Genomic DNA, 52,127 nt, shown 5'->3' with positions numbered 1-52,127 from the left:
GAAGGACAAGGAAATGGTCATGCCGGGTGACAACGTGTCGATCACGGTCAAGCTGATTGCCCCGATCGCCATGGAAGAAGGCCTGCGTTTCGCCATCCGTGAAGGCGGTCGTACCGTCGGCGCCGGCGTCGTGGCAAAGATCCTCGACTAAGCAAACTTCCTGGAGCAGGCTGGCGGTACAATACCGCCGGCCTGTTCCCTTGTTCCAGGGCGCTCGCCGCCCATCGCTCTTTTAAGGAAATATCATGCAGAACCAGAAGATCCGTATCCGCCTGAAGGCTTTCGACTATCGCCTGATCGACCAGTCGGCAGCCGAAATCGTGGATACCGCCAAGCGTACCGGCGCGATCGTCAAGGGCCCGGTGCCCCTGCCGACCCGTATCCAGCGCTTCGACATCCTGCGTTCGCCGCACGTCAACAAGACGAGCCGTGATCAGTTCGAGATCCGTACTCACCAGCGCCTGATGGACATTGTCGATCCTACCGACAAGACCGTTGACGCACTGATGAAGCTCGACCTGCCGGCCGGCGTCGACGTCGAAATCAAGGTGTAAGGTATTCCGCACAAGACCGCCCCTGGCGGTTTTGCGCAAACAGAAACGGCGAACTTCGGTTCGCCGTTTCTGTTTTTGTGCCCCCCTCTCCCCGTTGCACGGCCGGCTAGGCGGGCCCGCGCCGGCGGAGCGTCTGCCCCGGTGGCTCGCCGAAACTCTTGCGATATTCCACACTGAAGCGCCCCAGGTGGCTGAAGCCCCAGCGCAAGGCCGCGGCGGTGACCGAATCGAGGGCCCGGTCGTTCAACAAGTCCTGATGCACCCGTTCCAGCCGGACTGCGCGCAGGTATGCCATCGGGCTGATGCCGCGGTGCTCGCGAAATCCCGCATACAGCCCGCGCAGGCTGACGCCGGCCACTTCGGCCAGCAAGGCTGGCGTCAACGGTGCGTTGGCATGGGCATGGATGTACTCTTCGACCAGTTTCACATGACGCGGTGCCAGGGGTTTGCCGCGCGCCCGCAGTGCTTCGCTGAGACTGTGGGGCTGCACCGTCAATAGCGTGCCGATCACCAACTGCTCCAGCTGGCAGGCAGTGAGCGGATGCCGGGCCGCATCCGGTGCCAGCGCCATCACATCCGCCAGGTAGTGCACCATCTGGTACCACGCCGCCAGACGCCGCCACGGCATGCCTAGCTCGAAACGCAGCGGTTGTTGGGGACGATGGCCCAGGTACGCCGCGCACACCCGCTCCAGCGCGCCGCGCTCGACGCGCACGATCAACTGGTCGCTGTCGCGGCTCCAGCGCATTCGCACCGGATCGCAAGGCGTCAGCACCGAAGCGGTTTCCCGGTCGGAAAGGATCTCCTGCTGGCCGCAACGGATTTCCGCATGGCCGGCTATGGGCATCTGCACCAGCAGGAAGTCGTCAAGCGGCCCGGGCTCGATCTGCACCTCGGCCCCATAGGCCAGCCGGTTGAATGAGACCGCGCCAAGGGGCGCATGATACATGCGCGCCGCCAGCGCGGTGCCGCCGATGGTGAGCTTGTGCGGCTTGAACACCATGCCGACGGCGGCCCGCGTCTCGGCCTGGTCGGTCGAGGCGAAGACCAGCCGGGTAGGGTCGTCTAGCAGGGCGCCAGCCAGCGGCTCGGTGGCCGTGGCCGCGGGGGGCTGCGGCATTGTCTCGCTCCTCGGCATCATTGGCGCGCCGTTCCTGGTGGGGGATCCTCCTGCCTGCGGACCGTGCTGCTGCGTTGCCGCATTGGCCCCGCGCTGGTCTGCGGACGGAATCCTTCACATCACTATAGTGGATCGCTTCCTCGCGCCACTTGCCCGCCCCGCCATTTTCCTGCACTAATCGGATAGCCGCTGCAGCCGGTGGCTAGTTTGCTGCGGTGCGGATCGCCCATGATCGAATCCAGCACGGCAGCCCAACCCCCAAGAACAAAGGAGCGCAGCCCATGGGCCAGACTATCCAGATCCAAGCCGCCGACGGCAGCGGCACATTCAATGCCTACCTGGCCACGCCCGAATCGGGCAAGGGGCCTGGCATCGTGTTGTGCCAGGAAATCTTCGGCGTCAACGCCACTATGCGCGCCGTGGCGGACTACTACGCCGAGGAAGGCTACACGGTCCTGGTGCCGGACCTGTTCTGGCGTATCGCACCCGGCATTGAACTGGGCGACCGCGGCGAAGACTTCCAGCGCGCCCTTGGGCTGTATCAGCGCTTTGATGAGGCCCTCGGCGTCAAGGATGTGGGTTCGGCGCTGGAAGCGCTGCGCGCGCGTCCCGAGTGCGTGGGCCAGACGGGGGTGCTCGGCTTTTGCCTGGGTGGCAAGCTCGCCTACCTGTCCGCCTGCCGCCTGGACAGGGTGGCCTGCGCGGTGGCGTACTACGGCGTCGGCATTGAGCATGCACTGGCCGAGGCAGCCCACATCAAGGGCCGGCTGGTGCTGCATGTGGCCGAGCGCGACGGCTTCTGCCCGCCGGAGGCGCAAGCGCAGATCCGCGCTGCCCTGGGCGGCAAGGATGGCATTGAGCTGTATGTCTATCCCGGCGTCGATCATGCATTTGCCCGCGCCGGCGGCGAGCACTATGACCGACCGTCCGCGCTGATGGCGCACCAGCGGTCGATTGGCGCGCTGCGCGCAGAGATGGGTCCGCACTACGACTTCTCGGCCCTCTGGGACAAGCACTGCGAATACGAATTCGCCACCCGCGATGTCGATGCCACGATGGCGACCATGGTGGCGGAGCCCTACGTCAACCATATCCCGACCATGACCGGTGGCGTCGGCTATCGGCAGCTCAAGCGCTTCTACCAGAACCACTTTGTCCACAGCAACCCGCCGGACACCACGCTGATTCCGCTGTCACGTACGGTGGGCGCCAGCCAGATCGTCGACGAGCTGCTGTTCTGCTTCACGCATACCTGCGAGATTGACTGGATGCTGCCTGGCGTGCCACCCACTGGCAAGCGAGTGGAGATTCCGCTTGTCGCCATCGTCAAGTTCCGTGGCGACAAGCTTTACCACGAGCACATCTACTGGGACCAGGCCAGCGTGCTGGTGCAGATCGGCAAGCTCGATCCGACCGGGCTGCCCGTGGCCGGCATCAAGACTGCCCGCAAGCTGCTCGATGAAACGTTGCCCTCCAACGCGCTGATGGCACGCTGGCAGGAGAGCGAAGGCAAGTAGGCGGGGCGGGACCGCCGCCCCGGCAATCGACAAAATCAAAGCAAAAGGGGCGTGCCCGGCGCGCGCCGCGGGTACCGCTTGGTCCCTGCGGCGCATGGGCAACGCACCGATACAAGGAGACAACGTCATGAAAGGACTGCAGGACAAAGTCGCCATCGTCAGCGGCGGCGCCACCCTTATCGGCGCGGGCGTGGCGAAGGCCTTCGTCGAGGCCGGCACGCGAGTGGCGATTCTCGATATCGATGCCGCCGGCGGCGAGCGTGTCGCCGGCGAGCTGGGCGAACGAGCACGCTTCATTCGCGCCGACATCACCGACGACGCCGAGGTGGCCGCGGCCGTGTCGCAGGTCACGCGGCACTTCGGCGGCATCGATTACCTCGTCAACCTGGCCTGCACCTATCTCGATGACGGCTTCAAATCGAACCGCCGCGACTGGCTCACCGCGCTCGACGTCAATGTGGTCTCCAGCGTGATGCTGGCCCAGGCCGTCCACGAGGGAATGCGCGCGCGCGGCGGTGGCGCGATCGTCAACCTCACCAGCATCTCGGCCAACGTGGCGCAGACCGGCCGCTGGCTCTATCCGGCCTCCAAGGCAGCGATCCGGCAGCTCACCCGCAGCATGGCGATGGACCTCGCGCCCGACCATATCCGCGTCAACGCTGTCTCGCCGGGCTGGACCTGGTGCCGGCTGATGGACGAGGTCAGCGGTGGCAACCGCGAGCGTACCGATCGCGTGGCGGCGGACTTCCACCTGCTGGGCCGCGTGGGCGAGCCCGATGAAGTGGCCCAGGTGGTGCTGTTTCTCTGCTCGGACCATGCCAGCTTTGTCACCGGCGCCGACTACGCGGTGGACGGCGGCTACTCGGCGATGGGCCCGGAGCAAAACGTGCCCGCCATCCCGCGCCTGGCCGGCTGAAACCGCGATGCGGGACTTCGACTTTCACGCTGAACCTTCAAGTAGGAGATTGCCATGAGCCAACGCATTGCCATCGTCGGCGCCGGCCAGTCCGGCCTGCAGATGGCCCTGGGCCTGCAAGCCAAGGGCTACCGGGTCACGCTGCTGACCAATCGCACGCCGGACCAGGTCCGCGCGGGCAAGGTCATGTCCAGCCAGTGCATGTTCGATCGCGCGCTGCAGACCGAGCGAGAGCTGGGCTTGAACTGGTGGGATGATGCGTGCCCGCCGGTGGAAGGGATCGGCCTGGCGATTCCGCATCCGGAACAGCCTGCCGCCAGGTTGATCGACTGGGCTGCCCGGCTCGACCATCCGGCCCAAGCGGTGGACCAGCGACTCAAGATGCCGGCCTGGATGGAAGCCTTCGCGCAACGCGGTGGCGACCTGCGCATTGCCGATGCCGGCGTCGATGAACTGGAAGCGCTGGCTCGCGAGCATGATCTTGTGCTGCTTGCGGCTGGCAAGGGCGAGATCGTCAGCCGTTTCGAGCGGGACGCCACGCGCAGTCCTTTCAGCGCGCCGCAGCGTTCGCTTGCCCTGACCTATGTGAACGCAATGGCGCCGCGCACCCCGTTCTCGCGGGTTTGCTTCAACTTGATTCCCGGCATTGGCGAATACTTCGTCTTCCCGGCCCTGACGCTATCCGGCCCCTGCGAGATCATGGTGTTCGAGGGCATACCGGGCGGCCCGATGGACCGCTGGGCCGATGCGCGTACGCCGGAGCAGCACCTCGCCGAGAGTCTGCGCATCCTGCGCACCTGGTTGCCGTGGGAGGCGGAGCGCTGCGATGCGGTGACGCTGACCGACGAGCAAGGCATTCTCGCCGGCCGCTTCGCCCCGACCGTGCGCCGGCCGGTGATGACCTTGCCCTCGGGCCGGCTCGTGTTCGGCATGGCCGACGCTGTCCTCGTCAACGATCCCATTACCGGACAGGGCTCCAACAACGCCGCCAAGTGCTGCAAGGTGTATCTGGATGCCATCATTGCGCACGGCGATCGCGGTTTCGACGGGGACTGGATGGAGCAGACGTTCGCGCGCTACTGGCAGTACGCCGGCGACGTAGTGAACTGGACCAACTCCCTGCTCACGCCACCGCCAGCGCATATCCTGTCGCTGCTGGGCGCGGCAGGCCATGCGCCAGAGCTGGCCGCCCGCATTGCCAATGGCTTCGATAATCCGCCGGACTTCTTCCCCTGGTGGTCAGATTCCGCTGCCTGCCAGCAGTTGATTGACCAGCATCTGCCTCAGGCGGCCTGATATGGAAGCCGCTTGCGCTGTGCTGGATACCAGGGCGCTGCGGCGGGCCTGTGGCCGCTACGCTACTGGCGTGGCGGTCATCGGTGCCTGCGGTGCCGAGGGCCGTCCGATTGGCTTGACCATCAACTCTTTCGCCTCGCTATCCCTGGCGCCCCCGCTGATCTTGTGGAGCCTCGCACTGCACTCGCCAAGCGCCGCGCATTTCGCCGTGGGGAAGCACTTCGGCGTCAGCATCCTGCAGGCGGGCCACGGCGAGCTGGCGCGCCGTTTTGCCACGCCTGCCGAGGACAAGTTTGCCGGCGTCTCCCATCGGCGCTGTGAGCGGGGCGTACCTTATCTCGATGAAGCGTTGGCCACGCTGGCGTGCAGGGTGGAGCGCGCGGACGCGGTAGGAGATCATCTACTGATCGTTGGCGAAGTGCAGGGGTTTGAAGTGGGGGAGGGTGAACCGCTGGTGTTTTTCGGCGGGGAGTTCGTGAAGGTTGGGCGGTAAGGCTTCCGATTCGGTGCCGAAATTGCCACTTTTGCTGTCAAGACGCGCGGTGCCAGCGCCCCGCAACCGTAGTCAACGCCACAAAACAACACCGGCCCCACCGCGCACGCCCCAACTTCCTAAGGCACTCTTGCTCTTTCCAAACCGCTGCGATATAGTGTAAGGCTACCCGTTTGTCTATGGGTAGTGGGCCGGCCAGCTTGGCCGCGCGCAGTCTTCTTCAGCGCAAGCCCCGCACTGCAAACACTGTTTTCGTGTATCAATCAGCCCCGGCCAATCGCAGCTGGGAATGGAGCAAACCATGAGCCTTGGCCTTGTAGGTCGCAAGGTTGGCATGACCCGTATTTTCACGGACGACGGCGATTCAATTCCCGTTACCGTGGTCGAGGTCGGCGACAACCGCGTGACACAAATCAAGACGGACGAGACCGACGGTTATACCTCGGTTCAAGTCACTTTCGGCGCACGCCGCGCTAGCCGCGTCACCAAGCCTTTGGCAGGTCACCTTGCCAAAGCTGGTGTTGAAGCTGGTGAAATCATCCGCGAATTCCGCATCGATGCCGCTAAGGCTGGCGAACTGCAACCCGGCGGCACGCTGTCGGTTGACCTGTTCGAAGTCGGTCAAAAGATCGACGTCCAGGGCGTGACCATCGGTAAGGGCTACGCCGGTACCATCAAGCGTCACCATTTCGCATCGGGTCGTGCCACCCACGGTAACTCGCGTTCGCACAACGTGCCGGGTTCCATCGGTATGGCGCAGGATCCGGGCCGTGTGTTCCCCGGCAAGCGCATGACCGGCCATCTGGGTGACGTCACCCGCACCGTCCAGAACCTGGAAATCGCCAAGATCGACGCAGAGCGCAAGCTGCTGCTGGTCAAGGGCGCCATTCCCGGCTCCAAGGGCGGCAAGGTTATCGTTACCCCGGCCGTCAAGGCCAAAGCCAAAGCTTAAGGAGCGAATCAATGGAACTCAAGCTCCTCCAGGACAATGGCCAGATCGGCGCAAGCGTTGACGCTTCGCCCGAAGTCTTCGGCCGTGACTACAACGAAGCCCTCGTTCACCAGATCGTCGTCGCTTACCAGGCTAACGCTCGCAGCGGTAACCGTAAGCAGAAGGATCGTGAAGAGGTCAAGCACACGACCAAGAAGCCTTGGCGCCAGAAGGGTACGGGTCGCGCCCGTGCCGGTATGTCTTCCTCGCCGCTGTGGCGCGGGGGCGGCCGTATCTTCCCGAATTCGCCGGAAGAGAACTTCACGCAGAAGGTCAACAAGAAGATGTTCCGTGCCGGTATGCGCTCGATTTACTCGCAGCTCGCACGTGAAGGTCGTATCAACGTGGTGGACGGTTTCACCGTCGATGCGCCCAAGACCAAGCTCTTGGCCGACAAGTTCAAGGCCATGGGCCTGGACTCGGTGCTGATCATCACCGACAGCCTCGACGAGAACCTCTACCTGGCTTCGCGCAACCTGCCGCACGTGGCAGTTGTCGAGCCGCGCCAGGCTGACCCGCTGTCGCTCGTGCACTACAAGAAGGTGCTGGTGACCAAGGCAGCCGTCGCGCAGATCGAGGAGTTGCTGAAATGACGCAAGTAGCCAAGAACGATCATCGTTTGATGCAGGTGCTGCTCGCGCCGGTGGTTTCCGAAAAGGCAACCCTGGTCGCCGACAAGAACGAACAAGTCGTGTTCGAAGTCGCTCGCGATGCCAACAAGGCAGACGTGAAGGCGGCAGTCGAACTGCTGTTCAAGGTCGAGGTGCAGTCCGTTCAGATCCTGAACCAAAAGGGCAAGCAAAAGCGTTTTGGCCGTTTCATGGGGCGTCGCAACCACGTGAAGAAGGCTTACGTTTCGCTCAAGCCGGGTCAGGAAATCAATTTTGAAGCGGAGGCCAAGTAATCATGGCACTCGTCAAGACCAAGCCGACGTCCCCGGGCCGTCGCTCCATGGTGAAGGTGGTTAACGCCAACCTGCACAAGGGCGCGCCCCACGCTCCGCTGCTGGAAAAGCAATTCCAGAAGTCGGGCCGTAACAACAACGGTCATATCACCACCCGCCACAAGGGCGGTGGTCATAAGCACCACTATCGCGTGGTCGACTTCAAGCGCAACGACAAGGACGGCATCCCCGCCAAGGTCGAGCGTCTGGAATACGATCCGAACCGCAGCGCCAATATCGCGCTGGTGCTGTTCGCCGACGGCGAACGCCGCTACATCATTGCCACCAAGGGCATGGTAGTTGGCCAGGCGTTGATGAATGGCTCGGAAGCTGCGATCAAGTCGGGTAACAACCTGCCGATCCGCAACATTCCGGTTGGTACCACCATCCACTGCGTGGAAATGCTGCCGGGCAAGGGCGCTCAGATCGCTCGCGCCGCAGGCGGTTCCGCCGTGCTGCTGGCTCGTGAAGGCATCTACGCCCAGGTTCGCCTGCGCTCCGGTGAAGTGCGTCGCGTTCACATCGAATGCCGCGCCACCATCGGTGAAGTCGGTAACGAAGAGCACAGCCTGCGCGTCATCGGCAAGGCCGGTGCAAATCGTTGGCGCGGTATCCGCCCGACGGTTCGCGGCGTTGTGATGAACCCGGTGGACCACCCGCACGGTGGTGGTGAAGGCAAGACCGCCGCAGGTCGTGACCCCGTTTCGCCGTGGGGTACCCCGGCTAAGGGTTACCGTACCCGCAGCAACAAGCGCACTGCCAGCATGATCGTGCAGCGCCGCCACAAGCGTTAATCGGTAGGTAGGAGCCTAGACATGACACGTTCCGCAAAAAAGGGTCCGTTCTGTGACGCCCACCTGCTGAAAAAGGTGGAAGCAGCTGCAGGCGGCAAGGACAAGAAGCCCATCAAGACTTGGTCGCGTCGCTCGACCATTCTGCCGGACTTCATCGGCCTGACGATCGCCGTACACAACGGCCGTCAACACGTGCCGGTGTATGTTTCGGAAAACATGGTTGGCCACAAGCTCGGTGAATTTGCGCTCACGCGTACGTTCAAGGGCCACGCGGCTGACAAGAAAGCGAAGAGGTAAGGTGCCATCATGGAAGTGAAAGCGATTCATCGCGGTGCCCGCATCTCCGCCCAGAAAACGCGCCTGGTCGCTGACCAGATCCGCGGTCTGCCGATCGAGCGCGCGCTCAACGTTCTGACGTTCAGCCCGAAAAAGGCTGCCGTCATCGTGAAGAAGGTGGTCGAATCGGCCATCGCCAACGCCGAGCATAACGAAGGCGCCGACATCGACGAATTGAAGGTCAAGACCATCTTCGTCGACAAGGCAACCTCGCTCAAGCGTTTCACGGCACGAGCAAAGGGCCGCGGCAACCGCATCGAGAAACAAACTTGTCACATCACTGTGACGCTCGGCAACTAAGGAGTCACGATGGGACAGAAGATTCATCCGACTGGCTTCCGTCTGGCCGTCAGCCGTAACTGGGCTTCGCGTTGGTACGCCAACAACACGAAGTTCGCCGGCATGCTGAAGGAAGACATCGAAGTTCGCGAGTTTCTGAAGAAGAAGCTCAAGAACGCTTCGGTAGGCCGCGTCGTGATCGAGCGCCCCGCCCGCAATGCACGTCTCACCATTTATAGCTCGCGTCCGGGCGTGGTGATCGGCAAGAAGGGTGAGGACATCGAACTGCTCAAGGCCGAGCTGCAACGCCGCATGGGTGTGCCCGTGCACGTGAACATCGAGGAAATCCGCAAGCCGGAAACCGATGCGCAGCTGATCGCCGATTCGATCACCCAGCAGCTCGAGCGCCGTATCATGTTCCGCCGCGCAATGAAGCGCGCGATGCAGAATGCGATGCGCCTCGGTGCCCAGGGCATCAAGATCATGAGCGCCGGTCGTCTGAACGGCATCGAAATCGCTCGTACCGAGTGGTATCGCGAAGGCCGTGTGCCCCTGCACACCCTGCGCGCCGACATCGACTACGGCTTCTCCGAAGCAGAAACCACCTACGGCATCATCGGTGTCAAGGTGTGGGTCTACAAGGGTGATCACCTCGGCCGCAACGATGCGCCGGTGGTGGAAGAGCCGCAAGACGAGCGTCGTCGTCGCCCGGGTGGTCGTCCTGATGGTCGTCGCCGTGAAGGCGAAGGCGGCCGTCCGGGTGGCAATCGCCGCGGTGGCGCGGGTGCCGGTGCAGGTCGCCGCGCTCCTGGCGCAGATGCGAAGAGTGGAGAATAACGATGCTGCAACCTAAGCGCAGAAAATACCGCAAGGAGCAGAAAGGCCGCAACACGGGTAAGGCTACCCGTGGCAACGCCGTGTCTTTCGGCGAATTCGGCCTGAAGGCGATGGGCCGTGGTCGTCTGACGGCTCGTCAGATCGAGTCGGCACGTCGTGCGATGACCCGTCACATCAAGCGTGGCGGCCGCATCTGGATCCGGATTTTCCCGGACAAGCCGATCTCGAAGAAGCCCGCCGAAGTCCGTATGGGTAACGGTAAGGGTAATCCGGAATACTACGTGGCAGAAATCCAGCCGGGCAAGATGCTGTACGAAATGGATGGCGTGACGGAAGAGCTGGCTCGTGAGGCGTTCCGCCTCGCGGCCGCCAAGCTGCCGATCGCCACCAATTTCGTGGTGCGCCAGGTCGGGACGTAAGGAGAGCAGGGATGAAAGCATCCGAACTTCGCGGCAAAGATGCCGCCGGGCTGAACCAGGAGCTCTCCGAGCTGCTGAAGGCCCAATTTAGCCTGCGCATGCAAAAGGCCACCCAACAGCTGCAGAACACCAGCCAGCTGAAGAAGGTGCGCAAGGACATCGCGCGGGTGCAAACCGTGCTGAACGAAAAGGCGACCACGAAATGACTGAAACTGCACAAACGGAATCGTCGCTTCGCCGTACTTTGGTCGGCCGGGTAGTTAGCGACAAGATGGACAAGACCGTCACGGTCCTGATCGAAAACCGCGTCAAGCATCCTCTGTACGGCAAGTACGTGCTGCGTTCCAAGAAGTACCACGCACACGACGAAGCCAACCAGTACAAGGAAGGCGACAAGGTCGAGATCCAGGAAACGCGTCCGCTGTCGCGGACCAAGTCCTGGGTGGTTTCCCGTCTGGTCGAAGCTGCGCGCGTCATCTAAAAAACCACACGGTTTTAGGTTGGCTTGCGAGTCCAGGGTTATGTGCTATAATCCTGGACTTCCGCTTTGTTGCATTCGCCTTAGTTGTATCACCCCGGCGAGTCGATGAAGCGAACCTGGCCGAGCGGCTCCTGATTAACCATGTTCAGGCCGCCTGGTAACTACCGACTTCAAAGTTGATCAACCCAAACGGTTGCTGGCGCAAAGCCAGGGGCTGACGGGACCAAGACTGACCGGCGGGCGTTGCCCGGTGGATTAAGTTGGGAAGATAACACCATGATTCAGACAGAAAGCCGGCTCGAAGTAGCCGATAACACTGGTGCGCGCGAAGTGCTGTGCATCAAAGTGCTGGGTGGGTCCAAGCGCCGCTATGCGAGCGTGGGCGACATCATCAAGGTGACCGTCAAGGACGCAGCGCCGCGCGGTCGCGTGAAGAAGGGCGATATTTACAACGCCGTCGTCGTGCGTACCGCCAAGGGCGTGCGTCGCGCTGATGGGTCGCTCGTCAAGTTCGACAGCAATGCCGCTGTCTTGCTGAACACCAAGCTCGAGCCGATCGGCACCCGTATTTTCGGGCCGGTGACTCGTGAACTCCGTACCGAGCGCTTCATGAAGATCGTGTCGCTCGCGCCGGAAGTGCTGTAAGGAGCCGCCATGAACAAGATTCGTAAAGGCGACGAAGTCATCGTCCTGACCGGCAAAGACAAGGGCAAGCGCGGCACCGTGCAAGCCATGCTCGGCGACAAGGTCGTGGTGGAAGGCGTCAACGTTGCCAAGAAGCACGCACGTCCGAACCCGATGCTGGGCACCACTGGTGGCGTCATCGACAAAGTCATGCCGTTGCATATTTCTAACGTTGCGCTCGTGGATGCCAATGGCAAGCCGTCGCGCGTCGGTATCAAGGTGGAAGACGGCAAGCGCGTGCGCGTGCTGAAGACCACCGGTGCCGTCGTGGCAGCTTGATTCTGGGCACGAAGAGGAGTTGAGCATGACAGCACGTCTGCAAGAGTTTTACAAAGAACAGGTTGTTCCGAAGCTGATCGAGCAGTTCGGCTTCAAGTCGGTCATGGAAGTGCCGCGCATCACCAAGATCACCCTGAACATGGGCCTTGGCGAAGCCATCAATGACAAGAAGGTCATTGAGCTGGCCGTGGGCGACCTGACCAAGATCGCCGGTCAAAAGCCGGTGGTGACCAAGGCCAAGAAGGCAATCGCCGGCTTCAAGATCCGCCAGGGCTATCCCATCGGCGCGATGGTGACGCTGCGCGGCGAACGCATGTTCGAATTCCTCGATCGTCTCGTGACCGTGGCTCTGCCCCGCGTGCGTGACTTCCGTGGCGTGTCGGGCCGCTCGTTCGATGGTCGTGGTAACTACAACATCGGTGTGAAAGAGCAGATCATTTTCCCCGAAATCGAGTACGACAAGATCGACGCATTGCGTGGTCTGAACATCAGCATCACGACGACGGCGAAGAATGACGAGGAAGCCAAGGCGCTCCTCGCAGCATTCAAGTTCCCGTTCCGTAATTAAGGGGTAACCGTGGCTAAATTGGCTCTGATTGAACGTGAGAAGAAGCGCGCTAGGCTCGTGGCAAAGTATGCCGACAAGCGTGCAACCCTCAAGGCCATTATCGACGACCAGGAAAAGTCGGAAGAAGAGCGTTATAGCGCGCGTCTCGAGCTGCAACAGCTCCCGCGCAACGCTAACCCGACTCGCCAGCGTAACCGCTGCGCGATCACCGGTCGTCCCCGCGGTACCTTCCGCAAGTTTGGCCTGGCGCGTAATAAGATCCGTGAAATCGCCTTCCGTGGCGAAATCCCGGGTCTGACGAAAGCCAGCTGGTAATTACGCACAGGCTACAGGAGAAACAGTATGAGCATGAGCGATCCTATCGCCGATATGCTGACGCGCATCCGCAACGCCCAAGGCGTGCAGAAAGTGTCGGTTGTCATGCCGTCGTCGAAGCTGAAAGTGGCAATCGCCAAGGTCCTTAAGGACGAAGGCTACATCGACGACTACGCCGTGAAAGAAGAAGGCGGCAAGGCACAACTGAGCATCGGTCTGAAGTACTACGCCGGCCGTCCGGTCATCGAGCGCATTGAACGCGTCTCGAAGCCTGGTCTGCGCGTGTACAAGGGCCGCAGCGACATCCCCCAAGTGATGAACGGCCTCGGCGTCGCAATCATCTCGACCCCCCAGGGTCTGATGACCGACCGCAAGGCACGTGCCACTGGCGTGGGCGGCGAAGTTCTTTGCTACGTCGCGTAAGGAGTAGACCATGTCCCGTGTAGGTAAGGCTCCCATCGCGCTGCCCAAAGGCGCGGAAGTCAATGTGGCGGCTGGCGTGCTCTCCGTTAAGGGCCCGCTCGGCACGCTGACGCAGCCGATTCACAGCCTGGTCAAGGTCAATGTCGAAAACGACACGCTGACCTTCGCTCCGGTCGATGAATCGCGCGAAGCAAACGCACTGCAGGGCACCATGCGCGCCCTGGTGGCCAATATGGTCAAGGGTGTAACCGCCGGTTTCGAGCGCAAGCTTAACCTGGTCGGCGTGGGCTATCGTGCCCAGCTGCAAGGTACTGCGCTGAAGCTCCAGCTTGGTTTCTCGCACGACGTGATCCATGCGATGCCGGAAGGCGTGACGGCGACAACGCCCACGCAGACCGAGATCATCATCAAGGGTGCGGACAAGCAGAAAGTCGGTCAGGTGGCTGCGGAAGTCCGCGCGTACCGTCCGCCTGAGCCCTATAAGGGCAAGGGCGTTCGCTACTCGGACGAGCGCGTCATCCTGAAGGAAACCAAGAAGAAGTAAGGGGTGCAATCATGAACAAGAAAGACGCTCGTTTGCGCCGTGCACGTCAGACCCGCGCCAAAATCGCGGAGTTGAAGATCAACCGTCTGACCGTGTTCCGTACGAATTCGCATATTTACGCCCAGGTCTACTCGCCGTGCGGCACGCAAGTGCTGGCATCGGCTTCGACCGTCGAGGCAGAAGTGCGCAAGGAACTGACTGGCAGCGGTGCTACCGCCGCCGCCGCGACCCTGATTGGCAAGCGCATCGCCGAAAAGGCGAAGGCAGCTGGCGTGGAAACCGTTGCGTTCGATCGCGGCGGCTTCCGCTTCCATGGTCGCGTGAAGGCACTGGCTGACGCAGCACGCGAAGCCGGCCTTAAGTTCTAAGCGCACATAGAGAGATACGTCATGGCAAAAATGCAAGCAAAAGTCCAGCAGGACGAACGCGACGACGGCCTCCGCGAGAAGATGATCTCGGTCAACCGCGTCACCAAGGTGGTGAAGGGTGGCCGGATTCTCGGTTTCGCTGCGCTGACCGTGGTTGGTGACGGCGATGGCCGCATCGGCATGGGCAAGGGCAAGGCTAAGGAAGTGCCGGTTGCAGTTCAGAAGGCAATGGACGAAGCCCGTCGCAAGATGGTCAAGGTCTCGCTGAAGAACGGCACGCTGCAACACGAAGTCGTTGGCAAGCACGGCGCCGCCAAGGTGCTGATGATGCCCGCCAAGGAAGGTACCGGCGTGATCGCTGGTGGCCCGATGCGCGCGATTTTCGAAGTGATGGGCGTGACCAACGTCGTGACCAAGTCGCACGGCTCGACCAATCCGTACAACATGGTTCGCGCCACGCTGGACGGTCTTCAAAAGATGAGCACGCCGGGCGAGATCGCCGCAAAGCGTGGCAAGTCTGTTGAAGACATCCTCGGTTAAGGAGTCGGACGAAATGTCGCAACAAACCGTAAAAGTGCAACTCGTGCGCAGCCTGATCGGCACGCGCGAGGATCATCGCGCCACCGTCCGTGGCCTGGGCCTGCGCCGTATCAATTCGGTGTCGGAACTGCAGGACACGCCTGCCGTGCGCGGCATGATCAACAAGGTCTCGTACCTGGTCAAGGTTCTGGCCTGAGTCCCGGGACACGGAGAGCAAGATGCAACTCAACAACCTCAAACCGGCTGACGGTTCGAAGCACGCCAAGCGTCGCGTCGGCCGCGGTATCGGCTCCGGCCTGGGCAAGACTGCCGGCCGTGGTCACAAGGGTCAGAAGTCGCGTTCGGGCGGCTTCCACAAGGTCGGCTTCGAAGGCGGTCAAATGCCGCTGTATCGTCGCCTGCCGAAGCGTGGCTTCACGTCGCTGACGAAGGCCTTCAACGCCGAAGTGACCCTGCGTGATATCGAGCGCCTGGAAGCCACCGAGGTGGACCTGCTGGTTCTGAAGCAAGCTGGCCTGGTGGCTGAGCTGGCCAAGAGCGCCAAGGTCATCAAGGCTGGTGAGCTGACCCGCAAGGTTACGATCAAGGGTCTGGGCGCCACCGCTGGTGCCAAGGCTGCGATCGAAGCCGCCGGCGGTCAGATCGCGGCGTAATTTAGCAGCAGATTTCGCAGCATAGGCGAGTCACAGTCGGAGCATCGTTTGGCCACGGCGAAACCCAATGCAAGCACGCAAGCCAAGAACACGGCGAAGTACGGCGACCTAAAGCGCCGGCTGATGTTCCTGGTGCTGGCCTTGATCGTGTACCGCATCGGAGCGCATATTCCGGTGCCGGGAATCGATCCTGAACAGCTTGCGAAGCTTTTCCAGAGTCAGTCGGGTGGCATCCTCGGGATGTTCAACCTGTTCTCGGGCGGTGCGCTGTCGCGCTTTACCGTCTTCGCGCTCGGCATCATGCCGTACATCTCGGCGTCGATCATCATGCAATTGCTGACGATCGTGCTGCCGCAGCTGGAATCGCTGAAGAAGGAAGGGCAGGCGGGTCAACGCAAGATCACGCAGTACACGCGCTACGGCACGGTGGTCCTGGCCACCTTCCAGGCGCTGTCGATCGCAGTCGCGCTGGAATCTCAGCCGGGGCTGGTGATCGATCCGGGCCTGATGTTCCGGGCTACGGCGGTGATCACGCTGGTGACCGGTACGATGTTCCTGATGTGGCTGGGTGAGCAGATCACCGAGCGTGGTCTGGGCAACGGTATCTCGATCATCATCTTCGGCGGTATCGCGGCGGGCTTGCCCAACGCGATCGGCGGGCTCTTCGAGCTGGTTCGCACCGGTTCCATGAGCATCATTGCATCGATCCTGATCGTTGCAATCATCGCCGGGGTGACCTTCGCCGTGGTGTTTGTCGAGCGTGGCCAGCGCAAGATCCTGGTGAACTATGCCAAGCGTCAGGTCGGCAACAAGGTGTATGGCGGCCAGTCGTCGCACCTGCCGCTGAAGCTGAACATGGCAGGGGTGATTCCGCCGATCTTCGCATCGTCGATCATCCTGTTCCCGGCGACCATCGCGGGCTGGTTCACGTCTGACTCGACGAGCGCTGCCGGCCGGTTCATCAAGGACCTGGCTGCGACGCTTTCGCCGGGACAGCCGGTCTACATCCTGCTGTACGCTGCTGCAATTATATTTTTCTGCTTCTTCTATACGGCTCTTGTGTACAACAGCCGGGAAGTCGCAGACAACCTGAAGAAAAGCGGTGCCTTCATTCCGGGCATTCGTCCGGGCGAGCAGACGACGCGCTACATCGACAAGATTCTTGTCCGTCTGACGCTGGCTGGTGCGATCTACATCACACTGGTCTGCCTGTTGCCGGAATTCCTGGTACTGCGCTGGAACGTTCCGTTCTATTTTGGCGGAACCTCGTTGCTGATCATCGTGGTCGTCACGATGGACTTCATGGCCCAGGTTCAGTCCTATGTCATGTCGCAGCAATATGAGTCCCTGCTGAAGAAAGCGAATTTCAAGGGTAATCTGACCTTGCGCTGAAGCCGGGTCGGTACAGGCTAGGTATGGCAAAAGACGACGTCATCCAGATGCAGGGGGAGGTCCTGGAAAACCTCCCTAACGCGACGTTCCGCGTCAAACTGGAAAATGGCCATGTAGTGTTGGGCCATATCTCCGGCAAGATGCGAATGAACTACATCCGGATTCTTCCGGGTGATCGGGTGACGGTTGAACTGACTCCATATGATCTGTCACGCGCGCGCATCGTCTTTCGGACGAAGTGAAGCGAACAGGAATTGAAGGAAGAGGAAAATCATGAAAGTGCTGGCTTCTGTTAAGCGCATTTGCCGCAACTGCAAAGTTATCAAGCGCAACGGTGTCGTGCGCGTGATCTGCTCGTCGGATCCCCGCCACAAGCAACGCCAAGGCTAATCGTAAAGAGGATTGACGAATGGCACGTATCGCAGGGGTTAACATCCCGAACCACAAGCATACCGAGATCGGCCTGACGGCTATTTACGGTATCGGCCGCTCGCGCGCCCGCAAGATTTGCGTGGCCACCGGCGTTCCCTTTGACAAGAAGGTCAAGGACCTGACCGACGGCGACCTGGAAAAGCTTCGTGACGAAGTAGCCAAGGCCACGGTTGAGGGTGACCTGCGTCGTGAAACCACGATGAACATCAAGCGTCTCATGGACCTTGGTTGCTATCGTGGCGTCCGTCACCGCAGGGGTCTCCCGATGCGCGGTCAGCGCACCCGCACCAACGCCCGTACCCGCAAGGGTCCGCGTAAGGCCGGCGTGGCTCTGAAGAAGTAAAGCCGAAGGCAGAGGAAGAAACTAATGGCAAAAGGTCCGAATAACGCCGCCCAGCGCGCGCGTAAGAAGGTCAAGAAGAACGTTGCCGACGGCATTGCGCACGTCCACGCTTCGTTCAACAACACCATCATCACGATCACCGACCGTCAGGGCAATGCTCTGGCGTGGGCAACCTCGGGTGGCCAGGGCTTCAAGGGTTCGCGTAAGTCGACTCCCTTCGCAGCTCAGGTCGCCGCCGAGAATGCCGGCCGCGTGGCGCAAGACCAGGGTATCAAGAACCTGGACGTGCGCATCAAGGGCCCCGGCCCTGGCCGTGAATCGGCTGTGCGCGCCCTGAACGCGCTCGGCATCAAGATCTCGATCATCGAAGACGTGACGCCGGTGCCGCACAACGGCTGCCGTCCGCCGAAGCGCCGTCGGATCTAAGTGCCGATGTGATACCCAGGCTGCAATCGGGGTCTTCCCCGTGTGCAGCCCGGTGTGGTAGCATTGCACGTTGACCTGCTGCATCTGTTTGCAGCAGGTTTTCGTTTTGCGTTTGCGCGATCGACGTCGTTGTCGGTCGCCTGGCGCAGTAGTTAGTCATGCTTTTGCGCGTGCCCGAATGGGAGCGCGCTGGATAAGCCCACCGTCTGCCACTCATGCGCCCAATCAACCGGGGCGGAGAAGGCGGACTCGCGGCGCGTCGAACAAGGCGCCGCGATCGATCAGGAAGGAAGATAAAGTGGCACGTTATATCGGCCCGAAGGCCAAACTATCCCGCCGTGAAGGTACTGACCTGTTCCTGAAGAGCGCACGCCGCTCGCTTGCAGACAAGTGCAAGCTGGACAGCAAGCCGGGTCAGCACGGCCGCACCTCGGGTGCACGCACCTCCGACTATGGCAACCAACTGCGTGAAAAGCAGAAGGTCAAGCGTATCTATGGCGTACTCGAGCGCCAGTTCCGCCGCTACTTCGCTGAAGCCGACCGCCGCAAGGGCAACACCGGTGAAAAGCTGCTGCAACTGCTGGAATCGCGCCTGGACAACGTCGTGTACCGCATGGGCTTCGGCTCGACCCGCGCTGAAGCGCGCCAGCTGGTGTCGCACAAGGCGATCCTGCTGAACGGTCAAGCCCTGAACGTGCCGTCGGCGCAAGTCAAGGCTGGTGACGTCATCAGCATCCGCGAGCAGTCGAAGAAGCAAGTCCGTATCGCCGAAGCGCTGTCGCTGGCTGAGCAATCGGGTTTCCCGGCATGGGTTGCCGTGGACGCGAAGAAGTTCGAAGGCACATTCAAGCAAGTGCCGGATCGCGCCGATATCTCGGGTGACATCAACGAAAGCCTGATCGTCGAATTGTATTCGCGTTAATCACACGAATTCTGACCGACACCATCGAACGGCCAGGGGCTTGCGTTTCCCGCCAAGCTTCACTTTCAGCCCGACGCGCTGCCGCGCGTCGGGCTTATTGCCCATCGTGCGATGGGATTTTCAGGTTCCATACGTCAGCCTTATCGGTGTAACGAGCCGAGGGTATTGAAAAGGACAACCTAATGCAAACAGCACTACTCAAGCCTAAAATTATTGCCGTGGAGCCGCTCGGCGACCATCACGCCAAGGTCGTGATGGAGCCGTTCGAGCGTGGCTATGGCCATACGCTCGGTAACGCCCTGCGTCGCGTGCTGCTGTCGTCGATGGTCGGTTATGCCCCGACCGAAGTCACGATCGCTGGGGTGGTCCACGAGTACTCCACCATCGATGGCGTTCAGGAAGACGTAGTCAACCTGCTGCTCAATCTGAAGGGTGTGGTCTTCAAGCTGCACAACCGCGACGAAGTCACGGTGTCGCTGCGCAAGGAAGGCGAAGGCGTTGTGACCGCGGCCGATATCGAGCTGCCGCACGACGTCGAGATCATCAACCCCGGCCACGTGATCGCTCACCTGTCGGCCGGCGGCAAGCTGGACATGCAGATCAAGGTCGAACAAGGCCGTGGTTATGTCCCCGGCAACGTGCGCAAGTTTGGCGACGAAGCGGGCAAGGTCATCGGCCGCATCGTGCTGGACGCTTCGTTCTCGCCGGTGCGCCGCGTTTCGTACGCAGTCGAATCGGCTCGTGTGGAACAGCGTACCGATCTCGACAAGCTGGTGATGAACATCGAAACCGACGGCGTGATCTCGCCCGAGGAAGCGATTCGTCAATCGGCGCGCATCCTGGTTGACCAGTTGTCGGTGTTCGCAGCGCTGGAAGGTACCGAGTCGTCGGCGGAAGCCGCTTCGAGCCGTACGCCGCAGATCGATCCGATCCTGCTGCGCCCGGTGGACGACCTGGAGCTGACGGTGCGTTCGGCCAACTGCCTGAAGGCCGAAAACATCTACTACATCGGCGACCTGATCCAGCGTACCGAGAACGAGCTGCTGAAGACCCCGAACCTGGGTCGCAAGTCGCTCAATGAAATCAAGGAAGTGCTGGCTTCGCGTGGCCTGACCCTCGGCATGAAGCTCGAGAACTGGCCGCCCGCAGGGCTGGAGAAGTAATTTGCCTGGCGCGGCGGCGGGCTGGTCCCGTTGCCGTGCCGGTAATCCCGGCGACCGGCATGTGCCGGCCGCTCCAATAGACTACCGGCCCGCGCCGAACCGGGGAGCATCCCGGCCGAGCGATAGAAGAGCTGGTCAAACATTGCAATAAAGGAATCATCATGCGTCACCGTCATGGTTTGCGGAAACTGAACCGCACCTCGTCGCACCGTCTCGCGATGCTGCGCAACATGTCCAACTCGCTGTTCCAGCACGAGCTGATCAAGACCACCCTGCCCAAGGCCAAGGAACTGCGCAAGGTTGTCGAGCCCCTCATCACGCTGGCCAAGAAGGACACCGTTGCCAACCGCCGCCTGGCTTTCGCCCGTCTGCGCGACCGCGACATGGTTACCAAGCTGTTCAACGAACTGGGCCCGCGTTACAACGCCCGCCCGGGTGGTTACACCCGTATCCTGAAGTTCGGTTTCCGTCAGGGCGACAACGCACCGATGGCGCTGGTCGAACTGGTGGATCGTCCGGAAATCACCGAAGCGCCGGCTGAAGAAGCAGGCGAATAAGGTCGATATCGTCCCGGCCGCTTGCGACCACTGGTCGCGGCGAGCCGCGCGGACACCGCTTACAATCGAGCCAGGCTGCATGCCTGGCTCGATTGCTTTCCGGGCCAGGTTTTTGAGGAAAGCACGATGAGCGAGACGCTATTGGTAATGACGGTGTTGCCCGATGCCGAATCCGCCGCACGTATGACCCGCGCAGTGCTGGAATCCAGGCTGGCAGCTTGTGTGAACCGGCTGGCGCCATGTCAGTCCGAGTACTGGTGGCGCGGCGAGATCGAAACCACGCGGGAATGGCCGCTGCTGATCAAGACTACGCAGGATCGCTATACGGCGCTTGAAGCCGCGATTCGCCTGGCGCACCCCTATGAGGTGCCGGAGATCGTGGCATTGCCGGTTGCGGCCGGCTTTGCGCCTTACCTTGCGTGGGTGGCGCAGGAGACGCGGACGCCAGACGCTGACGATGACAGCGCGTAAGCACGCGCAAGGATGTCCGTCCTTCGGCGGCTAGCGGGCGATGCGGCCGAAACCGGCGCCGCGCGGCGTTCGAGGTACGGATACGACGAATGACAATTCAAGGATGGGGCATGGGTTTCGGAGTGATGTCGGGCGCTTTGGACTGCGGGTCGGCAGCGGGGTCGGTGCGGCATAGTGCCGCAGCGCGGCTCCTGATCTTGCTGCTCGCAGCATTGTGGCTGTGCCTCGGCGGCGCCGCGCATGCCGCCGACGATGACTTCCTGCCGCCGGACCAAGCCTTCCGTTTCGCGGCGCGGCAGGTCGACGCGCAGACCGTCGAAGTGCGCTTCGATGTAGCCGATGGCTACTACCTCTACCGCGAGCGCTTTGCCTTCGCCGCGCAGCCGACCTCCGTCAAGCTTGGCGCTCCGGTATTCCCGCCGGGCAAGGTCAAGTTCGACGAGACTTTCGGCAAGGAGATGGAAACCTACCATGGTGGCGTGACTATCCGCGTACCGGTGGCGTCCGCGCCGGCGGACGGCAAATGGTCACTGGTGGTGACTTCCCAGGGCTGTGCCGACAAGGGCCTGTGCTATCCCCCGATGGAGAGCGTTTTCAAGGTCGGCGGCGGTGTGCTCGACGGGCTGTTCGGCAAGCGGGCGCCGGCGGATTCCAGCAGCATTGGCAGCGGCCCGGGCACCGAAAGCCGCGACGCGGCCGGGGCGGCGGCATCTGCCGGCCCCTCCCCTGCCCAACTGACTGGGCCTGCCGACGAGAACGACCGCATTGCCGGGGCGCTGGCCAGCCGCAACCTCGGCGTGATCGCCGCGCTGTTCTTCGGCCTCGGTTTGCTCCTGACCTTTACGCCGTGCGTGCTGCCCATGGTGCCGATCCTGTCGTCAATCGTGGTGGGTGAGCATGTCACGCGCGGCCGCGCTTTGCTGGTGTCGCTGTCGTATGTGCTAGGCATGGCGGTGGTTTACACCGCTGTTGGCGTGGCGGCCGGCCTGCTTGGCGAGGGCTTGTCCGCCGCGCTGCAGTCGCCGTGGGTGCTGACGGCTTTCGCGCTGCTGATGGTGGCCTTGTCCCTTTCCATGTTCGGCCTCTATGAACTGCAGCTGCCGCAACACTGGCAAACGCGGCTGACCGCTTCGTCCAACCGCCGCCAGGGCGGGCAACTCGCCGGCGCCGCGGCCATGGGCGCGATCTCGGCGCTGATCGTCGGGCCGTGCGTGACGGCACCGCTGGCCGGCGCGCTGGCCTACATCGCACGCACCGGCGATGCCGTAACCGGTGGCGGCGCGCTGTTCGCGATGGCGCTCGGCATGGGCGTGCCGCTGGTGCTGGTGGGCGTGGGCGCGGGCAACCTGCTGCCGCGTGCCGGACGGTGGATGGAAATGACCAAGCGCTTCTTCGGCTTCCTGCTGCTGGGCGTGGCGCTGTGGATGGTCAGCCCGGTGCTGCCGGCATGGGCGCTGATGGCAGGCTGGGCCGCGCTGCTGCTGGTGGGCGCGGTTTTCCTGAGCGCCTTCGAGTCACTTGGCCCCGAGGCGCATGGCCTGGCCAGGGTGGGCAAGGGCCTGGGCCTGCTTGCCGCGCTGGCGGGAGCCATCTTGCTGGTGGGGCTCGCGTCCGGTGGCCGGGATCCCTTGCAACCGCTGGCGCATCTTGGTGCAGGTCGCACCGCGCCAGACGCGGCGGCCAGCGACTCGACCACAGTGCGCTTTGAGCGGGTCCGCTCGGTAGCCGAACTCGACGCTCGCGTGGCGCAGGCCGCCGCAGCGGGCAAGCCCGTGCTGCTCGACTTCTATGCGGACTGGTGTGTGAGCTGCAAGGAGATGGAGCGCTTCACGTTCAGCGACGAGCGCGTGCGGGCCCGGCTTGCCGGGGTGGTGATGCTGCAGGCGGACGTCACCCGGAACAACGCCGACGATCGGGCACTGCTCAAGCGCTTCGGCCTGTTCGGCCCGCCGGGCATCATCCTGTTCGGTCCTGACGGGCGCGAGCGGCCGGTTCGTGCAATCGGCTACCAACCCGCCGCCCGTTTCCTTGACACGCTCGCGCGCGCCCTGGACGCCAAAGCTAGCACCTGACCCCCCGGGCTTGCGCAGGCGTCGGCTAGCTTTTCTCCAGCCGGCGTCCCAGCCCCCACACTGCCGCCAGCACTGCCACCACCGCGCCCATCAGCCCGAGCGACCACCAGAAGCCCTGCGGCTCGCGCAGCCACGGCATGCGCTCGAAGTTCATGCCGAAGATGCCGGTGATCAGCGTGAGTGGCATGAACAGTGCAGTGATCAGCGTCAGGGTACGCATGGTGCGGTTGGTGCGATGCGCCACCGATGAAAAATGAATCTGCACCGCGGACTCGATCGAGTCCTCCAGCCGGCGCGCGTGCGCGAGCACGCGCGAGATGTGTTCCATCACGTCGTTGATGCGCACCAGCAAGGCATCGTCGCGGCCTGCCGCGTTTGCGGTTCCTTCGCTCTGCACGCTGTAACTGTTGTCGAGCAGGCTGTCGCGGAATTCCTGCAGCGCATCGTGCTGTTCCTCGCACAGGTGCTCCAGGCGCCGCAGTTCAATGCGGGCATCGAGCAAGCCTTCCCAGCTGGAGAAGCTGCGCCGGGCGTTTAGCAGCGCGCGCTGCCAACGGTCCAGCTGGCGCGTCAGGGGCGCGCGCAGGTCCAGGTAGCGGTCGACCATCGCGTTGAGCAGGCGCAGCATCAGGTCTTCCGGGCGCGTCGGCGGGCGGATGCCATGTACCAGCGCGGCGGCGTGCCCGTTGGGGCGGGTCTTCGAGGCGGACTGCGGCCGTGGCGCCTGGCATAGCTCAAGCAGGCGCTGGCGCACCTGGTCGAGTGTGCGAGACTGCGCGGGCCGGACCGTCAGCAGCACATTGTCGAAGACAAAGAAAGTGACCGGCTGGGTATCGATTTTGGCCAGTGCAGGCAGAAAGCCTGGCGGGTAGCGGCGCGGTTTGGCCAGAGCCTGCGTTCTTGAAGCGGGCGGCTGGCTGGTTGTCGCGGTAGCTGAAACCGTAGTGGAAGCCGTGGAGGCTCCCGGGATTGGCGGCAATTCTGGTGCGGTGGCTGGCGCGGTTGCTGTCGTTCCGGACGCCGCCGCCGTTTCGCCGCCGGCCTCGGCAATCAGCCGGCTCGTTTCAAAGGTGAGCTTGCGGAAGATCACCATGTCGTAGGCATGCGTCGTATCGAAATACGAAGGATGCGACGGGTTGGTGGCATCGATCAGGTGCAGATCCAGCACCGGGGCGCCGGTCAGGGCCTGGACGCTGTCGCGCCAGGCCGTCGGCGCGGCGCTGACTTCCTCGATCGGCGTATCGACCCAGACGAAGCGGGCCGCCGCGTTGCCCGCGAGAAAGTCGCGCGCCTCGTCGAGCGAGGCGAGCGGATGGACCTGGCTGGCGGAAAAACCTAACAGCTGCATCCGGGCCGGTTCAGCGCGTGAGCAGGCGAGCAGCGTCGCGCGCGAAGTAGGTCAGGATGCCGTCGGCGCCGGCGCGGCGGAAGGCCAGCAGCGACTCCATCATGACCTTGTCGTGATCCAGCCAGCCATTCTGGGCTGCGGCCTTGAGCATCGCGTACTCGCCGCTGACCTGGTAGGCGTAGGTGGGAAAACGGAACTCATCCTTCACGCGCCGCACGATGTCCAGGTAAGGCATGCCGGGCTTGACCATCACCATGTCGGCACCCTCCATGATGTCTTGCGCCACTTCGCGCAAGGCCTCGTCGGTATTGGCCGGGTCCATCTGGTAAGTCATCTTGTTGCCCTTGCCCAGGTTGGCCGCTGAGCCGACCGCATCCCGGAACGGGCCATAGAAGGCCGATGCGTACTTGGCCGAGTAGGCCATGATGCGCGTATGGATATGGCCGCCGTCCTCCAGCGCGGCGCGCACCGCGCCGATGCGCCCGTCCATCATGTCCGACGGTGCCACGATATCCACGCCGGCCGCGGCCTGAGTCAGCGCCTGCTTGACCAGGATCTCCACAGTGACGTCGTTGATCACATAGCCGTCGGCGTCCAGCACGCCGTCCTGGCCGTGGCTGGTGTAGGGGTCCAGCGCCACGTCGGTCAGCACGCCGAGCTCGGGGAAGCGGTCTTTCAGTGCGCGCACGGCACGCGGGATCAGGCCGTCGGCATTGGTGGCCTCGATACCGTCGGGCGTCTTCAGGGCCGGATCGATGACCGGGAACAGCGCGATGACCGGGATGCCCAGCTTGACGCAATCCTCCGCCACCGGCAGCAGCAGGTCGACCGAGAGCCGCTCCACGCCGGGCATGGACGCCACGCTTTCACGCTGGTTGTGGCCGTCGACGATAAATACCGGGTAGATCAGGTTGTCCGGCGACAGGCGGTGTTCGCGCATCAGCCTGCGCGAGAAATCATCGCGGCGCATGCGGCGCGGACGGTACTCGGGGAAAGTGGACATGGCTTGAGGGAGAATGTCTGAGGGAGTGCGGAATTTTGCCGGGCTGCTGGCGCGCGATGTGGCTGGCGAGTGATCCAGCAGGCCGCTCCGAAAGAAAAACTAAACTTTTGATCGTGCCCGCTATCATACTCGCGGACACTCTGCGTTGCGCTTGCGTGATGCAGCGTCCCCCGCTACTCCTCCCTGAGCGGGTACCCACCCTCAACCGGTGGGAAAGTTCGCCCCCGTTGCTTGCAACGGGGTTTTTTTTGCCTGTTCGATTCGTGGGGATGCGCGGGTTCGCTATCGCGCCGCACCCGCAGGGGCGGGTACGCAAAGCGGGGCTGGAAGGTCAGTTCGCGGCCGCGTCGGGCGGTGTGTCTTGCACAACCGCCGGCTGGTCGGGCTTTGCTTTTTCCTGCGGCGCGGCGGCGGACTCGCTGCCCGGCACCACGGCCGGCTGTGCTTCCGGCAGCGCCAGCCAGCCTGCCACCACGCGCTGGGCTTCCTCGATGCCGCGGCGCTTCAGGCTGGAGAACAATTGCGCGGTCAGGGCCACGGGCGTGTCGAGTTGTTCGGCGTAACCGGCCAGGATCTTGCGGGTTTCGCGCAGGGCCAGGGCGTTTTCGCTGTTGGTCAGTTTGTCGGCCTTGGTCAGCAACACGTGAATGGGCCGGCCCGTGGGCAGGAACCATTCAACCATCTGGCAATCCAGGTCGGTGAAGGGCCGGCGCGCGTCCATCATCAGCACCAGGCCAGCCAGCTGCGAACGGGTCTGTACGTAGTCGCTCAGCAGCGTCTGCCAATGGTACTTGGCCGATCCTGACACCTGCGCATAGCCATAGCCGGGCAGGTCGACCAGGAAGGCCAGCGGATCCGGCGCCTTGACCGGTGCGACCCCGAAGAAATTGATGTGCTGGGTACGGCCCGGCGTGCGCGACGAGAAGGCTAGCCGCTTCTGGTTGCACAGGATGTTGATGGCGGTGGATTTGCCGGCGTTGGAGCGCCCGGCGAAGGCCACTTCCGGCACCGCCGTGGCAGGCAGGTCGCGCAGGTGGTTGACGGTAACGAAGAAGCGGGCCTGGTGTAGGAGGGACATGCGCGTGGGCGATGGGGCGGGTGGGGGCGGGGCGCCGCCTTGCATTTGGCGGGTCCGCCGGCGTCACCACGCCGATGTGAGTGAGGTGGGCGGCACATGCTGCCGCCTGGATGGCCGGGGCTGGCGTCTGGCCGCGTCGCGGCGCGCACATCCTCTATCCGGCACACGATTTATTGTACAATAACGCGGTTAACGGCCTCCCGATTAGGTGACGCGCGGCATCCTTGGCCTTGCGTTTATCTGAGCAGGAAGCTCTGCGTGTCCGTTCCATCGTGGTAGCAAGCCTGTCGGTCTGGTCTGTTGCAGCGCCTGCATGGCGCAGCGGCAAGGGGGCCAGCCGGGGGGCTGGGTCTGCTACGGGGATATTCGCACGGTCTGCCGCTCTCGTTCGCATGGGGGCGGTGCCATTCGGCTCTCGCCTGGGCGTTTTTGGCTTCAGCGGGGCTGGCGGTCCGTCGTGGTGAATTTCCGATGTCAAAGTACCAGCCCATGCGCGTCCTCACCGCGGGCAAGGTGCTGAACGGCGTGCCCCATGGATTTCAAAACAATTCAGACAAGGTGTGCGAATGAACCGCATTGCGAAACTTCTGGCTGTCGTGGCGCTGGCTCTGCCGGCCACTGCCATGACCGGTCTGGCATCTGCCGCAGAGCAGGCCGCCGCAAAGGCTGATCCGGCCAAGGGCGAAACCCTCTACACGCAAGGTGCCCCCGATCGCAATGTCCCGGCTTGCCTGAGTTGCCACGGCGCCAACGGCAACAGTGGCGGCGCCGCCAATCCGAAGCTGGCCGCCCAGCATCCGGAGTACGTGCACAAGCAGCTCGACGACTTCAAGGCCAAGACCCGCAGCAACGCCATCATGTCGCCCTACGCGGCAGCCTTGTCCGAGCAGGAAATGAAGGACGTCGGCGCCTACCTGGCCAAGCAGAGCCTGAAGCCTGCCACCGCCAAGAGCAAGGACACCATCGAAGCCGGCCAGAAGATCTACCGTGGTGGCATCGCCGCCAAGGGTGTGCCCGCTTGCGCGGCCTGCCACGGCCCCACCGCCGCCGGCATCCCGGCCCAGTACCCGCGCATCGGCGGACAATGGTCCGAATACACCGAGGCGCAACTGGTCGCGTTCCGCCAGGGCACCCGCAAGAACAATCCCGTGATGACCACCATTGCCGCCAAGATGTCGGATGCCGAGATCAAGGCCGTGGCCGACTACGTCGCAGGGATTCGCTAAGTCGTTCAGCGCCGGGTAGCCGGAGCGCCCACGCGGGCCTCGCCGTTGCGAGGTGGACCGCAGGGGTGCAACCAGGCAGCACGGCAACAATCGAAGAGGGTGGCCTGCGCAAGCATGTCCACCCTTTTTCATTTCAAGGCCGAGGGCCCCACTGCACATGTCGACCGCTTCCACGTCAGGACTGCACCTGAAGACTTCTCACCGCTTGCTGCGCGACGCGGTGGAACTGCTGTCCTCGATGCGTTTCGCCATCGCGTTGCTGACGGTCATCGCGATCGCCAGCGTGATCGGCACGGTCCTCAAGCAGAACGAGCCCTATCCCAACTACGTCAACCAGTTCGGCCCATTCTGGGCTGACCTGTTCCACACGCTGTCGCTGCAGAAGGTTTACGGCTCCTGGTGGTTCCTGCTGATCCTGGCCTTCCTGGTGGTCTCCACCTCACTGTGCCTGACGCGCAACGCGCCCAAGATGATCAAGGATATGCGTTCGTGGAAGGACCACGTGCGCGAGCGCAGCCTGCGCGCCTTCCATCACCGCGCCGAGTTCGATGCAGGCCGCCCGCGCGCCGATGCGGTGACGCGGCTCACTGCGCTGCTGGCCAATCGCGGTTATCGCATCAAGACCGTGCCCCATGACGGCGCCACCTTGCTGGCGGCCAAGGCGGGCGCGGCCAACAAGCTGGGCTACATCCTGGCGCACACCGCCATCGTGGTGATCTGCATCGGTGGCCTGCTCGACGGCGACATGCTGATCCGTGCCCAGATGTGGTTTGGCGGCAAGAGTCCGATTACCGGCAACGCCGTGATCAGCGACATTCCGCCGCAGCACCGCTTGTCGGTCAACAATCCCGGTTTTCGCGGCAATGCCTTCGTGCCCGAAGGCGCGACCGTCTCCACTGCCATCCTGAATATCTCGGACGGTGCGCTGGTGCAGGATCTGCCGTTCAATATCACGCTGAAGAAATTTACCGTCGAGCATTACTCGACCGGCATGCCCAAGCTGTTCGCCTCCGATGTGGTCATCACCGACCGCACCACTGGCCGCAAGACCGAAGCCACTGTCAAGGTCAACGAACCGCTGGTGGTGGACGGCATTGCCATCTACCAGTCGAGTTTCGAGGACGGCGGCTCCAAGCTGAAGTTCGTCGGCTACCCGATGCAGGGCGGCAATGACAAGACCTTCGCCTTCGCCGGTACGGTGGGCGCCAACTCGCCGCTGACCGGCACGGGCAGCGCCGCCGACGCCGAGGGACTGACGGTCGAGTTCAGCGATTTCCGCCTGATGAATATCGAGAACGTCACCGACGCGTCGGGCAAGCCCGATGCCCGCGGCGTGGCGCGCAAATCGCTCAACGAGAAGCTGGAATCCCACCTGGGCTCGGCGGTCAATCCTGATCGCGCGAAGGAACTGCGCAACGTGGGTCCGTCGGTGCAGTACAAGCTGCGCGACCGCAACGGGCAGGCGCGCGAGTTCAACAACTACATGGTGCCCGTGCAGCTCGATGGGCAGTCGGTCTTCCTTGCCGGCATGCGCGATTCGCCCAGCGAGCCGTTCCGTTACCTGCGCATCCCGGCCGACGAGCAGAACAGCGTAGCCGACTGGATGCGCCTGCGCGCCGCGCTGCAGGACCGCGCGCTGCGGGTCGAAGCGGCACGCCGCTTTGCCCTGGCCTCGATGCCGGGCGAGGATCGCGAGGTGTTGCGCGGCCAGCTTGCCGAGAGCGCCCTGCGCGCGCTTGATCTCTTCGCTGGCGCCGCACGAAGCAATCCGCAAGCGCCGCCTGGCGGCTTCACGGCAATCGCCGCCTTCCTGGAAAAGTCCGTGCCGCCGGCCGAGCAGCAGAAGGCCGCCGACGTGCTGCTGAAGATCCTCAACGGCTCGATGTGGGAACTCTGGCAACTGGCACGCGCGCAGGACAAGCTGCCGGTGGTGCCGAATAGTGCTCAGAGCGGCGCTTTCTTGCAGCAGGCCATCAATGCGCTATCCGACAGTTTCTTCTACACCGCGCCGGTCTTCCTGCAGCTCGACGACTTCACCGAGGTGAAGGCCAGCGTGTTCCAGATGACCCGTGCACCAGGGAAGAACATCGTGTATCTTGGCTGTCTGCTGCTGGTGCTGGGCGTGTTCTCGATGTTCTACATCCGCGAGCGCCGCGTCTGGCTGTGGGTCCGGGACCCTGCCGGCGGATCGGCCGGAAGCGAGGGCGGCGGTGCTGCCAGCCATGTGCTGATGGCCATGTCCACGCAGCGGCGTACACTGGATTTCGAGAAGGAATTTGTCGCTCTGCGCGACGATGTAGGCCGGGCCGCCGGTAATCTCGACACGGCCGGCAAGGGCACGCCGGACCCGGCCACGCATTGAACGCGGCCGGCAATTAAGCAGGAACCAATATGTCCTCGAATGTGAATCAGGCCAGGCCGCCCATGCAGGCGAGCCCGGCTCCAGCCGGTGGCGCCGGCGGTGCGGAGCAGGCCTACCTGGAGCCGTCGTTCCTTCGCCGGCTGGGCTGGGTCGACTGGGTCTTTGCCTTGCTGCTGGCAGCGGGCGCGGGCTTCGCACTGGCACGCTACGGCGAGTGGATGAATGTCTACGACAAAGGCGTGCTGATTGCAGCGGTGCCCACCTTTGCGTTGCTGGGATGGCACTGGAAGCCGGTGCGGTTGCTGATGGTGCTGCTGGCGGTGCTGTCGCTGTTCGCGATCCAGCTCTACCAGGGCCAGCTGCCGCGCGCCGAGCAGGCCTTCTTCCTCAAGTACTTCCTGTCCAGCCAGTCGGCCATCCTGTGGATGAGCGCGCTGGTGTTCCTGTCCACCCTGTTCTATTGGGGCGGCCTGCTGACGCGCTCGGAGACCGGGCTGCAGATCGGCAGCAAGATGGCGTGGGCGGCAGTGGTGCTGGGCTTCACCGGCATGCTGGTGCGCTGGTACGAGTCCTACCTGATCGGCGCCGACATCGGCCACATTCCTATCTCGAACCTGTACGAAGTGTTTGTACTGTTCACGCTGATCACTTCTTTGTTCTACCTCTACTACGAAGGCCGCTACCAGACGCGCGCGCTTGGGCCGTTCGTGATGCTGGTGGTGTCGGCGGCGGTCGGTTTCCTGCTGTGGTACACGGTCAGCCGCGATGCGAGCGAGATCCAGCCGCTGGTCCCAGCGTTGCAGAGCTGGTGGATGAAGATCCATGTGCCGGCCAATTTCATAGGCTACGGCACTTTCGCCCTGGCCGCGATGGTCTCGGTGGCTTACCTGTGCAAGGAGCGTGGCATCCTGGCCGAGCGCCTGCCCTCGCTCGAAGTGCTCGATGATGTGATGTACAAGGCGATTGCAGTGGGCTTCGCCTTCTTCACCATCGCCACCATCCTGGGCGCGCTTTGGGCGGCGGAAGCGTGGGGCGGCTACTGGAGCTGGGACCCGAAGGAAACCTGGGCGCTGATTGTCTGGCTCAACTATGCGGCCTGGTTGCACATGCGCCTGATGAAGGGTTTGCGCGGCACCATGGCGGCCTGGTGGGCGTTGGTGGGTTTGCTGGTCACGACCTTCGCCTTCCTGGGCGTCAACATGTTCCTCTCGGGCCTGCATAGTTACGGCGAACTCTGATCCGGATGTTGCGCCGCAATAAGAAAAACCTGCCCCGTCGGTCCGACGCGGCAGGTTTTTTTTCGTCCAGATGGAATAAAGCCGTCACATCCGGTGTTTACTGAAGGGACGGTGCCGGCTGGCGGCGCCGCATCGCATGGAGATCGACATCATGGCCCTTTCCCGTCCCTTCGCAGCCGCTTCTCTCGCATCGCTGTCCCGTCCCGCTGTTCTCGCGCTGGCGTCTGCCGCAGTGCTGCTGTCTGCCTGTTCTGGCATGGGCGGCATGGGTGGCAGCAGTGCGGGCAATATGCCGCCCACGGTGAAAGTCGCCGGCGGCGCGCTGACCGATCCCCAGGGCCTGACGCTCTACACCTTTGACCGTGATGCGGGTGGCAAGAGCGCCTGCAACGGTCCCTGCGCCACCAACTGGCCGCCCCTGATGGCGGCGCCCGGCACCAGCCCCACGGGGGACTACAGCGTCATCACTCGTGACGACGGCGCCAAGCAGTGGGCCTATCGCGGCAAGCCGCTCTATCGTTTCGCCAAGGATGCCAAACCGGGTGACCGCATGGGCGATAACTTCAACAACGTCTGGCACGTGGCCGCTCCCTGATCCGGGCGCGGGCAGCCTGACGGCATGGACGGCTTCGACCGCCAGCTGGTCGCGCTGGCGCCGCGCCTGCGGCGCCACGCCCGTGGCCTGACCGGGGATGCGGCATTGGCCGACGACCTGGTGCAGGACACGCTGGAACGCGCGCTGCGCTACCGCTGGCGCTTCCGGCTGCGCGCCGGCGCCTGGTGGGGCGACGGCGCGGATGGCCTGCTGTCCTGGCTGCTGACCATGATGCACCGGCTGCGCATCAATGCGTACCGGCGTGCCGATCTTGTGACCTTCACCGACACGCTTCCCGACGTACCCAGTGCTGCGCCAGAGCCCGCCTTGCGCCTGGACCTGGTACGGGCGCTGGCTCGCTTGCCCGAAGCCCAGCGCGCGGTCATGCTGCTGGTCGGCCTGGAGCAACTCACCTATGCCGAGGCGGCGCAGGTGCTGGAGGTGCCGGTGGGCACGGTGATGTCCCGCCTGGCACGCGCCCGTGAGCAGATGCGCCTGCTGATGGACGGAGCGTCCGAGGCGAACCCGCAGGCCTCCGGCCGGGCGGCCGGACTGCAGCGAGTCAAATGATGTCCCCAGTCAACGAAGCCGATCTCCACGCCTATGCCGATGGCCAGCTGGATCCCGCCCGCCGTGCCGAGGTGGAGGCGTACCTGGCCGCCTATCCCGATGCCGGAGAGAAGGTCGGTAGCTGGCGGCGGCAGGCAAGTGAACTGCATGCTGCGTTCGACGGCGTGCTCAATGAGCCTGTACCGCTGAATGCACTTCCGTCCCGGCTGCGCGACGGCGCCGCTGACCGGGTGCGCGGCAAGGCGGGGTGGGGCATGGCACTGGCGGCCAGCATGGCTTCGCTGGCTCTGGGCGGCGCGATCGGCTGGTTCGCGCATGGGCGCACGGACACCCTGGCGGCGCGCGTCCCCTCGGTGGAGCGCTTCGCGCGCGAAGCGCTGGCCAGTCATGTGGTATACGCACCTGAAGTGCGCCATCCGGTCGAGGTGGCCGCTACCGATGAAGCCCATCTGGTGGCCTGGTTGTCAAAGCGGCTCGGCGCGCCCTTGCGGGTCCCCGATCTGCGCACCCAGGGATTCCACCTGATTGGCGGGCGCCTGGGCGTCGCCGAGGGCGGCCCATCGGCCATCCTGATGTATGAGACCGACGATGGAACCCGATTGTCGCTGCAGTTACGGCACATGGCACGGGATACGCCGGACACCGGCTTCCGGCTCGAGCGGATGGGCACGGGACCGGGAGATCGTCCGGCCGCCGCCGCCGGCACCATGGCTTTCTATTGGGTGGACCGGGATATCGGCTTCGCGCTGGCCGGACCGCTTGAGCGGGCGCCATTGCTGGCGCTGGCGCAGTCAGTCTACCGGCAATACCAAGGCGGCTGAGGCCGCCAGCCATGCTGTGCAGTCCGGCCGGCCCCCTGCCTGACAAAGGCCCCGGGTGCAGGCGTGGCGCCCTGGCAAAAAAAGATGTCAGGATTCGCGTGCGCCATCCGACTCAAGCCGGAGTCCAATCGTGCACGCGGGGCTGCCAAGGGCCAGGCACGAACGGCGGATCGATTTTTACCCATGGCATGCAACGAGGAACAACGATGCTGATTCCCTCTCCCAAGTGGCTGCGCGGCGACGATATTGCCGCCAGCGAGATCACCCCGCGCGGTGTGTTCGAGTCGCGTCGCCGGCTCTTGGCCATGGCGGCCGCGGGGGCTGCCGGGAGCATGCCGGCCCCGTGGTTCGCGCGCGATGCGCTGGCCCAGGCCCCGCGCGGCCAGAAGCTGCCGGCCGCGCCCAACAATGCCTACGTAGTGACGGAAAAGCGCACGCCGTACGAGGACGTCACCACGTACAACAACTACTACGAGTTCGGCACCGACAAGTCGGACCCCGCGCGCAACGCCGGTACGCTGCGCACGCGTCCATGGCAGGTTGCCGTCGAAGGCCTGGTGAAGAAGCCCAAGGTCTACGATATCGACGAGCTGGTGCGCCTGATGCCGATGGAAGAGCGGGTCTACCGGCTGCGCTGCGTAGAAGGCTGGTCGATGGTGATTCCCTGGAGCGGCTATTCCCTGGCCGAACTGATTCGTCGCGTTGAGCCGCAAGCCGGCGCGAAGTACGTGGAATTCGTCACGCTCAACGACAAGAAGCAGATGCCTGGCGTCAGCGCCCGCGTGCTGGAATGGCCTTACACCGAGGGCCTGCGCATGGACGAGGCGATGCATCCGCTGACCTTGCTGGCCTTTGGCCTCTACGGCGAGGTGCTGCCCAACCAGAACGGTGCGCCGGTGCGCGTGGTGGTCCCCTGGAAATATGGTTTCAAAAGTGCCAAGTCCATCGTCAGGATCCGCTTTGTCGACAAGCAGCCCAGCACCAGCTGGAACCTGGCTGCGGCACAGGAGTACGGTTTCTATTCCAATGTCAATCCGGACGTGGATCATCCCCGCTGGAGCCAGGCCACGGAGCGCCGCATCGGCGAAGACAAGGGCGGCGGCTTTGGCGCGTTGTTCGCGCCCAAGCGCAAGACGCTGCCTTTCAACGGCTATGGCCAGCAAGTGGCGTCGCTGTACCAGGGCATGGACCTGAGGAAGTTCTTCTGATGGCCCCACAGGATCTCTCGCCGCCGCGCCCGGGCGCACCGGCCGCCGGCGCACGCCCGGCACGGGCGAGCGGGCAGCCTGGTCTCGCGACGCTCACGCCAGGGCGTGTGCGCACGGTCAAGCTGGCCGTGTGGCTGCTTGCCATGCTGCCGTTCCTGCGCTTGCTGTACCTCGGCTTTACCGATCAGTTCGGCGCCAATCCGCTGGAGTTCGTCACGCGCTCGACCGGTACCTGGACCCTGGTGATGCTGTGCGTCACGCTGGCGGTCACGCCGCTGCGCCGTTTCACCGGCTGGAACTGGCTGATTCGCTTGCGGCGCATGCTCGGGCTGTTCGCCTTCTTCTACGCACTGCAGCATTTCCTGCTGTGGCTTGGCGTGGACCGTGGCTTCGATGTCGCGTACATGGTCAAGGACATCGCCAAGCGGCCGTTCATCACGGTGGGTTTCGCCGCCTTCGTGCTGATGATTCCGCTGGCGGCAACCTCAGCCAATGCCATGGTCAAGCGCCTGGGCGGGAAGCGGTGGCAATGGCTGCACCGTTCCGTGTACGCCGTCGCCGTGCTGGCCATCATGCACTACTGGTGGCACAAGGCCGGCAAGCATGATTTCGGCACGGTCTCGATCTACGCCGCGGTGGTGTTCGGACTGCTGGCGATGCGTGCCTGGTGGTGGTGGCGCAAGCCCGGGGCACAGCAGCCAGGGCGCTGAGGGCGCGTCAGAGATGGAGCGTGATCTCGCGCGCGGCCGGATGGCGTGGCGGCACGGCTTTGGGCAGCCTGCTGCCGTTGGCATAGCGATAGTCGATCCGCGCCGCGCCCGCGCCGCCCGCCCAGGATCAGGACGCTCCCGGGCACGGGGCTGGGCAGGCGCTTAGCCTTGCAGCAGGCGCTCGTCGCGGAACAGGTCTTCCACGCGCTCGCGGCCGCGCACCAGGTGCACGTCGTCGCCGTCGACCATCACTTCGGCCGCGCGCGGGCGGGTGTTGTAGTTGGAGCTCATGACAAAGCCATAGGCGCCGGCCGACATCACCGCGAGCAGGTCGCCCGGCTGCACCGCCAGCGCGCGATCGCGGCCAAGCCAGTCGCCGGATTCGCACACGGGGCCCACCACGTCGTAGGTCAGGGCCGCGGCTTGCGCCGTCTCGCGCAGTTGCACGGGTTCGATGCGGTGATAGGCCTCGTACATGGCGGGGCGGGCCAGGTCGTTCATGGCCGCATCGACGATGCAGAAGTTCTTGGCGGCGCCCGGCTTGAGGAACTCGACCTGGGTCAGCAGCACGCCGGCGTTGCCCACCAGCGAGCGGCCCGGCTCGAACAGCACCTCGCGATGGCCATGGCCGCGCTCGGCCACGCGGTCCAGCAACGTGCGGGCAAAGCCGGTAATGTCAGGCGGCGTTTCATCGTCATAGGTGATGCCAAGACCGCCGCCCACGTCGATGTGCTCGAGCTTGATGCCTTCGCGTTCGAGCGCTTCCACCACGTCCAGCACCTTGTCCAGCGCTTCCAGGTAGGGCGCCACCTCGGTGATCTGCGAGCCGATATGGCAGTCGATACCCGCCACTTCCAGGTGGGGCAGCGCCGCGGCGGCGCGGTAGGTGGGCAGCACGTCCTCGAACGCCACGCCAAACTTGTTGCCCTTCAGCCCGGTGGAGATATATGGATGCGTCTTGGCATCCACATCCGGATTGATGCGCAGCGATACGCGCGCGCGCTTGCCCAGCCGGCCGGCCACGGCATTGAGGCGGTCCAGCTCGGGGATCGACTCGACATTGAACGACAGCACATCGTGCGTCAGCGCCAGTTCCATCTCGGCAGCGGTCTTGCCGACCCCCGAGAACACCACCTTGCGCGGATCTCCGCCCACTGCCAGCACGCGCTGCAGCTCGCCACCGGAGACGATGTCGAAGCCAGCGCCGAGCCTGGCGAAAACCTGCAGCACGGCCAGGTTCGAGTTGGCCTTCATGGCGTATTGCACGCGCGCGCGGCGCCCCTGGCACGCCGCGGCGTAGGCCTGGTAGGCGGCGGTCAGCGCGGCGCGCGAGTAGACATAGGTGGGGGTGCCGTATTCGGCGGCGATGCGCGCGAGCGGCACGTGCTCGACGGCTAGCACGCCGTCGTGGCGATGGAAGAAGGCGTTCATGGTTATTTGGCGGTGGGGGTGGCGGCTGGCACTGCAACCGGTGCCGTGGCGGACGCCGCTGCCGGTGCGGTGCCCTGGATGGCCGCCGGATTCGGGACAGCCGGATTGGCCAGGCCGGGATCCGGTACGCCGGGCTGGGCCGGTGCGGGAGGCTGCTTGGGCATTGTCAGCGGGCCGCGGATGCCACATCCGGACAACAGGGGCATCGCAAGGCTGGCGGCAATCACCGATACAATCGCAACACGACGCAACATCGGGTCGTCCTTACTTAAAGAGTCTAAGAGGCTAAGAGTCCAACGAGACGTCCAGAGTCGTCCCGGACGGTCCCGGGCAGTCCCTGAAGCAGGGGCGGCGGGACCAACGGAAATACGAAGTACTTTTTCAATACGCTACTGGCCGAATGCCGCGGAATGCTGCAAATGACGCTGGCCGGCGGCCTTGGAGTTTAGCATGCCCCCCATGAGTGAAAGTGAGTTCCTGGCGCTGGCCCAGCAGGAGCTGGACCGGCTGGAGAGCGCGGTGGAAACCGCCGCCGACGCGGCCGACGCCGATATCGAGATCAACCGTGCCGGCAACCTCATCGAGCTCGAGTTCGAGGACGGTTCCAAGATCATCGTCAACAGCCAGGCGCCGATGCAGGAACTGTGGGTGGCCGCGCGCGCGGGCGGATTCCATTTCCGCCACGATGGCCAGCGCTGGATCGATACGCGCGGCGGCGGCGAACTGTATGCGGCACTGTCTGGCTACGTGAGCCAGCAGGCCGGGATAGCCCTGACGCTGGCCTGAGCGCGGCGCCCAGGCACGAAAAAGCCGGCTTGAGGGCCGGCTTTTTCGTTGGCGAAGCCTCCCACGACGGGGATCAGCCGCCGCCAAACATTTCCAGAATGCGCTTCTTCTCGGCCTCGGTATCGGCCGGCGATTGCGTGCTCTCGTCCGGTTTGCCCGGCCACGGATCGCCCAGGCCAACCGAAGCCACGCCGGCGCCGCCCGCGTTTTCCTCGAAGGTCCAGTCGCCGCCGACGGTGATCACGCCTTCCGGGGGCTGGCGCTCGGGCATTTCGGGCACGCCCTTCAGCATCTTGCCCATGTAGCCCACCCAGATTGGCAGCGCGAGGCCACCGCCGGTCTCGCGCACACCCAGGCTCTTGGGCTGGTCGTAGCCCATCCAGGCGATGGCCACCAGCTTGGGCGTGTAGCCGGCGAACCAGGCGTCGACGGCGTCGTTGGTGGTGCCGGTCTTGCCGGCCAGGTCGTTGCGGCCCAGGCGCTGCTTGGCGCTGTTGGCCGTGCCGCTGCGCACTACCTCACGCAGCATGGTGTCGGCGATAAAGGCGGTGCGGGCATCCAGCACGCGTACCGCATCCGCGCCAGCGCGCTGGGGCTTGGTTTCGGAGAGCACATTGCCGCGCGCATCGACCACCTTCTGGATCAGATAGGGATTGACGCGGTAGCCGCCGTTGGCAAAGACCGAGTAGGCGCCAGCCATCTGCAGCGGGGTGACGCTGCCGGCGCCCAGCGCCATCGGCAGGTAAGCCGGGTGCTTGTCGGCGTCAAAGCCAAAGCGCGTGATGTAGTCTTGGGCGTACTGGGTGCCGATGGCGCGCAGGATGCGCACCGACACCAGGTTCTTGGACTTGGCCAGCGCGCGGCGCATGGTCATCGGGCCTTCGAACTTGCCGTCGTAGTTCTTCGGCTCCCACACCTGGCCGCCGTTGTCGCTGATCGAGAGCGGCGCGTCGTTGATCACGGTGGCGGGCGAGAATCCTTTTTCCAGTGCCGCCGAGTAGATGAACGGCTTGAAGCTCGATCCCGGCTGGCGCCAGGCTTGCGTCACATGGTTGAACTTGTTGCGGTTGAAATCGAAGCCGCCGACCATCGAGCGGATCTCGCCGTCTTCCGGATTGAGCGAGATAAAGGCCGCGGATACTTCAGGCAACTGCGTGACCGTCCACGCGCCTTTCTCGTCCTGCGTCACGCGGATGATCGCGCCCGGCCGGATCTTGGCCTTGGGCTGCGCGTTGGCCGCGAGCGACGGCGCGATGAATCGCAGCGCCTGGCCTTCGATGGTAGCGACTTCGCCCGACAGCAGCGTGGCCTGCACCTGCTTGGCGGTCACGCTGGTGACCACGGCCGAGCGCAGGTCGTCGCTGCCGGGGTGCTCCAGCAGTGCGTCGTCGATGGCCTGCTCGCGCTCGTCCGCGCTGGCGGGCAGGTCGATGAACGCCTCAGGCCCGCGGTAGCCGTGGCGGCGCTCGTAATTCATGATGCCCGAGCGCACGGCCTCATAGGCGGCGTCCTGGTCGGTCTTGTTGAGCGTGGTGTAGACGGTCAGGCCGCGGGTGTAGGTTTCCTCGCGGTATTGCGCATACATAAGCTGGCGCACGATTTCGGCGACGTACTCGGCATGCGTGGAGAACTCATTGCCTTCGCCGCGCACCTTCAGTTCTTCGTGGATAGCCTGGTCGTACTGCTCGGGTGTGAGGTAGCGCAGGTCGCGCATGCGCTGCAGGATGTATTCCTGGCGTACCTTGGCGCGCTTCGGGTTGACCACCGGGTTGTAGGCCGAGGGCGCCTTGGGCAGGCCGGCCAGCATGGCGGCCTCGGCCGGCGTCACGTCCTTGATCGACTTGCCGAAATACACACGTGCCGCGCTGGCGAAGCCATAGGCGCGCTGCCCCAGGTAGATCTGGTTCATGTAGAGCTCGAGGATCTGGTCCTTCGAGAGGTTGGCCTCGATCTTGTAGGCCAGCAGCATTTCATACAGCTTGCGGGTGTAGGTCTTCTCGCTGGAGAGGAAGAAGTTGCGCGCCACCTGCATGGTGATCGTGGACGCACCCTGCGACAGCCCGCCGCGCAGGTTGGCGAGCCCCGCGCGTAGCACGCCGACGAAGTCGACCCCGCCGTGTTCGTAGAACCGGTCATCCTCGATGGCCAGCACCGCCTTCTTCATCACATCGGGTATTTCGGTAATCGGCACGAAATTGCGCCGTTCCTCGCCGAATTCGCCAATCAGCACGTTATCCGCGGTATAGATCCGCAACGGAATCTTCGGCCGGTAGTCAGTGATGGTATCCAGCGATGGCAGGTTGGGCGCGGCCACCAGCAGCGCATATCCCACCAGCAGCGCCACCGCCACGATCCCGGCCACCAGCAGGCCCAGAGCCCAAAAGGTCAGCCGCATCCAGATCGGACGCCGGGCGGGTAGGGCAGGCTTTTGTTGTGCTGTGGCCATAAGGGAAATACCTAGTTAGAGGTGCCGGGATTATATCTCCCGGGATCCGCGGGGCCCGGCGCGTTGTGGCGTGCGCGCCGCTATCGCGCTGTTACAAGATGTAATGGGATTGAGATCTGCATGAAACGAAAAGATGAGCGGATCGGGGGAGGGGCAGGGCTACCGTGGGATTTTGGCAACGCTTTGCAAGGGGCGCTCATTAAAAGCAATCGTGGTCAAACCGGCACATTGCCAGCGCCCCGATTTTTGGTGAGAATCCACCAACCAAAAGAGCAAAACGTTTCATCCAAGAAACAATAAAGACTCGCCAAATTAGAGCAACCAAGCCAAGGCGAGTTCAACGGTCAGGGGGTCACCTTGCGGCGAGGTATCTTGTCGGGGTTGTTGCGCCGTACGACGGTCGGCGTGGACATCGGGTCGTCCAGCGTGAAGGTAGTCGAGCTGTCGGTAGGCAGCGGCAAGAACGACTATCGGCTGGAAAAATGCGCCAGCGAACTGCTGGATCGCAATGCCGTTGCCGATGGCAACGTGGTCAATATCGAAGCGGTGGGCATCGCCCTCAAGCGTGCACTCGGCAAGGCCGGGATTCGCACGAAAGAGGTCGTGCTGGGAGTGCCGTCGATGCTGACCGAATCGCAGACCGTCAGCCTGCCGGACAACCTGTCCGAGGATGAGCTTTACGTCCAGGTGGAATCCGAGGCGCATCGCCTCTATCCGCCGTCGCAGGCCGTCAATTTCGATTTTGCCGTGATCGGCCCCAGCGAAACCGAGGGGGGCATTGGCGTGCGCGTTACCGCCGCCAACAGCGATCGCGTGCAGGAACGCGTCACCGCGGCCGAAATGGCCGGGCTGAAGCCGCACGTGATGGACGTCGAGGAATACGCGGTACAGCGCTCCGTGGTGCAGATGCTGGGCGTATCGGCCGACATCAGCGCGACCGATGCCAAGGAGTTGCCCGTGGTGGCGGTGATCCACCTTGGCGGCAGCCGCTCCAAGGCGATCTTCTACCAAGGCTGGAAAGAACTCTACGAGCAATCGCTCAACAGCTACGGCGACCAGCTCACCCAGAGCGCCGCGCGCATGTTCACGCTGGACGCGCTCAAGGCCGAGATCAAGAAGCGCAAGAACACGTTGCCGGAATCCTGGCGTACCCAGCTGCTCGGTCCCTCCCTGGAGGCGCTGGCGGCGGAGGTGCATGGGGCCGTGCGCAACTTCCTGTCTGCTTCGAGCATCGGCCGGGTCGACGAGATCCTGCTCTCGGGCGGCCACGCCTCGCTGGTCGGCGTGCAGGCGGCCATCGAGCAACAGACCGAGATCACCACCACGCTGGCCAACCCGTTCGCGAACATGATGACAGCCGGAAAGGTCAACGAGCGCTATCTGCAGCGCGACCTGCCGGCCTATATCGTGAGCGCCGGGCTTGCGCTGCGCGGCCTGCAGTAAGCGAGCGAGGAAGCCGCATGCCTACCAATACGATCCCGACAGTCAATCTGCTGCCTTACCACGAAGCCCGCAAGGCATCGCGGCGCAAGAAGGTCTACACCCTGTTGGGCGGGGCCGCCGGCGCCGGCGCGCTGGTGGTGCTGCTGGGCGGCATGTACATCGATCACCGCATCGATGCCGTTGCCAGCTTGAACCAGGTGCTCACCGCCGAGAACAGCCGCATGGACGGGCAGATCCGAGAGGTCAATACGCTGCGCAAGGACATCGAAGGCCTGCTGCAGCGGCAGAAGGCCATCGAAGGCCTGCAGAACGAGCGCAACCGTCCCGTGCAACTGCTGGAGGAACTGGTGCGGCAGGTACCCGAAGGCGTCTACCTGACCACGCTCAAGCAGACCGGCGAGTCGTTCACCGTGAGCGGCGTCGCGCAGTCGAACGAGCGCGTCTCGGAGCTGCTGCGCAACCTCAGCCAGGTGCAGTGGCTGGACAAGGCCGAACTGGTCGAATCCAAGGCCGTGATGATGACCAATAATCTGCGTGAGCAGCGCCGCCTGTTCGATTTCTCGATGCGTTTCGCCTACCGTGCGGCTGAAGTGCCGGACGACGGCAAGAAGGGCAAATCCGGGCCGGCGGCCGCAAGCGCCGTCGTTGGCGGAAAGGGCTGACCATGGCACGTGATATCGAAATCTCGATGGCCACGCTGAACGACCTCGGCGCGCAGTTCCGTGGCCTCAACCTCAATGAGCCGGAAACCTGGCCAACCGCCCCGCGCCTGCTGTTCGCCGTGCTGGCGGCGGTGCTGGTGCTGGTGCTGGGCTGGCAGTTCTACTGGAGCGGCAAGCTCGACGACCTCGATCGCAAACATATCGAGCAGGACAGCCTGAAGCAGTCCTACCTGAGCAAGGTGGCGCAGGTGGCCAACCTGGACGCGCTGCGCAAGCAGAAGGCGGAAGTGGAGCAGCGCGTGGCCCTGGTCGAGCGCCAGTTGCCCAACAAGACGGAGATGGATGCACTGCTGGCCGACGTCAATCACGCCGGCGTGGCGCGTGGCCTGCAGTTCGAGCTGTTCAAGCCGCAGGCCGCCGTGATGAAGCCCTACTTTGCCGAGATCCCGGTCAACCTGAAAGTCACCGGGCGCTATCACGACGTGGCGCAGTTCAATGCCGACGTGGCTGCGCTTTCCCGCATCGTGTCAATGCAAGGGTTGCAGTTCACTACCGGCAAGGATGGTGGCCTGGCGATGGAAGCCGTGGCGATGGCCTATCGCGCGCTTGATCCCGATGAACAGGCGGCACAGCGCAAGGCGGAAGCCGCGGCGGCCAAGACGGCTGCGGGAGTGAAGAAATGATGCCTGTGATCCAGGCCCCGGGCCTGCGTGCCTGCGCTTGCGCGCTGATTGGCGCCGCGTTGCTGGCGGCCTGCGGCGGCAGCGAGGAAGACAGCCTGCGCCAGTGGATGGCGCAAGCCCAGGCGGCCAAGGTGCCGCCGCCGGCCCCGTTGCCCGAGCCCAAGCCCTATGCGCCGCGCGAGTACGCGGCGCGCAGCGCGCCTGAGCCGTTTGCCCAGAACAAGATCGGCGACCTTAACCGTGTGCTGTCCGAATCGCCGGAGTCCGGGCGGCGGCGAGAGCCGCTGGAGGATTACCCGCTGGAGAACTTCAAGATGCTGGGCGCCATGAAGAAGAGCGGCGAGACCTACGGCGTCGTGCAGGTAGATAACAAGATCCACCACGTCAAGGTGGGTCAGTATCTCGGCCAGAACTACGGCCGGGTGGTCCGCATCAGCGATCAGGAGATCGTGTTGCGCGAATTGGTCCGGGAAGGGGTAGCCGAGTGGAAAGAGAAAATCACCAGCCTGAAGCTGGAGGGGTCGGCATGATCATCGGTCGTTGGTACCGCGCGCTTGCTGGCGCCGCGGTGATGGTGCTGGTATTGGGCGCGCCGGCTGCGCAGGCGCAATCGACAACGGGCAATGCGGTCAAGCGCGTCGATGCCACGACGGTGGGCGAGCAGACTGTCTTCACAGTCGAGCTGCAGGGGCCGCCATCGCAGAAGCCGGCCGACTTCACTACGCAGAACCCGCCCAAGCTCGCCATCGATTTCATCGATACCGGCTTTGCGGCCGGACGGGCCCAGTACGACCTCGGCGGCAAGTTGCTCAAGAGCGCCAACGTGGTGCAGATCGGCGACCGCACCCGCGTCGTCCTCGACCTGACCCGCGTGGCGACCTATCGTACCGAAGTGCGCGGCAACCTGTTCGTGGTGATGCTCGACAACGTTGCCCAGACGGCACGGGCGGCGGTGCCGACGTTCGCCCCAAGTTCGGCGCAAGCGCCGCTGGCGCCGTCGAACCGGTCGACCGTGCGCAATATCGACTTCCGCCGTGGCCAGGATGGCGCGGGCAGGATCGTGGTGGACCTGTCGTCGCGGGATTCCGGCATCAATATCGCGCAGCAGGGCCAGAACGTCGTGGTCGATTTCCTCAATACGACATTGCCCGACAGCCTGCGGCGGCGCTATGACGTGACCGACTTCGGCACCCCCGTGCAGGGCATGCGGGCGAGCGAAAACAGCGGCAACACCCGCCTCACCATCGAGCCGCGCGGAAACTGGGAATACAGTTCCTACCAGACCGATACGCAGTTCGTGGTGGAGGTGCGCCCGGTCAAGGAAGATCCGGCCAAGCTGATCAGCGGCGCGGGCTTCCGCGGCGACCGGCTCTCGCTGAACTTCCAGAACATCGACATCCGCTCGCTGCTGCAGGTGTTTGCCGATTTCACCAACCTCAACATCATCACCAGCGAAAGCGTGCAGGGCAATCTGACGCTGCGCCTGAAGGATGTGCCGTGGGACCAGGCGCTGCAGATTGTGCTCGACGCCAAGGGCTTGGCCTCGCGCCGCAATGGCAATGTGCTGCTGGTTGCGCCCAAGGCGGAGCTGGCCACCAAGGAAAAACTCGAGCTCGAATCGCAGCAGCAGATCAACGACCTCGAGCCGATCCGCAGCCAGGTGTTCCAGCTCAACTACCAGCGCGCCGAGGACGTGCGGCGCATGCTGCTCGGGCTGGCCGCGGGCGGCGTCGGTGGCGGGGCGCTGGGCGGCGCGGGTGCGATCGGCGGGGTGGGTGGAGTGGGCGGCGCGGCGGCCAGCAACACGCGCATGCTGTCCAAGCGCGGCTCGCTGACAGCCGATCCCCGTACCAACCAGCTATTCGTGTCAGATATCGCGACCAAGCTGGAAGAGGTGCAGAGCTTCCTCGGCAAGATCGACATTCCGGTGCGCCAGGTGATCATCGAGGCGCGCATCGTCGAGGCCAATGACACTTTCAGCCGCAACCTGGGCGTCAGGCTGGGCTTTGCCTCCAAGACGGCTGGCGCCGGCTACGGCAACAACTACACCAATGTGGTCAGCCCGATCACGAACCCGCTCACGGGTGGCACCTGGGATAGCAGCCCGGCACTGAGCCTGCCGGCCGCAGCGATCAACGGCGTCAATCCGGGCTCGGTCGCGGTCAGCTTGTTCAGCAACACGGCCGGCCGTTTCCTGGCGCTGGAGCTGTCGGCGCTTGAGGCCGACGGGCGGGGCAAGATCATTTCCAGCCCGCGCGTGGTCACCGCCAACAATATCAAGGCACTGATCGAGCAAGGCACGGAACTGCCCTACCAGGCCGCCACTTCCAGCGGCGCCACCTCGGTGCAGTTCCGCAAAGCCAACCTGAAGCTGGAAGTGACGCCGCAGATCACGCCGGAAGGCAATGTCCTGCTGGACGTCGACGTCAACAAGGACAGCGTGGGTATCCAGACCACGTCGGGCTTCGCCATCGACACCAAGCACGTGCAGACGCAGGTGCTGGTCGAGAACGGCGGCACCGTGGTGATCGGCGGCATTTACAGCCAGACCGAGTCCAACAATGTGAACAAGGTGCCCCTGCTGGGCGACATCCCGATACTCGGCAACTTCTTCAAGGACAATGCCAAGGTCAATAACCGGACCGAGTTGCTGGTGTTCCTGACGCCGCGCGTGCTGAACGACAGCATGTCGCTGAAATAGCCCCGGCCGCGCCGGATGCAGTAGACTGACAGGCCGCATCGATCCGATGCGGCTTTTTTATTGCCCAGGCGGGCGAGCAGGCGCGAGGGTGCATGGCAGGCGCGCAAGGCGGGTCGCGAGGCGGGTTGCCTTGTGCCGATTGCGCCGCGCCACTTGCCCGCAGCGCCCCAACATAAGAAGATGATGCAGTTTCCTACCGCGAGGACCGGCCAGAGACCCGGCTCCCGCCCGACACGCCAGTGACATTCACCCGCCCGAACCTTTTCTTTGTTGGCCTGATGGGTGCCGGCAAGACCACCGTTGGCCGCACCGTGGCCCGGCGCCTGAACTACCCGTTCTTCGATTCGGACCACGAACTCGAGGCGCGTTGCGGCGTGCGTATTCCGATCATCTTCGAGCATGAGGGCGAGTCCGGCTTCCGGGACCGCGAGGCGTTGATGATCGACGAGCTGACCCAGCGGCACGGCATTGTGCTGGCGACCGGCGGCGGCGCGGTGCTGCGGCCCGAGAACCGCGCCCACCTGAAGGCTCGCGGCACCGTGGTCTACCTGCGCGCCAGCCCGCACGACCTGTGGCTGCGCACCAGGCACGACCGCAATCGCCCGCTGCTGCAGACCGAAGACCCCAAGGGGCGGCTTGAAGCGCTCTATGGCGAGCGCGACCCGCTTTACCGCGAGGTGGCGGATTTCATCATCGAAACCGGCAAGCCTTCGGTGGCGCAGCTTGCTAATATGGTGTTGATGCAACTTGAGATGGCCGGTTTTGCCGTTGCCGCCGAGGAGCCCGAAGAGGGCGACGGCGCGTGCGCGGACAATCTTCCGGCGCAGGACCAGAAACACGATGATCACCCTTGAAGTCAGCCTTGGGGAGCGCAGCTACCCCATCCACATCGGTACCGGCCTGCTCGATCAGGTCGAATTGTTCCGTCCCCATGTACGTGGCCAGCACGCTGTTATCGTCACCAATGAGACGGTGGGGCCGCTTTACGCCGCCCGGGTCGAGGCCACCCTGGCGGCGCTTGGCAAGACCGTGCGCACCGTCACCCTGCCCGACGGCGAAGCCTTCAAGCAGTGGGAAACGCTCAACCTGATCTTCGACGCGCTGCTGACGGCGGGTGCCGACCGCAAGACCACGCTGATCGCCCTTGGCGGCGGCGTGGTGGGCGATATGACCGGGTTTGCCGCGGCCTGCTACATGCGTGGCGTGCCTTTCGTGCAGGTGCCCACCACGTTGCTGGCCCAGGTGGATTCCTCGGTGGGCGGCAAGACCGGCATCAACCACCCGCTGGGCAAGAACATGATCGGCGCCTTCCACCAGCCCAACGCGGTGATCGCCGATATCGACACGCTGCGTACGCTGCCCGCGCGCGAACTGGCGGCCGGCTTGGCCGAGGTGATCAAGCACGGCGCGATGGCCGATGCCGAGTACTTCGGCTGGATCGAACGTAATATCCGCGCGCTCAATGCCTGCGACCCGGACACCATGGCGCTGGCGGTGAAGCGTTCCTGCGAGATCAAGGCCGCGGTGGTGGCCCAGGACGAACGCGAGGGCGGCCTGCGCGCCATGCTCAATTTCGGCCACACCTTCGGCCATGCCATTGAGGCAGGCCTGGGCTACGGCGAGTGGCTGCATGGCGAGGCGGTGGGGTGCGGCATGGTGATGGCGGCGGACCTGTCGCACCGGCTCGGCTTTATCGACACCGAAACGCGCGCCCGCGTAGTGCAGCTCACGCGCGCCGCAATGCTGCCGGTGGTGGCGCCGGAACTCGGCACCGACCGCTACATCGAACTGATGAAAGTGGACAAGAAGGCGGAAGCTGGCAGCATCAAGTTCATCCTGCTGAGGAAGCTTGGCGAAGCCTTCATTACCACCGTGCCGGATCCTGACCTGCGCGCTACGCTGCAGCACGCGGTGCTCAGGCCGCCTACCGAGGCGCCGGTCGCCTGACGCGATCGGTTGTGCCTTGCAACCCCGGCCGGACGGCGCGTAGCCGCCCGGCCGGATGCCTGACCGGATTGCCGCATGACCGACCTCGAAAGCCACCTCGCTCCCTATGCCGCCCGCTCCGCGCAGACCCTTGGGCGGGCGCATCTCGAAGCGGCTTCGTCTTCGCGCACGGAGTTCCAGCGCGACCGCGACCGCGTTATCCACAGCACAGCCTTCCGGCGGCTCGAGTACAAGACGCAGGTCTTCGTCAACCATGAGGGTGATCTGTTCCGTACCCGGCTAACCCATAGCCTGGAAGTCGCGCAGATCGCCCGCTCGATTGCGCGCAACCTGCGCCTGAACGAAGACCTGGTCGAGGCCATCTCGCTGGCGCATGACCTGGGGCACACGCCTTTCGGCCATGCCGGCCAGGACGCACTGAACAATTGCATGAAGAACCATGGCGGCTTCGAACACAACCTGCAGAGCCTGCTGGTGGTGGACGAGTTGGAAGAGCGCTATGGCGGGTTCAACGGGCTAAACCTGACCTTCGAGACCCGCGAGGGCGTGCTCAAGCACTGCTCGCGCGTCAATGCCTCGGCGCTGGGCGAACTGGGCCGGCGTTTCCTGGAGGGCACCCAGCCTTCGCTGGAGGCGCAACTGGCCAACCTGGCCGATGAGATCGCCTACAACAACCACGATATCGACGACGGCCTGCGCTCCGGCCTGCTCACGCTCGAGCAGATGGACGAAGTACCGATGTGGGGGCGCCACCGGGCCGAGGCGATGGCGGCGTTTCCCGGCATCAACGGGCGGCGCGTCATTAACGAAACGGTCCGGCGCATGATCAACACCCTGATCGTCGACCTGATCGAAACCACCAGCCAGAATATTGCCGCCGCCAACCCGCGCAACATTGACGCGGTAAGGGCCGCCGGCCCGCTGGTGGCCTTCAGCCCGGCAGTGCGCGAGGAAGCGGCGGCGCTCAAGCGTTTCCTGTTCCGCCATCTGTACCGCCACTACCTCGTGATGCGCATGTCCTCCAAGGCGCACCGCATCATCACCGACCTGTTCGACGCCTTCATGGCGGATCCGCGCCTGTTGCCGCCGCAGTACCAGGCCGGGCAGGGGCGCGACCAGTCTCGCCTGATCTCGCATTACATCGCCGGCATGACCGACCGCTATGCGATTCGCGAGCACCGCCGCATTTTTGCGGTTGACGAGGGGAACTAGGCAGCCATAAACGGCGGGGAAATTGGGGACGGATCAGGCGGCGACTAGGCTATCATCGGGTATGGCATCCGCTTGAGCCATTCATCCGGTGATCGCTGGTCACCGATTCTCCTCGCTCACCATGGCCCGACTTCCTCGTTTTTCCCCGGCGTCGCTGCCGGCGCTTGTGTTGCAACGCGGCAACAATCGCCAGCCGATCTTCCTTGGCGCCGACGATCGCCCGCACTACCTCGACTGCCTGCGGATGGCCGCGCGCGAGCACGATCTGGCGATCCACGCCTACGCCTTGCGGCCAAATCATGTTCACCTCGTGGCAACCCCTCGCCATGCCGACTCGCTCAGCCTGACCATGCAGGCGGTCGGGCGCCGCTACGCGCGCCATTTCAACCGGGTTGCCGGCCGCACGGGCACGCTGTGGGATGGCCGCTTCCGTTCGGCGGTGTTCGATCCCGCGGCCTGGATGTTGCCCGCGATGCTGTATGTGGAGGGTAACGCCGTGCGCGCGGGCGAAGTGAGTTCGCCCGAAGGTGACCGCTGGAGCAGCTATCGCCACCACGCCGGCATCGAAGCCAGCCCATTTGTGAGCGATCACTCTGCATACTGGGCGCTGGGCAATACGCCATTCGAGCGCCAGTCGAATTACCGCTCCGTGACTGCCGAGGGCTTGTCCTCGATGACGCTGGCCACGCTGCGCAGCCATGCGCATAGCGGCTGGCCCCTGGGCGATGCGGCCTTCCTCGCCCAACTGGAGCGCCAGGGTGGGCGGCGCGTGCATCAGTTGCCCAAGGGAAGGCCGGTGGGCCGCTCGGCGGCCGCCAGGGAGGCAGAGCCGGACTCGATCTAAGGTCGGCCGCCGCCACGTGCGGCGGAGTCATCACCTACAGCAACAGCGCATCACAAATCGTCGTTGCAATGCACCAGGATTAATCTGTCCCCAAATAAAGACCATCCCTGAAGTGGTGCGAGATTAATTATGTTCTGACCCCATTTAAAAATTTTGCGGGACGGGTACGATTCTTTTATAGTTCCTCCACCCACATTCATTGTGCGGCGCGTCACGCCTGTGTACGCCGCTGCGGCCCCGCTGTCTCTCTCGTTGCCCCGATCCCGGTTTACGACCGGCCCCGGTGGAAGAGTGCGGTTCCCGTTCCGGTCTGCCTTGCTGGCTGCGCAGCCCTCACCGGAATCAAGCCCGTGGACCAATCGCAATCCCAATCGAAGCCAACGATGGCCCAAGCGCAGGCCGCAGAGTCTGCCGCCGCGTACGCGCCTGCCTCGCGTCCCCAAGCCCAGGGCATGTACGACCCCGCCAATGAAAAAGATGCCTGCGGCGTCGGCATGGTCGCCCACATCAAGGGCAAGAAGAGCCACGAGATCGTCCAGCAAGGCCTGAAGATCCTGGAAAACCTGGACCACCGGGGCGCGGTTGGCGCCGATGCGCTGATGGGCGACGGTGCCGGTATCCTGATCCAGATCCCGGACCAGTTCTACCGCGAGGAAATGGCCAAGCAGGGCGTGACCCTGCCGCCGTCCGGCGAGTACGGCGTGGGCATGATCTTCCTGCCGAAGGAACACGCATCCCGCCTGGCTTGCGAGCAAGAGCTCGAGCGCACCGTGCGCCTGGAAGGCCAGGTCGTGCTGGGCTGGCGCGATGTGCCGGTGGATGCCGCCATGCCGATGTCGCCGACGGTGCGCACCACCGAGCCGGTGATCCGCCAGATCTTCATCGGTCGCGGCCGCGACATCATGACCACGGACGCACTGGAACGTAAGCTCTATGTGATCCGCAAGACCGCCAGCCACGCCATCCAGGCGCTCAAGCTCAAGCACGGCAAGGAATACTTCGTGCCGTCGATGTCGGCGCGCACGGTGGTGTACAAGGGTCTGCTGCTGGCCAACCAGGTCGGCGAATACTATCTCGACCTGCAGGACCCGCGTGCCGTGTCGGCGCTGGCCCTGGTGCACCAGCGCTTCTCCACCAACACCTTCCCGGCCTGGGAACTGGCCCACCCGTATCGCATGGTCGCCCACAACGGCGAAATCAACACGGTCAAGGGCAATGTGAACTGGGTCAACGCACGTACCGGCGCGATCTCGTCGCCGGTGCTGGGCGACGACCTGCCCAAGCTGTGGCCGCTGATCTACCCCGGCCAGTCGGATACCGCATCGTTCGACAATTGCCTCGAACTGCTGACGATGGCGGGCTACCCGCTCGTCCACGCGATGATGATGATGATCCCGGAAGCCTGGGAACAGCACACGCTGATGGACGACAACCGCCGCGCCTTCTACGAATACCACGCCGCCATGATGGAGCCGTGGGACGGCCCCGCCGCAATCTGCTTCACCGATGGCCGCCAGATCGGCGCCACGCTGGACCGTAACGGCCTGCGCCCGGCGCGTTTCTATGTGACCGAGGACGACATTGTGGTGCTGGCGTCGGAAGCCGGCGTGCTGCCGTTCCCCGAGTCGCGCATCGTGCAAAAGTGGCGCCTGCAGCCGGGCAAGATGTTCCTGATCGACATGGAGCAAGGCCGCATCATCGACGACAAGGAACTCAAGGACAACCTGGCCAACGCCAAGCCCTACAAGAGCTGGATCGACGCCGTGCGCATCAAGCTCGACGAGCTCGACGCCAAGCCCGAGGACGTGGCCGCCGAGAAGAAGCCCGACGCGCGCCTGCTGGATCGCCAGCAAGCCTTCGGCTACACCCAGGAAGACGTCAAGTTCCTGATGGCGCCGATGGCGCTGGCCGGCGAGGAAGCCACCGGTTCGATGGGCAATGACAGCCCGCTGGCCGTGCTGTCGTCCAAGAACAAGACGCTGTACCACTACTTCAAGCAGCTGTTCGCCCAGGTCACCAACCCGCCGATCGACCCGATCCGCGAGAACATGGTGATGTCGCTGGTGTCCTTCATCGGACCCAAGCCCAACCTGCTCGAGCTGAACAACATCAACCCGCCGATGCGCCTCGAAGTGTCCCAGCCTGTGCTGGACTTCAAGGACATCGCCAAGATCCGCAACATCGAGCACTACACCGGCGGCAAGTTCCGTTCGTACGAGCTGAACATCTGCTATCCGAAGGCATGGGGCAAGGAAGGCATCGAAGCCCGCCTGGCCTCGCTGTGTGCGGAAGCCGTGGACGCGGTGCGTTCGGGCTACAACATCCTGATCGTGTCGGACCGCCGCGTCGATGCGGATCACGTGGCGATTCCCGCGCTGCTGGCCACGTCGGCCATTCATCACCACCTGGTGGACAAGGGCCTGCGCACCTCGGCTGGCCTGGTGGTGGAAACCGGCACGGCGCGCGAAGTGCACCACTTCGCATTGCTGGCCGGCTACGGCGCGGAAGCCGTGCACCCGTACCTGGCGATGGAAACGCTGGCCGACATGGCGCAAGGCTTGTCCGGCGACCTGTCGCCCGAGAAGGCGGTCAAGAACTTCGTCAAGGCGGTCGGCAAGGGCCTGCAGAAGGTGATGTCCAAGATGGGCATCTCCACCTATATGTCGTACACCGGCGCGCAGATCT

63 protein-coding genes (1 of these 63 only partly in view) are annotated in these 52,127 nt (G+C 63.9%); 56 read left to right on the top strand and 7 right to left on the bottom strand.

The genetic code is table 11. The features are described 5' to 3' along the window. Both AC1DS6_RS10790 and rpsJ read left to right on the top strand, forming a co-directional pair. Positions 1 to 151 (top strand): EF-Tu C-terminal domain-related protein (locus AC1DS6_RS10790; RefSeq protein WP_456301274.1); only part of this gene is annotated, 151 nt, incomplete at its 5' end. A gap of 94 nt (positions 152 to 245) precedes the next feature. Beyond that, the gene (gene rpsJ, locus AC1DS6_RS10785; protein ID WP_006160488.1) at positions 246 to 554 is read left to right on the top strand and encodes a 30S ribosomal protein S10; all 309 of its coding nucleotides are present in this window, start codon (positions 246 to 248) and stop codon (positions 552 to 554) included. 106 nt (positions 555 to 660) lie between these two features. On the opposite strand, the gene AC1DS6_RS10780 is transcribed toward rpsJ, so the two are convergent. Beyond that, positions 661 to 1,674: an AraC family transcriptional regulator gene (locus AC1DS6_RS10780; protein WP_441632748.1), complete on the bottom strand. Its 1,014-nt coding sequence runs from the start codon at positions 1,672 to 1,674 to the stop codon at positions 661 to 663. Positions 1,675 to 1,955: 281 nt separating this feature from the next. Between AC1DS6_RS10780 and AC1DS6_RS10775 the strand changes: the two genes are divergently transcribed. The 34 genes from AC1DS6_RS10775 (at position 1,956) to dsbD (ending at position 23,128) form a co-directional block, all read left to right on the top strand. Continuing rightward, entirely contained in the window at positions 1,956 to 3,191 is a 1,236-nt protein-coding gene (locus AC1DS6_RS10775) for a dienelactone hydrolase family protein (protein WP_441632746.1), read from the top strand. 127 nt (positions 3,192 to 3,318) lie between these two features. Then, a complete protein-coding gene (locus AC1DS6_RS10770; protein WP_441632744.1) occupies positions 3,319 to 4,107 on the top strand; it encodes an SDR family oxidoreductase in 789 nt (262 codons plus the stop codon). 54 nt (positions 4,108 to 4,161) lie between these two features. Beyond that, a complete protein-coding gene (locus AC1DS6_RS10765; RefSeq protein ID WP_441632742.1) occupies positions 4,162 to 5,403 on the top strand; it encodes a styrene monooxygenase/indole monooxygenase family protein in 1,242 nt (413 codons plus the stop codon). Between the two features lies 1 nt (position 5,404). Continuing rightward, the gene (locus tag AC1DS6_RS10760) at positions 5,405 to 5,896 is read left to right on the top strand and encodes a flavin reductase family protein (protein WP_441632740.1); all 492 of its coding nucleotides are present in this window, start codon (positions 5,405 to 5,407) and stop codon (positions 5,894 to 5,896) included. Positions 5,897 to 6,197: 301 nt separating this feature from the next. Continuing rightward, positions 6,198 to 6,848, top strand: coding sequence for a 50S ribosomal protein L3 (rplC, locus tag AC1DS6_RS10755; RefSeq protein ID WP_035870770.1), 651 nt, complete (start codon positions 6,198 to 6,200; stop codon positions 6,846 to 6,848). 11 nt (positions 6,849 to 6,859) lie between these two features. After that, the gene (gene rplD, locus AC1DS6_RS10750; protein WP_035870768.1) at positions 6,860 to 7,480 is read left to right on the top strand and encodes a 50S ribosomal protein L4; all 621 of its coding nucleotides are present in this window, start codon (positions 6,860 to 6,862) and stop codon (positions 7,478 to 7,480) included. Further along, a complete protein-coding gene (gene rplW, locus AC1DS6_RS10745; RefSeq protein WP_006160473.1) occupies positions 7,477 to 7,791 on the top strand; it encodes a 50S ribosomal protein L23 in 315 nt (104 codons plus the stop codon). The genes rplD and rplW overlap by 4 nt, the downstream gene beginning before the upstream one ends. Positions 7,792 to 7,793: 2 nt before the next feature. Continuing rightward, positions 7,794 to 8,624, top strand: a complete 831-nt coding sequence (gene rplB, locus AC1DS6_RS10740; RefSeq protein WP_441632736.1) for a 50S ribosomal protein L2 — start codon at positions 7,794 to 7,796, stop codon at positions 8,622 to 8,624. 21 nt (positions 8,625 to 8,645) lie between these two features. After that, complete coding sequence (gene rpsS / locus AC1DS6_RS10735; RefSeq protein WP_035870763.1) at positions 8,646 to 8,921, top strand: 30S ribosomal protein S19; 276 nt, start codon at positions 8,646 to 8,648, stop codon at positions 8,919 to 8,921. Positions 8,922 to 8,930: 9 nt separating this feature from the next. Next, positions 8,931 to 9,260, top strand: a complete 330-nt coding sequence (rplV, locus tag AC1DS6_RS10730) for a 50S ribosomal protein L22 (RefSeq protein WP_006160469.1) — start codon at positions 8,931 to 8,933, stop codon at positions 9,258 to 9,260. 9 nt (positions 9,261 to 9,269) lie between these two features. Further along, entirely contained in the window at positions 9,270 to 10,076 is an 807-nt protein-coding gene (gene rpsC / locus AC1DS6_RS10725; RefSeq protein WP_035870762.1) for a 30S ribosomal protein S3, read from the top strand. 2 nt (positions 10,077 to 10,078) lie between these two features. Continuing rightward, the gene (gene rplP / locus AC1DS6_RS10720; RefSeq protein ID WP_006160465.1) at positions 10,079 to 10,495 is read left to right on the top strand and encodes a 50S ribosomal protein L16; all 417 of its coding nucleotides are present in this window, start codon (positions 10,079 to 10,081) and stop codon (positions 10,493 to 10,495) included. Positions 10,496 to 10,506: 11 nt separating this feature from the next. Then, entirely contained in the window at positions 10,507 to 10,701 is a 195-nt protein-coding gene (gene rpmC / locus AC1DS6_RS10715) for a 50S ribosomal protein L29 (protein ID WP_020203850.1), read from the top strand. Then, positions 10,698 to 10,976: a 30S ribosomal protein S17 gene (rpsQ, locus tag AC1DS6_RS10710; protein WP_006160462.1), complete on the top strand. Its 279-nt coding sequence runs from the start codon at positions 10,698 to 10,700 to the stop codon at positions 10,974 to 10,976. The genes rpmC and rpsQ overlap by 4 nt, the downstream gene beginning before the upstream one ends. 276 nt (positions 10,977 to 11,252) lie before the next feature. Then, positions 11,253 to 11,621 (top strand): 50S ribosomal protein L14, encoded by a 369-nt coding sequence (gene rplN / locus AC1DS6_RS10705; RefSeq protein WP_017225233.1) that lies wholly within the window; start codon positions 11,253 to 11,255, stop codon positions 11,619 to 11,621. Positions 11,622 to 11,630: 9 nt separating this feature from the next. Then, complete coding sequence (gene rplX / locus AC1DS6_RS10700) at positions 11,631 to 11,939, top strand: 50S ribosomal protein L24 (RefSeq protein WP_035870755.1); 309 nt, start codon at positions 11,631 to 11,633, stop codon at positions 11,937 to 11,939. Positions 11,940 to 11,964: 25 nt separating this feature from the next. Continuing rightward, positions 11,965 to 12,507, top strand: a complete 543-nt coding sequence (gene rplE / locus AC1DS6_RS10695; protein WP_006160458.1) for a 50S ribosomal protein L5 — start codon at positions 11,965 to 11,967, stop codon at positions 12,505 to 12,507. A gap of 9 nt (positions 12,508 to 12,516) precedes the next feature. Further along, on the top strand, positions 12,517 to 12,822 hold the full coding sequence (rpsN, locus tag AC1DS6_RS10690) for a 30S ribosomal protein S14 (protein WP_006160456.1): 306 nt from the start codon (positions 12,517 to 12,519) through the stop codon (positions 12,820 to 12,822). Between the two features lie 27 nt (positions 12,823 to 12,849). After that, positions 12,850 to 13,245 (top strand): 30S ribosomal protein S8, encoded by a 396-nt coding sequence (rpsH, locus tag AC1DS6_RS10685; RefSeq protein WP_006160454.1) that lies wholly within the window; start codon positions 12,850 to 12,852, stop codon positions 13,243 to 13,245. 10 nt (positions 13,246 to 13,255) lie between these two features. Further along, entirely contained in the window at positions 13,256 to 13,789 is a 534-nt protein-coding gene (gene rplF / locus AC1DS6_RS10680) for a 50S ribosomal protein L6 (protein WP_035870753.1), read from the top strand. 11 nt (positions 13,790 to 13,800) lie between these two features. Then, entirely contained in the window at positions 13,801 to 14,157 is a 357-nt protein-coding gene (gene rplR, locus AC1DS6_RS10675) for a 50S ribosomal protein L18 (protein WP_441632731.1), read from the top strand. A gap of 21 nt (positions 14,158 to 14,178) precedes the next feature. Beyond that, positions 14,179 to 14,697 (top strand): 30S ribosomal protein S5, encoded by a 519-nt coding sequence (rpsE, locus tag AC1DS6_RS10670; RefSeq protein WP_006160449.1) that lies wholly within the window; start codon positions 14,179 to 14,181, stop codon positions 14,695 to 14,697. Positions 14,698 to 14,710: 13 nt separating this feature from the next. Then, complete coding sequence (gene rpmD, locus AC1DS6_RS10665; RefSeq protein ID WP_006160440.1) at positions 14,711 to 14,893, top strand: 50S ribosomal protein L30; 183 nt, start codon at positions 14,711 to 14,713, stop codon at positions 14,891 to 14,893. A 22-nt stretch (positions 14,894 to 14,915) separates the two neighbouring features. Beyond that, entirely contained in the window at positions 14,916 to 15,350 is a 435-nt protein-coding gene (rplO, locus tag AC1DS6_RS10660) for a 50S ribosomal protein L15 (RefSeq protein ID WP_006160439.1), read from the top strand. 48 nt (positions 15,351 to 15,398) lie between these two features. After that, positions 15,399 to 16,742 (top strand): preprotein translocase subunit SecY, encoded by a 1,344-nt coding sequence (gene secY, locus AC1DS6_RS10655; protein ID WP_006160437.1) that lies wholly within the window; start codon positions 15,399 to 15,401, stop codon positions 16,740 to 16,742. A 23-nt stretch (positions 16,743 to 16,765) separates the two neighbouring features. Further along, a complete protein-coding gene (gene infA / locus AC1DS6_RS10650) occupies positions 16,766 to 16,984 on the top strand; it encodes a translation initiation factor IF-1 (RefSeq protein ID WP_006160436.1) in 219 nt (72 codons plus the stop codon). 31 nt (positions 16,985 to 17,015) lie between these two features. After that, positions 17,016 to 17,132 (top strand): 50S ribosomal protein L36, encoded by a 117-nt coding sequence (gene rpmJ / locus AC1DS6_RS10645; protein WP_006160433.1) that lies wholly within the window; start codon positions 17,016 to 17,018, stop codon positions 17,130 to 17,132. Positions 17,133 to 17,151: 19 nt separating this feature from the next. Further along, complete coding sequence (gene rpsM, locus AC1DS6_RS10640) at positions 17,152 to 17,517, top strand: 30S ribosomal protein S13 (protein ID WP_006160431.1); 366 nt, start codon at positions 17,152 to 17,154, stop codon at positions 17,515 to 17,517. Positions 17,518 to 17,541: 24 nt separating this feature from the next. Continuing rightward, the gene (rpsK, locus tag AC1DS6_RS10635) at positions 17,542 to 17,943 is read left to right on the top strand and encodes a 30S ribosomal protein S11 (protein WP_006160430.1); all 402 of its coding nucleotides are present in this window, start codon (positions 17,542 to 17,544) and stop codon (positions 17,941 to 17,943) included. Positions 17,944 to 18,241: 298 nt separating this feature from the next. Continuing rightward, positions 18,242 to 18,865, top strand: coding sequence for a 30S ribosomal protein S4 (gene rpsD, locus AC1DS6_RS10630; protein ID WP_035870746.1), 624 nt, complete (start codon positions 18,242 to 18,244; stop codon positions 18,863 to 18,865). 182 nt (positions 18,866 to 19,047) lie between these two features. Further along, positions 19,048 to 20,028 carry a DNA-directed RNA polymerase subunit alpha gene (locus AC1DS6_RS10625; RefSeq protein WP_006160428.1) on the top strand — a complete coding sequence of 327 codons (981 nt, stop codon included), beginning with the start codon at positions 19,048 to 19,050 and terminating at the stop codon, positions 20,026 to 20,028. 161 nt (positions 20,029 to 20,189) lie between these two features. Continuing rightward, a complete protein-coding gene (rplQ, locus tag AC1DS6_RS10620) occupies positions 20,190 to 20,585 on the top strand; it encodes a 50S ribosomal protein L17 (protein ID WP_006160427.1) in 396 nt (131 codons plus the stop codon). Between the two features lie 126 nt (positions 20,586 to 20,711). Continuing rightward, entirely contained in the window at positions 20,712 to 21,056 is a 345-nt protein-coding gene (gene cutA / locus AC1DS6_RS10615; protein ID WP_441632726.1) for a divalent-cation tolerance protein CutA, read from the top strand. Positions 21,057 to 21,181: 125 nt separating this feature from the next. Then, a complete protein-coding gene (gene dsbD / locus AC1DS6_RS10610; RefSeq protein ID WP_441632756.1) occupies positions 21,182 to 23,128 on the top strand; it encodes a protein-disulfide reductase DsbD in 1,947 nt (648 codons plus the stop codon). A 25-nt stretch (positions 23,129 to 23,153) separates the two neighbouring features. Here the strand turns inward: dsbD and AC1DS6_RS10605 are convergent, their stop codons facing one another. The 3 genes from AC1DS6_RS10605 to yihA all read right to left on the bottom strand — a co-directional run bounded on the left by AC1DS6_RS10605 (position 23,154) and on the right by yihA (position 26,557). Further along, a complete protein-coding gene (locus tag AC1DS6_RS10605; protein WP_441632724.1) occupies positions 23,154 to 24,476 on the bottom strand; it encodes a magnesium transporter CorA family protein in 1,323 nt (440 codons plus the stop codon). 10 nt (positions 24,477 to 24,486) lie between these two features. Further along, on the bottom strand, positions 24,487 to 25,479 hold the full coding sequence (gene hemB, locus AC1DS6_RS10600) for a porphobilinogen synthase (protein ID WP_035870740.1): 993 nt from the start codon (positions 25,477 to 25,479) through the stop codon (positions 24,487 to 24,489). A gap of 331 nt (positions 25,480 to 25,810) precedes the next feature. After that, the gene (gene yihA / locus AC1DS6_RS10595) at positions 25,811 to 26,557 is read right to left on the bottom strand and encodes a ribosome biogenesis GTP-binding protein YihA/YsxC (protein WP_477102479.1); all 747 of its coding nucleotides are present in this window, start codon (positions 26,555 to 26,557) and stop codon (positions 25,811 to 25,813) included. A gap of 566 nt (positions 26,558 to 27,123) precedes the next feature. Between yihA and AC1DS6_RS10590 the strand changes: the two genes are divergently transcribed. From AC1DS6_RS10590 to msrQ, 8 genes are all read left to right on the top strand, one after another. Next, positions 27,124 to 27,783: a c-type cytochrome gene (locus AC1DS6_RS10590; RefSeq protein ID WP_035870737.1), complete on the top strand. Its 660-nt coding sequence runs from the start codon at positions 27,124 to 27,126 to the stop codon at positions 27,781 to 27,783. Positions 27,784 to 27,940: 157 nt separating this feature from the next. Continuing rightward, positions 27,941 to 30,145, top strand: a complete 2,205-nt coding sequence (locus AC1DS6_RS10585) for a cytochrome c biogenesis protein ResB (protein ID WP_441632719.1) — start codon at positions 27,941 to 27,943, stop codon at positions 30,143 to 30,145. 62 nt (positions 30,146 to 30,207) lie between these two features. Further along, positions 30,208 to 31,383 (top strand): c-type cytochrome biogenesis protein CcsB, encoded by a 1,176-nt coding sequence (gene ccsB, locus AC1DS6_RS10580; protein ID WP_477102481.1) that lies wholly within the window; start codon positions 30,208 to 30,210, stop codon positions 31,381 to 31,383. Between the two features lie 151 nt (positions 31,384 to 31,534). Then, on the top strand, positions 31,535 to 31,978 hold the full coding sequence (locus tag AC1DS6_RS10575; RefSeq protein WP_035870803.1) for a COG4315 family predicted lipoprotein: 444 nt from the start codon (positions 31,535 to 31,537) through the stop codon (positions 31,976 to 31,978). Between the two features lie 24 nt (positions 31,979 to 32,002). Continuing rightward, on the top strand, positions 32,003 to 32,548 hold the full coding sequence (locus tag AC1DS6_RS10570; RefSeq protein ID WP_441632717.1) for an RNA polymerase sigma factor: 546 nt from the start codon (positions 32,003 to 32,005) through the stop codon (positions 32,546 to 32,548). After that, complete coding sequence (locus AC1DS6_RS10565) at positions 32,545 to 33,369, top strand: anti-sigma factor family protein (RefSeq protein WP_441632715.1); 825 nt, start codon at positions 32,545 to 32,547, stop codon at positions 33,367 to 33,369. Before AC1DS6_RS10570 ends, AC1DS6_RS10565 begins: the two co-directional genes overlap by 4 nt. Positions 33,370 to 33,575: 206 nt before the next feature. Next, a complete protein-coding gene (gene msrP / locus AC1DS6_RS10560; RefSeq protein WP_441632713.1) occupies positions 33,576 to 34,577 on the top strand; it encodes a protein-methionine-sulfoxide reductase catalytic subunit MsrP in 1,002 nt (333 codons plus the stop codon). Further along, positions 34,577 to 35,287 (top strand): protein-methionine-sulfoxide reductase heme-binding subunit MsrQ, encoded by a 711-nt coding sequence (gene msrQ, locus AC1DS6_RS10555; RefSeq protein WP_441632711.1) that lies wholly within the window; start codon positions 34,577 to 34,579, stop codon positions 35,285 to 35,287. Before msrP ends, msrQ begins: the two co-directional genes overlap by 1 nt. A 162-nt stretch (positions 35,288 to 35,449) precedes the next feature. Here msrQ and lysA read toward each other — a convergent pair whose 3' ends face one another. Continuing rightward, the gene (lysA, locus tag AC1DS6_RS10550) at positions 35,450 to 36,718 is read right to left on the bottom strand and encodes a diaminopimelate decarboxylase (protein ID WP_441632709.1); all 1,269 of its coding nucleotides are present in this window, start codon (positions 36,716 to 36,718) and stop codon (positions 35,450 to 35,452) included. 2 nt (positions 36,719 to 36,720) lie between these two features. Next, a complete protein-coding gene (gene lptM, locus AC1DS6_RS10545; RefSeq protein WP_441632707.1) occupies positions 36,721 to 36,972 on the bottom strand; it encodes an LPS translocon maturation chaperone LptM in 252 nt (83 codons plus the stop codon). Positions 36,973 to 37,168: 196 nt separating this feature from the next. On the opposite strand from lptM, the gene cyaY reads away from it, so the two are divergent. Then, entirely contained in the window at positions 37,169 to 37,504 is a 336-nt protein-coding gene (gene cyaY / locus AC1DS6_RS10540; RefSeq protein ID WP_035870721.1) for an iron donor protein CyaY, read from the top strand. Between the two features lie 73 nt (positions 37,505 to 37,577). Here the strand turns inward: cyaY and AC1DS6_RS10535 are convergent, their stop codons facing one another. Then, positions 37,578 to 39,950 carry a penicillin-binding protein 1A gene (locus AC1DS6_RS10535; protein WP_477102478.1) on the bottom strand — a complete coding sequence of 791 codons (2,373 nt, stop codon included), beginning with the start codon at positions 39,948 to 39,950 and terminating at the stop codon, positions 37,578 to 37,580. A 120-nt stretch (positions 39,951 to 40,070) separates the two neighbouring features. Between AC1DS6_RS10535 and AC1DS6_RS10530 the strand changes: the two genes are divergently transcribed. From AC1DS6_RS10530 to AC1DS6_RS10480, 11 genes are all read left to right on the top strand, one after another. Next, the gene (locus tag AC1DS6_RS10530; protein ID WP_152561905.1) at positions 40,071 to 40,250 is read left to right on the top strand and encodes a hypothetical protein; all 180 of its coding nucleotides are present in this window, start codon (positions 40,071 to 40,073) and stop codon (positions 40,248 to 40,250) included. A 72-nt stretch (positions 40,251 to 40,322) separates the two neighbouring features. After that, positions 40,323 to 41,393: a type IV pilus assembly protein PilM gene (gene pilM / locus AC1DS6_RS10525; RefSeq protein WP_441632703.1), complete on the top strand. Its 1,071-nt coding sequence runs from the start codon at positions 40,323 to 40,325 to the stop codon at positions 41,391 to 41,393. A 17-nt stretch (positions 41,394 to 41,410) separates the two neighbouring features. After that, positions 41,411 to 42,055, top strand: a complete 645-nt coding sequence (locus AC1DS6_RS10520) for a PilN domain-containing protein (protein WP_441632701.1) — start codon at positions 41,411 to 41,413, stop codon at positions 42,053 to 42,055. 2 nt (positions 42,056 to 42,057) lie between these two features. Beyond that, positions 42,058 to 42,738: a type IV pilus inner membrane component PilO gene (locus AC1DS6_RS10515; RefSeq protein WP_441632699.1), complete on the top strand. Its 681-nt coding sequence runs from the start codon at positions 42,058 to 42,060 to the stop codon at positions 42,736 to 42,738. Continuing rightward, the gene (locus AC1DS6_RS10510; RefSeq protein WP_441632752.1) at positions 42,738 to 43,268 is read left to right on the top strand and encodes a pilus assembly protein PilP; all 531 of its coding nucleotides are present in this window, start codon (positions 42,738 to 42,740) and stop codon (positions 43,266 to 43,268) included. Before AC1DS6_RS10515 ends, AC1DS6_RS10510 begins: the two co-directional genes overlap by 1 nt. Continuing rightward, entirely contained in the window at positions 43,265 to 45,439 is a 2,175-nt protein-coding gene (locus AC1DS6_RS10505) for a type IV pilus secretin PilQ (RefSeq protein WP_477102477.1), read from the top strand. Before AC1DS6_RS10510 ends, AC1DS6_RS10505 begins: the two co-directional genes overlap by 4 nt. A gap of 278 nt (positions 45,440 to 45,717) precedes the next feature. Continuing rightward, entirely contained in the window at positions 45,718 to 46,293 is a 576-nt protein-coding gene (locus tag AC1DS6_RS10500; RefSeq protein WP_430869761.1) for a shikimate kinase, read from the top strand. After that, positions 46,280 to 47,386: a 3-dehydroquinate synthase gene (gene aroB, locus AC1DS6_RS10495; protein ID WP_441628852.1), complete on the top strand. Its 1,107-nt coding sequence runs from the start codon at positions 46,280 to 46,282 to the stop codon at positions 47,384 to 47,386. Before AC1DS6_RS10500 ends, aroB begins: the two co-directional genes overlap by 14 nt. Positions 47,387 to 47,461: 75 nt before the next feature. Next, the gene (locus AC1DS6_RS10490; RefSeq protein WP_035870705.1) at positions 47,462 to 48,598 is read left to right on the top strand and encodes a deoxyguanosinetriphosphate triphosphohydrolase; all 1,137 of its coding nucleotides are present in this window, start codon (positions 47,462 to 47,464) and stop codon (positions 48,596 to 48,598) included. A gap of 121 nt (positions 48,599 to 48,719) precedes the next feature. Continuing rightward, positions 48,720 to 49,442: a transposase gene (locus AC1DS6_RS10485; protein ID WP_276286477.1), complete on the top strand. Its 723-nt coding sequence runs from the start codon at positions 48,720 to 48,722 to the stop codon at positions 49,440 to 49,442. A 383-nt stretch (positions 49,443 to 49,825) separates the two neighbouring features. Next, positions 49,826 to 52,127 carry the beginning of a glutamate synthase-related protein gene (locus tag AC1DS6_RS10480; protein WP_441628855.1) on the top strand. 2,471 nt of this gene lie beyond the right edge of the window, so 2,302 of the gene's 4,773 nt are visible here — the first part of the coding sequence; the start codon lies at positions 49,826 to 49,828; its stop codon lies off the right edge, out of view.

The organism is Cupriavidus sp. 05L310 (assembly GCF_056398185.1).
The sequence above is the reverse complement of the archived record's forward strand: the minus strand, read 5'-3'. Positions and strand labels throughout refer to the sequence as shown.

Coding starts and splice junctions, on each gene's coding strand:
- rpsJ (WP_006160488.1), top strand. CDS start 246: ATGCAGAACCAGAAGATCCGTATCCGCCTGAAGGCTTTCGACTATCGC.
- AC1DS6_RS10780 (WP_441632748.1), bottom strand. CDS start 1,674: ATGCCGCAGCCCCCCGCGGCCACGGCCACCGAGCCGCTGGCTGGCGCC.
- AC1DS6_RS10775 (WP_441632746.1), top strand. CDS start 1,956: ATGGGCCAGACTATCCAGATCCAAGCCGCCGACGGCAGCGGCACATTC.
- AC1DS6_RS10770 (WP_441632744.1), top strand. CDS start 3,319: ATGAAAGGACTGCAGGACAAAGTCGCCATCGTCAGCGGCGGCGCCACC.
- AC1DS6_RS10765 (WP_441632742.1), top strand. CDS start 4,162: ATGAGCCAACGCATTGCCATCGTCGGCGCCGGCCAGTCCGGCCTGCAG.
- AC1DS6_RS10760 (WP_441632740.1), top strand. CDS start 5,405: ATGGAAGCCGCTTGCGCTGTGCTGGATACCAGGGCGCTGCGGCGGGCC.
- rplC (WP_035870770.1), top strand. CDS start 6,198: ATGAGCCTTGGCCTTGTAGGTCGCAAGGTTGGCATGACCCGTATTTTC.
- rplD (WP_035870768.1), top strand. CDS start 6,860: ATGGAACTCAAGCTCCTCCAGGACAATGGCCAGATCGGCGCAAGCGTT.
- rplW (WP_006160473.1), top strand. CDS start 7,477: ATGACGCAAGTAGCCAAGAACGATCATCGTTTGATGCAGGTGCTGCTC.
- rplB (WP_441632736.1), top strand. CDS start 7,794: ATGGCACTCGTCAAGACCAAGCCGACGTCCCCGGGCCGTCGCTCCATG.
- rpsS (WP_035870763.1), top strand. CDS start 8,646: ATGACACGTTCCGCAAAAAAGGGTCCGTTCTGTGACGCCCACCTGCTG.
- rplV (WP_006160469.1), top strand. CDS start 8,931: ATGGAAGTGAAAGCGATTCATCGCGGTGCCCGCATCTCCGCCCAGAAA.
- rpsC (WP_035870762.1), top strand. CDS start 9,270: ATGGGACAGAAGATTCATCCGACTGGCTTCCGTCTGGCCGTCAGCCGT.
- rplP (WP_006160465.1), top strand. CDS start 10,079: ATGCTGCAACCTAAGCGCAGAAAATACCGCAAGGAGCAGAAAGGCCGC.
- rpmC (WP_020203850.1), top strand. CDS start 10,507: ATGAAAGCATCCGAACTTCGCGGCAAAGATGCCGCCGGGCTGAACCAG.
- rpsQ (WP_006160462.1), top strand. CDS start 10,698: ATGACTGAAACTGCACAAACGGAATCGTCGCTTCGCCGTACTTTGGTC.
- rplN (WP_017225233.1), top strand. CDS start 11,253: ATGATTCAGACAGAAAGCCGGCTCGAAGTAGCCGATAACACTGGTGCG.
- rplX (WP_035870755.1), top strand. CDS start 11,631: ATGAACAAGATTCGTAAAGGCGACGAAGTCATCGTCCTGACCGGCAAA.
- rplE (WP_006160458.1), top strand. CDS start 11,965: ATGACAGCACGTCTGCAAGAGTTTTACAAAGAACAGGTTGTTCCGAAG.
- rpsH (WP_006160454.1), top strand. CDS start 12,850: ATGAGCATGAGCGATCCTATCGCCGATATGCTGACGCGCATCCGCAAC.
- rplF (WP_035870753.1), top strand. CDS start 13,256: ATGTCCCGTGTAGGTAAGGCTCCCATCGCGCTGCCCAAAGGCGCGGAA.
- rplR (WP_441632731.1), top strand. CDS start 13,801: ATGAACAAGAAAGACGCTCGTTTGCGCCGTGCACGTCAGACCCGCGCC.
- rpsE (WP_006160449.1), top strand. CDS start 14,179: ATGGCAAAAATGCAAGCAAAAGTCCAGCAGGACGAACGCGACGACGGC.
- rpmD (WP_006160440.1), top strand. CDS start 14,711: ATGTCGCAACAAACCGTAAAAGTGCAACTCGTGCGCAGCCTGATCGGC.
- rplO (WP_006160439.1), top strand. CDS start 14,916: ATGCAACTCAACAACCTCAAACCGGCTGACGGTTCGAAGCACGCCAAG.
- infA (WP_006160436.1), top strand. CDS start 16,766: ATGGCAAAAGACGACGTCATCCAGATGCAGGGGGAGGTCCTGGAAAAC.
- rpmJ (WP_006160433.1), top strand. CDS start 17,016: ATGAAAGTGCTGGCTTCTGTTAAGCGCATTTGCCGCAACTGCAAAGTT.
- rpsM (WP_006160431.1), top strand. CDS start 17,152: ATGGCACGTATCGCAGGGGTTAACATCCCGAACCACAAGCATACCGAG.
- rpsK (WP_006160430.1), top strand. CDS start 17,542: ATGGCAAAAGGTCCGAATAACGCCGCCCAGCGCGCGCGTAAGAAGGTC.
- AC1DS6_RS10625 (WP_006160428.1), top strand. CDS start 19,048: ATGCAAACAGCACTACTCAAGCCTAAAATTATTGCCGTGGAGCCGCTC.
- rplQ (WP_006160427.1), top strand. CDS start 20,190: ATGCGTCACCGTCATGGTTTGCGGAAACTGAACCGCACCTCGTCGCAC.
- cutA (WP_441632726.1), top strand. CDS start 20,712: ATGAGCGAGACGCTATTGGTAATGACGGTGTTGCCCGATGCCGAATCC.
- dsbD (WP_441632756.1), top strand. CDS start 21,182: ATGTCGGGCGCTTTGGACTGCGGGTCGGCAGCGGGGTCGGTGCGGCAT.
- AC1DS6_RS10605 (WP_441632724.1), bottom strand. CDS start 24,476: ATGCAGCTGTTAGGTTTTTCCGCCAGCCAGGTCCATCCGCTCGCCTCG.
- hemB (WP_035870740.1), bottom strand. CDS start 25,479: ATGTCCACTTTCCCCGAGTACCGTCCGCGCCGCATGCGCCGCGATGAT.
- yihA (WP_477102479.1), bottom strand. CDS start 26,557: ATGTCCCTCCTACACCAGGCCCGCTTCTTCGTTACCGTCAACCACCTG.
- AC1DS6_RS10590 (WP_035870737.1), top strand. CDS start 27,124: ATGAACCGCATTGCGAAACTTCTGGCTGTCGTGGCGCTGGCTCTGCCG.
- AC1DS6_RS10585 (WP_441632719.1), top strand. CDS start 27,941: ATGTCGACCGCTTCCACGTCAGGACTGCACCTGAAGACTTCTCACCGC.
- ccsB (WP_477102481.1), top strand. CDS start 30,208: ATGCAGGCGAGCCCGGCTCCAGCCGGTGGCGCCGGCGGTGCGGAGCAG.
- AC1DS6_RS10575 (WP_035870803.1), top strand. CDS start 31,535: ATGGCCCTTTCCCGTCCCTTCGCAGCCGCTTCTCTCGCATCGCTGTCC.
- AC1DS6_RS10570 (WP_441632717.1), top strand. CDS start 32,003: ATGGACGGCTTCGACCGCCAGCTGGTCGCGCTGGCGCCGCGCCTGCGG.
- AC1DS6_RS10565 (WP_441632715.1), top strand. CDS start 32,545: ATGATGTCCCCAGTCAACGAAGCCGATCTCCACGCCTATGCCGATGGC.
- msrP (WP_441632713.1), top strand. CDS start 33,576: ATGCTGATTCCCTCTCCCAAGTGGCTGCGCGGCGACGATATTGCCGCC.
- msrQ (WP_441632711.1), top strand. CDS start 34,577: ATGGCCCCACAGGATCTCTCGCCGCCGCGCCCGGGCGCACCGGCCGCC.
- lysA (WP_441632709.1), bottom strand. CDS start 36,718: ATGAACGCCTTCTTCCATCGCCACGACGGCGTGCTAGCCGTCGAGCAC.
- lptM (WP_441632707.1), bottom strand. CDS start 36,972: ATGTTGCGTCGTGTTGCGATTGTATCGGTGATTGCCGCCAGCCTTGCG.
- cyaY (WP_035870721.1), top strand. CDS start 37,169: ATGCCCCCCATGAGTGAAAGTGAGTTCCTGGCGCTGGCCCAGCAGGAG.
- AC1DS6_RS10535 (WP_477102478.1), bottom strand. CDS start 39,950: ATGGCCACAGCACAACAAAAGCCTGCCCTACCCGCCCGGCGTCCGATC.
- AC1DS6_RS10530 (WP_152561905.1), top strand. CDS start 40,071: ATGAAACGAAAAGATGAGCGGATCGGGGGAGGGGCAGGGCTACCGTGG.
- AC1DS6_RS10520 (WP_441632701.1), top strand. CDS start 41,411: ATGCCTACCAATACGATCCCGACAGTCAATCTGCTGCCTTACCACGAA.
- AC1DS6_RS10515 (WP_441632699.1), top strand. CDS start 42,058: ATGGCACGTGATATCGAAATCTCGATGGCCACGCTGAACGACCTCGGC.
- AC1DS6_RS10510 (WP_441632752.1), top strand. CDS start 42,738: ATGCCTGTGATCCAGGCCCCGGGCCTGCGTGCCTGCGCTTGCGCGCTG.
- AC1DS6_RS10505 (WP_477102477.1), top strand. CDS start 43,265: ATGATCATCGGTCGTTGGTACCGCGCGCTTGCTGGCGCCGCGGTGATG.
- AC1DS6_RS10500 (WP_430869761.1), top strand. CDS start 45,718: ATGGGTGCCGGCAAGACCACCGTTGGCCGCACCGTGGCCCGGCGCCTG.
- aroB (WP_441628852.1), top strand. CDS start 46,280: ATGATCACCCTTGAAGTCAGCCTTGGGGAGCGCAGCTACCCCATCCAC.
- AC1DS6_RS10490 (WP_035870705.1), top strand. CDS start 47,462: ATGACCGACCTCGAAAGCCACCTCGCTCCCTATGCCGCCCGCTCCGCG.
- AC1DS6_RS10485 (WP_276286477.1), top strand. CDS start 48,720: ATGGCCCGACTTCCTCGTTTTTCCCCGGCGTCGCTGCCGGCGCTTGTG.